We start from the raw sequence: 57,671 nt of genomic DNA, 5'->3' as shown, positions 1-57,671 counted from the left end.
CCACCAATAATACGGTAGGCTCTACGACCAGTGCGCGAGCAATCGCAACTCTCTGCTGCTGTCCACCCGATAGTTGATTGGGCTTATGTGCGGTTCTGTGAGACATCTCGACTTTGTCGAGTGCGTTCATTACCCGCGTTTTAATATCCTGTTCGGTAAGCGGTTCATTGCGATACCTCAGCGGTAATGCAACATTGTCGAAAACGCTGAGTTCGTCGATGAGGTTAAAGGCTTGGAATATAAACCCAATGTGTTGATTGCGAATATCAGCACGTTGGTCAGCGTCAAGTTGGCTAACATCTTGTCCCGCAATGAAGTATGTGCCTCTACTTGGTGAGTCTAGAAGTCCCAAAATTGTCAGAAGTGTCGATTTTCCGCATCCAGAGGGCCCTGATATTGAAACATAGTCGCCTTCAAATATATCCAGATTGATATCTCTAAGAGCGTGAGTCTCAATATCCTCGGTCGTGTACACTTTGGTTATGTTCTTCATTTGAATATTGGCTTGTGCGGTCATAAAACGTCTCCTGTCTAAATGAGTATAATGGATTCAAATTGTTGCCAGTGAGATGTATCTGACAGAATAAAGCGGTCTCCATGCGAGGCACCGCTAATCACTTGAATGTACTTCCCAGCCTCAGCCCCAAAAGTGATGGGTGTGGCGTGGGCTTTATCTTGATTTTGATTGAGTCGATAGAGGGTGCCAGTGGAGCCCGGTTGAATATTCACAGGCCGCTCAATGTAAACTACATTAGTGAGCTCTCCAGCCTGAATTGTTGCATCCACACTTAGTTCCGGCCTCGCATTGTTTGGTAGATCGCCAGTGAGCTCTACCTCGACTAGAACAGTACCTCCTGTTACAACGGGATCAATCCGTACGACAAGCCCATGCGTATTGTCTTGGCGTGTATTGATCAGAACGTCTTGGCCAATTTGGATCTGCTCTACTTGGTTCTGCGGCACATTGATTTCTGCAATCAACTGCTTGGTTCCACCGACAAAGGCAAGAATTTCACCCTCGGAAACACTTTGTCCTAGCTCTATTGGTAATTTTTGCAATACGCCGTCAATACTGGCTTTGACTACCAACAGAGATTGCTTGACTTCAATGGCAGCTAGCTTGCCTTGTTGTTGCTCTATTTTCTCTAACTGTATTTTGATGGACTCTTCGTGTACGGCTTTTAATTGGGTTAGTCGTTGATTTTCGATCGTAAGTTGCTTTTTCAGCTGCTGAGATTCCAACTGAGCTCTTTTGTGATCAAGTTGTGAAATGATGCCTTTCTCTGCAAGCGTGGTAGTCGCTTCTAGGTTATAGCTTGCTACACCAGATTTCGCTTCAAGTTCAGCGAGACGCGCTTGTTGGGCTAACAGTTCTCGCTGATTATTGACTTTTGTTTGGCGAAGGTTGGCTTTTTCAGTGTTCAGCAATAAACGCTCGTTTACGACTTGTTGGTCTAAATCAGGGTTGTGCAGCCGCAATATCACATCATCTTGAGTTACCACAGCGCCGGGTTTCAAGACTATTTCCTCGACTATGCCGCCGGTTGGAGCGGTTAAAAGCCTTTGATACTTGGATTTGAGCTTTCCGAACCCTTGAACTTCTAGCTTTAAATCGCCAGATTGTGCTGTGCCAAACCACATGTCCTTTTTCGTAACATGCTGCCCATCTTCTGATAAAGAGAATTTCCACAGAAGCACAATCGCGACCAACGTAACCCCGCATAAGGACAATACCTTGTTGCGCTGCCACACAGATCGCGTTTTTTGTCTTTTAATATCCATCGTTTACTCCTGAACAAAGTGATGTAACGAACAACGCAACCTCTATGCCAATACATAGGGCATTGATTTTATTGAGATTAATTTTTCAAATGGCTGAGAGGATTGTTGTTTTCGTAAAATTTCTGCGAAAACGAAGTAGAATAAAATGAATGGGCGTGTTTGTAGTTTGTTGAATTACCCACCCTTATCGATTTGACGTGCATATTGTTGCGAGGGTAAATAGGAAGCTAAGAGAATCTCTTATGTACGGCAACTTAAAACAATAGGTTTTCACATCCAAATACCCAACAATTCTTCAATCTAAATATTCGTAAAATGTTACTGTTGTAGAACAGTTATAGTAGTACTGTCGGGGTTAAGTCGTACCCGACAGTGAGCTATTTGATGGATTATGGCCTCACAGAGTGTTGAGGAACTATTATGATTATAAAAAAGCTAAGAGCTAAAAACGAATGGTCTCAGGAGCAACTTGCTGAGCATTCGGGTTTAAATGTGCGCACAATCCAACGAGTGGAAAGTGGTCAAAAAGCTAGCATTGAAACATTAAAATGCCTTGCCTCTGTATTTGAAGTAGATATTTCAAAATTAACAGAGGAGATTACTGTGATAGATAAAGAAACTGAACAGTGGAAAAAGCAGCCTTGGTGGTTCAAAGCCAATATGTTGGGAATTAATTCAAGACGTCATGTGCAATTTATAGAGTTTACATTGTTAATACTGGCATTTACCTCTTGGTTATTGAAACCTGACATTATAGCAACGCCAACTTGCTTCTTAGCCGCATATCTGACGGGCTGGATTATTAGATTTGGCGATAAAAATGAAGCTTGGTAAAGCGGCGTAACACTTCAAGTGCGGTTCGTATGAACCGTACTTTAGACTTCTTAAAGCGCTAACTACTTTCCTTCACGATCATTCAAAATAACCGGTCCCGGCCCCTTAACCGCAAGCTCATCATTCGGGTTATATAGCGGGCAACTGTTGAGTGACAAACAACCACACCCTATGCAGCTCGATAACGAGTCTCGAAGGCTTTCGAGTGCTTTTATTCGTTGATTTAGCATGACATGCCATGTGGCTGAAATATCAGCCCAGTCTTGTTTAGATGGCGTTCTTTCATTGGGTAATGCTGCAAACACTTGTTTAATTTCTTGCAACGTAATGCCCAGCGTTTGAGCCGCTTTAATCACGGATACGCGCCGTAAAACATCAGGCTTATAACGACGCTGATTGCCGGTATTGCGTTGACTGCTGATCAGTCCCTTTTGCTCATAGAAGTGTAATGTCGATACCGCTACACCGCATCGCTTAGCTACAGCTCCGACGCTCAATGCTTGTCCGGCCATTGGATTACTCCGAATTTAAAAAAATTTAAAATAACACTTTACCTCAAGTTAGCTTGAGGTTTTAGGGTTGTGTTTCACTAATCAAAGAGGAAACGCAATGAATCACTCAATATCTGCAATTATTTTGACCGAAGAAGACGTTATGAGCGTTGTAGAAAGCAAGCCTGAAAACAAGCCCAATTTTATCAGGCAATGGATTGTGGCGTATGTAGGGTTGGTAAATGGCGCTATGAAATTCAAATAGCGCCATTATGTTTTGTGCTATGCAAAAGGCGGGTTTACAACGTTGTAATGCCCATGTTGAACAGTGTGAATCCATAGATGTCAGCATATTGCTCTATGGTTTTGCTAACTGGTGTACCTGCCCCGTGACCTGCATCGGTTTCGATTCTGATCAAGGTTGGGTTTTTACCACTTTGATGAGCCTGCAACGTTGCTGCGAATTTAAATGAATGTGCAGGTACTACGCGGTCATCATGATCAGCGGTTGTAACTAAGGTCGCAGGGTATTCAACACCGTCTTTCACGTTGTGAACGGGAGAATAGCCAAGTAAATACTTGAACATTTCTTCACTTTGCTCGGATGTACCGTAGTCATACGCCCAACCAGCGCCCGCTGTAAATGTGTGATAGCGAAGCATATCGAGTACCCCAACTGCAGGCAATGCAACTTGGGCTAGATCTGGACGCTGCGTCATGACTGCGCCGACCAATAAGCCGCCGTTTGAGCCGCCGCGTAAAGCCAAATATTGGCTGCTGGTATAGTTATTCTCGATAAGATATTCGCCGGCTGCAATAAAGTCATCAAACACATTTTGCTTTTGGGTTTGTGTCCCTGCATTATGCCATGCTTTACCGTATTCACCGCCACCACGGATATTCGGTACGGCGTAAACACCGCCTAATTCTAACCAAGCTGCCGTAGTTGAACTGTAACGAGGGGTTAGGCTTACGTTAAAGCCACCATAGCCATATAGCATGGTTGGGTTTTTACCATTTAGCACCGTGTCTTTATGATGGGTGATAATCATCGGTACTTTGGTGCCATCTTTTGAGGTGTAAAACACCTGCTTAGATACGTATTCTTCACCGTTAAAGGCTGTTTCCGGTTTGTTGTATAAGCTGGTTTCACCGCTTTCGATTGCGAAGCTATATACCGTTGTGGGCGTGCTGTAGTTTTCAAACGTATAGTAAGCTGTTGTGTCTTTACGCTTACCTGAGAAAGAGCCCACAGAGCCTACGCCTGGCAGTTCTACAGTTCGAACCAGCTTCCCGGTTAAGTCATACTGCTGAACTTGCGAAATAGCATCCACCATGTATTCAGCAAAGATGTAACCTCCAGCCGTGCTAGGCTGCAAAACATTCTCGGTTTCGGGGATCAGATCCTGCCAATTTTCGACGCTTGGATTACTCGCGTCTGCGACAACAACCTTTTGATTCGGCGCATCATGGTTGGTAACAATGATCAGCTTATCGCCGTCTGTCGTAATTGGGAAAGCGTCAGAGCTGATGTCATCTTTAACCACTACCCATTCAGCTTCAGGTTTGTCGAGATCTTTCATCAAAAGACGGTTGCCTGACGTGGCATTTGCCGCGCCAATAAACAGGAAGCGATTATCTTCACTTACACCCGCCCATAAGTAGCGATATTTTTCTGCGTCAACATGGCCATAAATATGCTGATCATTGGCTTGTTCAGTGCCAATCGCGTGGTAATACACTTTATGTGGTCGGTTTTTTCGCTTAGCTCTGAACCTTCAGGTTTGTCATAGCTTGAGTAGTAAAAACCTTCGTTTTTGTACCACGATAAGCCGCTGAATTTGACGTTGACGAGTTTGTCTGCCAATAGTTCTTTTGTGGCAGTGTCCATAACGTACACTTCACGCCAGTCGCTACCGCCTGTAGAGGTTTGATAGGCTGCTAGTGAGCCATCTTCTGAGAACGTAAGTGCCGCAAGTGATACGGTACCATCTTCACTGAATTGGTTTGGATCGATAAAGACTTCAGGTTCGCCACCGTCTTTTTGGCGATACACAACGCTTTGGTTTTGTAGCCCATCATTTTTGTAGAAGTAGGTGTAATCACCTTCTTTGAAGGGTGAGGAAACACGTTCATAGTTGATTAGGTTTTTAACCACTTCACCAATTTTATCGCGGTAAGGAATTTGTGCCAGATAACCTTGAGTAACGGTATTTTGTGATATAACCCAAGCTTCTGTTTCTGCACTGCGATCATCTTCTAGCCAACGATAAGGGTCAGCTACAGTTGTACCAAAATAGGTATCAACGACATCACCTTTTGCGGTGACAGGATATTCTATACTCACGTCGCTTACTTCTTCACTGACTGTAGGTTGGGTTTGAGTTTCTTGTACTTGAGGTTGGCATGCTGTGATGACGCCTGTCATCAACAACGATACCAATACAGGTAACTTGTGTTTATTCATGAATGAAAACCTTGTTTTTATAGTTTTAGATAAGGGATTAATTAATCGACAGCTAGTCTATACGAAAGTAATGCTAAATGCGTTTAATCCCGTTACTTTTTGTTCGCTTCACGCTAATGATGTCAGTGAAACTGCCGAGCTTTAACGTCTAGTTCGTCTAGCAAGTGTGAGAGATCGGTTAAGCGGCCGGCAATAATGTGAATAACATCGCCATCACCGCGTTCTAGAATGCCGTTTACTTGTAGTAGGGTGGACTTCAAATAGGCCTTCTTTTGGGCCCGTGCCGATGCTTGCCAGACGATAACATTAATGTTCCCTGTGGGATCTTCTAAGGTAATGAATGTAACACCTGAAGCGGTTCCTGGTGCTTGTCGACCGGTGACGCAGCCTACCACCGTGACCACCGATTTATGTGGCTTATGCATAAGTTCTTGAGCCAAGGTAAAACGCGGTAGTAAGTCGGCTTGCTTCAATAACGTGACGGGGTGGCTGTTTAGTGACAGGCCGGTGGCTTGATAATCCTCTACCAGATTATCAACATCACTGGGCATAAGGCTGAGTTGATGTGGATCCTGTTGCTGCTGCATGAGTGGCAATTGTGAAACGCTTTCCATGATTTGCCAGCGAGCTTGGTAGCGGTTACCGGCAATGCTAGCAAACGCATCTGCACTGGCTAGTGCTTGAAGCTCTAGTTGATTGACATTGAGACGGCGAACATCAGCCACGCAAGCAAACCCAGTATTTGGACGCAATGATAGTATGTGTTCAGCCGTTGCTTGAGATAGTCCTTTGACTAAACGAAGACCCAAACGAATAGCAAAACCACCGCGATGAGGTTGTAAGTAATGTTCATAGCGCGACTGATTGATGCATATTGGCCTGACCTCGATCCCATGACGTTTTGCATCTTGTACCAGTTGAGAAGGTGAATAAAACCCCATAGGTAAGCTGTTGAGTAAGCTGGTATAGAAGGCTTCGGGATAGTAATGCTTTAGCCATGACGATACGTAAGCGAGTACTGCGAAAGATGCTGAGTGTGACTCAGGGAAGCCATATTCACCAAAGCCACAGATTTGCTCAAACAGGCGTTCAGCAAAGTCCTCTTCATAACCTTTTTGCCGCATGCCGTTGATAAGTTTTTGCCGAAACTGCATGAGCTTGCCATTTTTCTTCCAGCTGGCCATGGCGCGTCGTAGTTGGTCAGCTTCCCCGCCACTAAATCCTGCGGCAACCATAGCCAATTGAATGACCTGCTCCTGAAATATGGGGACTCCCATGGTGCGCCTGAGTACGGCTTCGACTGCTTTTGATGGGTATTCGATGGCTTCTTTACCATCCCTACGGCGTAAGTAAGGATGCACCATGTCACCTTGTATTGGGCCAGGGCGAACGATGGCAATCTGTACCACAAGATCATAATAACAAGCGGGTTTGAGGCGCGGTAGCATCGACATTTGAGCGCGTGATTCAATCTGGAATACGCCTACGGTGTCGGCTTGCTGGATCATGTTATAGACCTGTGGGTCATCACCCCAGCGTGTAATATCGGCGATGCAGGTGGCATGTTGATAATGATGCGATAACAGTTCAAAACACTTGCGTATGGCGGTTAGCATGCCCAGTGCCAGCACATCGACTTTTAGTAAGCCTAAGCTTTCTAAATCATCTTTATCCCACTGAATAACAGTACGCTCTGGCATACTTGCATTTTCGACGGGTACTAACTCGTAAAGTGGCCCAGAGGAAATCACAAAGCCGCCTACATGCTGTGATAGATGACGCGGAAAGCCGATCAGTTCGTTGACCAACGATACCAACTGCTGGCCAACCTGACTGTCTGGATCTAAGCCCAATTCACCCAGTTGGGACTGCCAACTCACGTTGCGGTCGCGGCGGTTGACGTTGGCGATAAAAAAGTCGAGTTGTGAACGATTAATGCCGAGAGCTTTACCCACTTCACGCAATGCACTTTTAAAGCGATAACACACGACGGTAGCCGCAAGTGCCGTGCGTTCCCGACCATATTTGCGGTAGATATATTGAATGATTTCCTCGCGCCTTTCGTGCTCAAAATCAACATCAATATCCGGCGGCTCATTACGTTCTTTAGAGATAAAGCGCTCGAATAAAACATTAATCTGGCGCGGATCAACGGCGGTGATTTCCAGACAGTAACAAACCACTGAATTGGCAGCAGACCCCCTGCCTTGGTACAGAATGCCTTGTTGTTTAGCAAAACAAACAATATCGAATATGGTTAAGAAAAAGTATTCGTAGTGTTGCTCGCTAATGAGTTTCAGCTCTTTTTCGATAATGCTGCGAATGTCATCACTTAAGCCTTGTGGGAAACGCTTTTTTATTCCGCGCTCAACGCAGAGGCGCAGGTAACTTTTGGCATCGAAACCCTGTGGGATCAATTCTGCAGGATACTGATAACGTAACGAGGACAAACAGAAGTGACAGCGTTCTGCGATATGCTTTGTTTCAGTTAACCATTCGCTAGGGTAAAGCTTGCGTAGTTTTTCTAGATTACGTAAACAGCGTTCGGCATTACTAAGCCCTTCCTTGCCCAGTGCTTGCACCGAGGTACCTGTGCGGGTGGCATGTAACACCTGTTGTAATGGCAATCGTTCTGGTTCGTGCATTAAAACACCGGTACAAGCGCAAATAGGCAACTGAAAAGTGGCCGAAAGTGCTTCAATACGACGTAAGTGCTCTTCTTCATTGGCTAGAAGCAAACGCTGGGCCCCTATCCAGGTTCGCGTTGGGTGATGCTTTAGAAGCCAAGTGGCCCATGTTTGTTGATCGTCAGTGGATGAATTAGGCAGCCATATGACTAGGCAGTGGCGCACACTTTTTAAATCCCACTCGTCGAGTTGGTAAGTGCCTTTTTCGGCGCGCCGACGCGCATTTGTGATGATCCTGCACAGCTCGCTGTAGGCTTTTGGGTTAGGGCATAACAACACACATTTAAAATGGTCGTTGAGAACAAAATAGCTACCCACGATGAGCTTGATAGCTAACTCTTTTTGCTGTTTTTCGGTATAGGCTCTGACAACTCCCGCAATCGAACATTCATCGGTGATGGCCAACGCAGAGTAACCAAGAAAGTCAGCTCGTGCGATAAGCTCTTCTGGGTGTGAAGCGCCATGTAGAAAAGAAAAGTTGGATTGGCAAAATAATTCGGCGTACATCAGACAAAATACCCATGCACAAACCAATGGTTTTGTTGATCGCGAAATACCCACAAATATTGCCCCTGTGGATTTTGTGCAATGAAATAATCACGTTCACAGGTAGCGTTGCTCCACCAGCCAGAGATTATTCGCTCTGGTGGCGACAAGATTGTACTTTTTTCTGATAAGGGCTGAGGTGTCGTCAGTAACAGCGATGGTCGATCGAGCAATGGCGTACACAGGTCAGGCGTTATGGTTTTACCTGATGCGCAAGGGTATACGCGCTGACTGGCATACTCAGGACGATGATCACTGCGTAGCGCTAACTGATATACGCTACGCTCGCCTAAACGGGCTTGTAAACGCGTTAATAACTGTAACGGTGTTAATGCTGATGGTTGATGGATAAAAAAGTCATCATTGGCTGCAACAGCGGAAGTGAGCTGGGTGGCAGATAGTGTTAGTCCTTGCACAGGCGCTTCTAGCGTGAGTTTTTCAATCGCTACGGTGGCGATCGATAGCCATGCTGAACACCGGTTTTCGCCCTGTGCGCTGTGCAGCTGCCAATGTTGTGTTTGTTTATCACGTAGCTGTAATGCAACGGTTATATCAAAGGTAACCAATGCGCGCTGGAACAAGTAACGCTCCATTTGTTTGAGTAGATAACCAAGTGGCTTGAGTAACCGTTCGCTGAGTGTGATTTCATATAGAAGCTCAGAGTGGGCATGAAATTCGCGTTTAGGTCTAAACAGCGGTAAGCGTTCGAATCGCTCCCCTTTTAACTCGCTTAAGTAGCGCAACATCGGGCCATCAAAGCGTGCAGCCAGTGCGCTGACCGGTTGGGCAAATAAGTCATCAAATGAACGGATGCCAACACGTTTTAATGCATGTATTTGCTTATCGGTTAATCCACTGTGTTCAAGCTTGCACTGGCGTAATGCCTTTTGCCATTGATGCTTGTCTGCGTTAACGCAGTTGTATTGTGATTGAGCCAATACTTTCGCGGCGCTCATGGAATAAGCACTGGCATAATCGTAGTGATAATGACTTAGCAGAGAACGGATGGTTTGCCAGTAGGTTGCTAGATCAGCATAGAGCTTTAGCATGTTGTCGGCGCGTAAATATAAACCGTTGGGTTTATCCAGAGCAATATCGGCTGTCACGCCATACAGCTGTTGTGCGATGTCATTAAGGCGTTGTGCCTCATGCTTAGGATCATATTCAATGATGTGTAATTCTGCGCATAATGCACTGGCTGAGGCTAACCCTTGGCCTTGTTTGAGGCCATAATCAGAAGCGCATTGATTGAGCTGACAAAGTTGATTATTTAGAGCGTCGTAGATAGCAATGGGTTGTTTGGCATCACTGGCGCGTATGCCTTCTTTGCTAATGATGCTGCCTAATTGTAACGCGTTGAAGCGTACGTAAATCCACAAGCCATGCATAGCGTTTATTGTTGGGCATGTAAGTGAACAACATTATTCATCCCTGTTGTACGCTCATGAAGATAACGCTGTTTTATACCATTTAGCGTATGTGCTATTTGCAGTCCTGAAACGGGCCACCCGCCACGCTGTTTATCAATATCGATGTGAAGCAGTTGCTGTGAACGTGTAATACGCATCGACAAACTAATTGGAAGGGGTTGTACCTGCGCCGTATATTGAAACACAATCAGTAGGCTGTGACTTTGTTCTGCGGCGACTTGTAAGCGTTTGGCTTGGCTTAACGATAGGGTGTTACACCACAATATTGCAGTATGGCAAACCCCACTTTTCAAACATTGTTCACATGCCCATAGGGTATCGCTGGTTTCGTTTGGCGCAATGAAAAAGGCACTATCTAAATTAATGTCGTATTCAGCTAGCATTTCCGCATTCACCTCAGCCGGAGGTGATAGGAAGAACAATTGGCGTAAATCTGCTTGCCTCGCTTGAATAACAGGCATGCATAAACGCAATTCGCCCACACTCATCACGCTATTGATACGCACTACACCATGATCGGGAAAGCCGCCATTGAGAGCTTCATCAAGCGATGCTATTCCAGTAGACAGTTTAGATACATTCGACTGACTGTTTTGCGATGCTTGCCATAGCAATTGTTTATTTTTTAGATGAGTAATTAACGCTGACATAAACATAAAATTGATACTGTATGTTTGTACAGTATAGTGAGTTAATGTTTTTGCGCAAGTAAATATTGTGACAATGCTTCAGCACCAGCAGTTATCGTCAGCAGGTCAGGCAGATAGCAAAATGATTTAAAAATAAGGTGTGGTGATTATGTCGACGTGTAATGCGTGTCACCGTACATTCAGAATAGAGTGACACGCAGGTTTAGCTAGCCAGTTAGAAGGGGTAAATAAACGCGAGCCCTGCTACAACCGCGGTTTCGCTGTCGATACGGTCAAAGCTTAAAGTAGGCGCAATTTCAAAGTCACTGACTTGAAAGTCGTAGGCAAAGGTAAGGCGATATAGCGTTTCATCATGTGGATGAGCGCCGCCTATTTTTTCTTCGCCGACACCGGCTCCGATGCGAAAGTAGTCAAACGGGTGATACATGATTTGTGCAACCAATATTGTGGTGCCGTCACCGTGATGGGCATCATTGATGCGCTCATAGACAAATTCGACACCCCACTTAGGATCGAAACGGTACTCATACTCCAACCCTAGCGTGAAATCGTTTTCGCCGTCGAAGTTGGTATTGCCAACAAAGATCCCTGGAAAGTGGGTTTTACCGGCAGCGGCAAAGGCTGTCGGCGACAGTGTTAGCGCAATAAGTGATAGTGCTATTAGAGTTTTCATTATCAATCCCCGTGGGTTTTATACATTTAAAATAGCACATTTATGACCTTCGCCAAGGCGCTGTTGCAAAAACAGCAATTTGAATAATTAGAATAACTTAGCTTGCGGCAGCGGCTTCTTCGCTGTCTGCAGCTTGAGTTTTAAGCGCACCACTACTGAAGCCTCGGCAAGCAGCGATAAATCCATCCACCGTGTTTTGGCACCAAGCTACACGAATTTCGCTGGGTTGCTTTTTAATGAATTCGTTAATTTTCTCCAGCGAAATAGGCTGGTTTTCGGTTGACCTTGTCACCGCTTCTTCCACTGTATTGCCGTGTTCAGTGCAGTTCATTACCACATATTCAAAGCGATTGAGGATAAAAAAAGCGATTTGATAATCATCTTGCGAAAGTAATGCGCGTTTATTTAATGCTTCTAAACGCGACAGAAAAATTTGTTGCAGTTCATGCGCCATGAACGCAATTTGCTTTTGCCCAATTTTGAGTGCTCGCGACTTTGCTTTAGCCCCGTGCTGGGCCAGTTTTAGCTCACGCTGAAGGCCTTGCCCACGTACTACAAAGTACACAAGAATAATTGACATGATGGCAATAATGCCGGCAGAAATCATGGTATCGATAAACCTCTGTTATTGGACCTTGTGTTGGTCAATAAATGTTTCGATTTGTTGTTCTAGCACGAAGAGCGGAACAGAGCCTTTGGCTAAAACAGCATCGTGAAAGCTACGTAAATCAAACTGTTCACCCAGCGATTCTTCTGCTTTTTGGCGCAGTGCCTTAATTTTTATCTCTCCAATTTTATAAGATAGTGCTTGCGCAGGCCATGAAATATAGCGATCAATTTCAGTTTTAACGTTATGTTCTGATAACGCAGTGTTTTCCAGCATATACGCAAGGGCTTTGTCACGTGACCACCCCATCATGTGCATACCTGTATCAACCACGAGGCGACACGCACGCCACATCTCATAACTAAGACGACCAAAATCGTCGTACGGATCAGTATAAATACCCACTTCTTTACCTAAATACTCAGAATAAAGGCCCCAACCTTCGCCAAACGCTGAGATATAGGTTTGTCTTCTTACCGTCGGCAGACCTTCCATTTCATTTGCCAAAGAAATCTGTAGGTGATGGCCAGGCACTGCCTCGTGCAAGGTTAATGCTGGAATAGCATACAGCGGGCGTTTATCTAGTGCGTAGGTATTCACCCAATAATAACCGGGCAGATCATCACGCGAAGGAGACACGTACCGGCCCGTAGTGTATTTGGGCGCTATTGCGTCAGGTACGGGCGCTACACCATAAGGCGTGCGCGGTAGTTTTTTAAACAGCTGCGGTAGCTTGGCGTCCATCTGCTTGGCAATGTAAGAGGCATAAATTAATAGCTCTTCTGCACTTTTTGCGTAGAACTGGGGATCCGTTCTAAGAAAGTGAATGAAGGCGTTAATATCACCGTCGAACTTGAGTTTATCAACAATGTCCTGCATCTCGGCACGAATACGAGCAACTTCATTAAGACCTATTTGGTGGATCTCTTCCGCCGTCATGTCTGTTGTTGTGTAATAGCGAATACGATTTTGATAGTACTCCGCACCGTCTGGCCAAGACTTCGCTGCAATATCATCGCGCGCGTTGGGCTTATACGACTGTGTGAAGAAATCATAAAAACGCTGATAAGCAGGCTGAATTTGCTCATTTATGATCTGTTTTGCTTGATCTTGCCACTGCCCTATTTGCGCTTGCGTAAAGCGCTTTTCATCTAACGTTGAAAGTGGCTTAAAGAACACGCTCTGACTTGCATCATCAGTAATGATTGAGCTTATGCTTTCTTCATAACCCACTAAAACCGCTTTCGGCTGAGTTTTGCCGACCGCTAAGCCTTTTTTCATCCAATCAATATTGGTGTCAATGAGACCCGCAATTAGATGTAAACGTTTAAGGTAATCGTTTACAGCTTTCTCATCCACCAAGCGCACTTGGTTGGGCAGTTGAGCGAGGCTGCTGTGAAAGCCATACTCCGATGTAATGGGAACATAGTGTTCATTGTAGTGATATTCATCGACGTAATTTTGGATACGGTATTGCTGCATCAATAAGGTAATGCGAGTGTCTTCAGATAGTTTACTGGCGTCGATCTCAGCTAATGCCTCAAGGAACTGTTGAAACTGCTGGTGGCGCGCTGCAAGGGCTTCTGGTGTATTTGACGTCAAGCGGTCTTCATAGTCTCGTATACCTTGACGACTCGCGAGCAACGGAAAGCTTTGCATTTCATACTGCCAAATATCACTGACCAATTTTTCCAGTATTTGCGCATCAGATGAAGTCTCGGCATAACTGCTAGAAGCAAATAAAATCGATGTCACTAGGGTTGCAACAGCCCGCTTAAATTTCAATACCATGGAGGTAACTCCTCTGCTTTAACTAGGGTTAAAGCGATTTACTTTTTGGGTGTATAAATCGGTGCAGGAAACGCAGTTACTTTATCCGATAGCGCGGTAATTTTAGCGCTGCCTTGTTTCTTCACTTCATCAATGCGTAACACATTATGCATAGGAATGTAGGTATGCGTTACATCTGCAAATTCATCTTTCAGCTTTTCGTGACTGGGATCAAGCACTAAATGGGTGTGTGTATCCCAAACAAAATCACCAATTTCAACAAAGCCAAACAATCCACCTTGGCTAACTTCTCGCACATATAACTCGTAGTGCTCACCATTGCTGACAAATTGAATTCGAAATAAGGATTTAGGTTGGTTCATGGTGCATCCTGAAAAGCAGTTGGCGGGATTTTAACTATTTCAGGGCGGTTTATCCATCGCAAGATCATCACGATTGATGCATCCATAGATGAAACTATGAGTTGCTGCGTTGAGTAGCCCAATAGAGTGAGCCGGCTCAACTTCAGCAACTAGGCGTTAGCGAATAAAAAGCTAGCGTTGTACGCTGCCGAGCAACATCTGTGTTGCCAATTTTAACTCTTGGTTGTCTTGAACCAAAATGGCATTAACGGCAAAGCCTTGAACGTAGCTGGTGAGTTGTAACGCCACAGCTTCGATTGGTGTATCTCGCGATATTTCATGACTGTTCATGGCGCGCTCTAGACATGCGATAAAATCTATTTGTAGTCTATCCAAATAATGACGACCAAAGTCTTTAATCGTTTGATCATCATGGCCCAACTCAGTAATACAATTGACCAATAGACAACCACGCCCGCTGACTAACGTTAAATAACGGTCGAAAAAGTCATTGATCGCGTGGATACCTTGAGGTTGCTCTAATGCGACTAAAACCTCTTGAAGTTGTGTATCCAAATAAAATTCAATGACGCGATATAAAAACTGCTGTTTACTGCCAAATTCGCGGTAGAACCCTCGACGATTAAAGTCTGTGCGAGCGATGATTTCATCCATCACAGCGCCGTGAAAGCCATGCTCAAGAAATACATCTATAGCTTGTTCCATGACTTCTTCTAGATCATAAAGTGGTGCGCGAGGCATAAGAAATTCCTTTCGAGAATCTTTGTTCTCTAGCCTAGTGTGAATTACTCAGTAGTCAAGTGCTTTGTGCGGGAGTGGTAGACCGATACAACGGGAGTAAAAACCTGTGAAAGCCTCGATTAATCGACGTTTCTGTGAGTTCGATAACCATTCTCTAACTGTTTATGCTCCGCGGTGTAAGTTAAACTAGTACTTTGCAGTAGAAACAAAAGAAAACCTACCATGATCCGTACCGATAAAATGCCAATGCAACTTGGCAAAATTCTAATCGCTAGTATTGCTTTGTTCGTCACCAGCATGAATGCCTCTGCAAATAATTTAGAGCCTGATGAAGAGCGAATTAAAGCGCATATGCAATTTTTAGCCGATGATTTATTAGAAGGCCGGGAAACCGGTAGTCGTGGGCATGAAATTGCGTCTTTGTATATTGCTACTGAATTCGCGAAGTATGGTCTAACACCGGCAGGAACCGATCCACAATCTCCCTATCTTCAGCGCGTAAATTTCCGATATGCAACATTGGATCAAGAATCGCCAGCGTTTAGCTTGACGGGAGCGGACGGCAGCACGCAAACGTTCAGCTACCCCAAAGAATTCATTATGGGCGCGGATACTGTTCGGAAGGCATCAGACGTATCTGCGGGGCTAGTGTTCGTCGGTTATGGTATTACAGCGCCGTTGCTGAATCATGATGACTATGCTGGCTTGGATGTAGAAGGCAAAATTGTCGTCGTGCTATTGGGCAAGCCGAATGACTTCCCGAGTGAAGAAGGTGCTCACTTTGGGTCGACTACACAAAAAAGAGCCTATGCTGCTAAGAATGGCGCTATTGGTATGATCACAATTCCTACACCGCAGTGGGAAAAATCCAGACCCTATCAACGCTCTTTGAATTACTTGCACGTGCCGTCTATGCGTTGGCTGAATAGCGAAGGAGAGCCTGAAAATGTACAACCTTCTCTTCTCGGCGCCGCGCAATTGCCCATGGAAACGGCTAAAAAACTATTTGTTGGTGCAGACAAGTCATTAGAAGCGGTCTACGAAGAAGTAGAAAATGATCGAGTGCCAGCCGGTTTTGCACTACCGGGTAATGTGTCTATGAGTCGCAAGAGCGAGCATAAGACTATCACGAGCCCGAATGTCGTTGGCATTATTGAAGGCTCAGATCCTGAATTGAAAAATGAATACGTGGTGTATTCAGCGCATAGTGATCACCTTGGATTTTCTAAAACCGTTAAGAAAGACAATATCAACAATGGCGCAATGGATAACGCTTCGGGTACCGCTGTCATGCTGGAAACTGCGCGTTTGTTTAGTCTTTTAGAGACAAAACCTAAGCGTTCTTTGCTGTTCGTGGCTGTTACGGGTGAAGAAAAAGGTCTATTGGGCGCTGACTATTTTGCTCGCAACCCAACGGTGCCGCTAAGCAGTATGGTGGCAAATGTTAATTTGGATATGCCAATTTTGACCTATGATTTTGCTGACGTCATCGCGTTTGGTGCAAGTCACAGTGACATGAAAGCCTCAGTAGAAGATGCAGCGGCAAATGTAGGGATCACGTTGAGTGACGATCCATGGCCTCAGCAAGCATTATTCACTCGCTCTGATCACTATGCTTTCGTAAAACAAGGTGTACCAGCCGTATTCCTAGTACCTGGGGTCAAAGCGGTGGACCCTAATGTTGATGGCGCAAAAGTGCTAAGTACTTTTTTGAGTACGCACTATCACAAACCATCCGATGATATGAAGCAAGATTTCAATTGGGACGCTGCGATTAAGTTTACTACGGTCAATGCCCAAATTGGCTCGACTTTAGCGAATCAGCAAAAACGTCCCGCATGGAATGCCGGTGACTTTTTCGGTGATACTTTTAGCCGGCGCGATTAAGTTAACGTCGCACTCTGACAACAATGATCAAAAAAGCCCGTGGTTATGACGGGCTTTTTTATGCTTGCTGGGCGTGCTTCGACCAGTGAATAGTTATATTTGTTTAGCCGTTTTTAAAAGAAGTGATTCTTGATAAACGCCCACTGAGCCGCAAAGTCTTCTGTCGGTTTACGCGTGAACTCACTGCGAATAAACAAATTGATACGGCCATCAGCGTAACACACGAGCATATTCGCAATGATGCCTTCATCCGCAGGCAACTCTTTACCCTCGCGTAGTTTTCGTTCTCTTAAAACCTGCTTTAGCTGAGTTTCTAACCGCTCATACAGTTTAGCGATGCGGGTGCGCAAACGTTCCTGCTCACCTAGTAAGGCATCGCCATTCAGAATACGGGTAATGCCAGGGTTTTTTTCAGCAAATCCAAGCAGTAGGTGCAATATCATCTGACATCTTACCGTGGCATCTTTTTCATCATTTACAATTTTATTAATGCGTGAAAATAATGCTTCTTCGATAAACTCGATCAATCCCTCAAACATGCGCGCTTTGCTTGGAAAGTGGCGATATAAAGCGGCTTCAGATACGCCTACTTTCTCAGCTAATTTTGCCGTTGTAATGCGTTGTCCAGGATTGGTTTCGAGCATGCCTGCTAAACATTGCAGAATTTGTGCTCGACGATTGGGTTTTTTAGTCGCTGGCATTAATCCGTTCCGTTTCTTTTTTGTTTTAGTGTGAACTGTTCAGCTAAAAGCGCTATCAACTGCTCGGCTAGAACAGATTTAGGCGCTTTGTTCAGTATATGATTACCGTTATTCCAAAACACATGCAACGAATTTTGGTCGCTATTAAACCCTATATCGGCATTTGACACGTCATTTGCAGCAATCATGTCGAGCTTTTTCTTTTTCAGCTTACTCATTGCATATTCAGCAACATCGTGAGTTTCAGCCGCAAACCCCAGCGTAAAGGGTGCAGGTGAAGAAGATGCAACATCGCTAAGAATATCAGGGTTTTTAATTAAAGTAAGTGTTAACTCATCAGAGTTCTTTTTGATTTTTTGCTCAGCCACAGATGCACAGCGATAATCTGCTACAGCGGCTGTTGCTATGAATATGTCGCAACTCTGTAACTTCTGCATAACCGCTTTGTGCATTTGCTCTGCACTTTCAACCGAGACAAGTTCCAGTCCATCGGGTTTGGGTATCGCGGTAGGGCCACTGATCAGCGTGACATGAGCCCCAGCTTTAACGGCAGCTGTTGCAATGGCATAACCCATTTTTCCGCTACTGTGATTAGTCAAGTAACGCACAGGGTCAAGTGCTTCCCTCGTTGGGCCTGCGGTAATGACTAAACGCTTACCAGAAAGTGCGGGAATGTAGTGAGTTGCCTGTGAGGCAATAAGCTCAGCGACAATATCTAAAGGTTCGGTCATGCGACCCGCGCCGATATCGCCACAGGCCTGTTCACCACTATCGGGACCGATAAACTTAAGTCCACGCTGCTTAAGAATCGTAACATTGTGTTGGGTTGCATCAGCAGCCCACATTTGCTGATTCATAGCGGGCGCGACCATAACATCTGCAGTTGTTGCAAGATATAAGGTGGATAACAAGTCATCAGCAATGCCATGTGCCAATTTGGCCAAGCAGTTTGCGGTTGCGGGTGCTATCAGTAAGGTATCGGCCCATTTGGCCAACTCTATGTGGCCCATGCCTGCTTCAGCTTCTGGGTCGAGCAAATGTTGATGAACGGGGTGACCAGACACAGCCTGCAACGCCAATGGACTGACAAATTCTGCTGCTGAATCCGTAATGACGACCCTGACTATTGCACCCTCTGCTGTCAGTTTACGCACCAGATCAGGTGCTTTGTAGGCAGCTATCCCCCCGGTAATACCTAGAAGAATATTTTTATCTTTCAGTAGCATAGGTGAATGACTGACCTTGTGTACGGCGACTTTGTGCACGTAATACGCTTAATTACTAACGTTGATAGTAACAAGGGATTGTACAGATGAGAATAACTGATTGGACTGTGAATGAGCGGCCTCGTGAAAAACTACTTCGTCGCGGCGCTGAGTTTTTATCTGATATTGAACTACTTGCTATCTTTATTCATTCAGGCGTGGCGGGTAATAATGCATTGGTGTTAGCGCAACGTTTACTCGACCAGTTTGGTAGCGTCTATGGGGTGCTGTCTGCCAGTGAATCAGAGCTACGAGCTCAGTTGGGTATTGGCAAGGCGAAATACGCATTATTCAAAGCGGCAGTGGAGTTATCTACAAGGAGTTTACACACCCAACTGTGCGCAAATAATGTGTTTAGTGATGTTGATGCGGTAAAGCATTACTTGCAGCTCAACATGTCTGGTCTACAACAAGAAGTTTTTGCACTGATGTTGTTGAACAGTCAGCATCATTTGATCAGTTTCTGCAAAATGTTCTATGGCACAATTAACAGCGCCGCAGTATATCCAAGAGAGTTAGTCAAGAAGGCTATTTTAGAGAATGCCGCGGCCGTTATTCTGGTTCATAATCATCCTTCAGGTATTGCTGAGCCAAGCCAAGCTGATATTGATATTACACACAGAATTACATCGGCAATGGCATTAGTGGATATTTCAGTGTTGGATCATTTTGTGGTTGGTCATACAAATACGGTATCATTCGCGCAACGAGGACTGATTTAGATTCGCGCAGCCACACTATTGGATACTACAACTCTCCCAGACACTTCATATCGTATTGCGCTATTGATTGATTCTCTCGCGGGTGGCGGCGCTGAAAAAGTGGTTATCGCGCTGGCTCATGCATTTGCCTTGTTAGGCCATCAACCGGTATTAATTTGTTTACAACGTCGCCAAGAATACGATATGCCCGAATCAATACCGGTGCACTTTTTATATGAACAAAAACGGGCAAAATTGGCCCGTACCAGCAAAAGACAAGCCCATGCGCAAAACTTGTCGGCGTTAGTGAGTCAGATAGAACAACAACATGGTCGGTTTGATTTGTTTTTATCTAATCTGGATGAGACCCACTACATCGTTTCTGCGTGTCAGTTCTCACCGTGTTTTTATGTTGTACATAATGCCATTCAACCGACTTTGAATCGGGCACTTAAAATGGGCCCATTTAAGTATTTACGCCAGCGACGCTTATTTAAGGCATTGCAAGGTAAAGCACTTGTTGCCGTTTCGGACGCACTGGTAGCAGAAATACAATCGCAAAACTTGTTCAAACCAGCTTCTGTGCAGCGTATATTTAACCCGTTTGATTTTGATGCGATCCTCAGTCAACGTGATGAATGTGAGGATGATATTCCCACGCAACCCTATATCATTCACATTGGTCGTTTCGCCAAACAAAAACGCCATGATGTGCTATTCAAAGCGTTACGCTTAATGCAAAACAAAAGCGTTAATTTAGTATGTTTGGCGGGTAATAGTGAACGTATACGTCAGCTCGCAATAAAATGTGGTGTAGGTGATAATGTTATGGCTCTGGGGTTTAAACAAAACCCTTATGTATGGATAAAGCACGCCCAATGTTTGGTGTTAAGCTCAGATTTTGAAGGCTTTGGTAACGTTATCGTTGAAGCATTGGCGTGCAACACGCCGGTTGTATCGACGAACTGTCCCTACGGTCCCAATGAAATAATGATTGATGAACACAAGGAATTTTTAGTGCCAGTGGATGACCCCAAAGCATTAGCTGAGGCAATTGATAAGCGGTTGGATACACCTATGTCAGACGTTGGCGACGGTTTGCGCGCTCGTTTTGACCATTTACAGATTGCGCATCAGTATTTGGCTTTAGTGAGTGATGAACAAATGTCGGCTGTAAAATCACGATGACTCAACGTCCCCCCTGTTTCGTCATTAATCTTGCACGTTCGACAGAACGACTAGACGTGATCCAGCAACAATTTTCGGCACTAAATCTCTCTTTTGAACGGGTAAATGCGGTAGATGGTAAAGATTTAACCTCGCAACAATTAAATGCCGTTTATGCGCCACAACACCCGGATGCCTATTATAAAACCTTAAATATGGGCGAAATTGCCTGTTATTTGAGTCATAGAGCCATTTGGCAACGCATCGTTGATGAGCACATTCCGTTTGCCATTATTCTTGAAGATGATGTTCATTTACATTCTTCGTTACCCCAGAGCATCTCGGCTATTGAACAGATGCCGGAAGATTGGGATTACATCAAGTTAGCGCAACACGTGCGTAAACGTCCGACCGTGCATCAACACCGGTTTGGTGATTACACTCGAGTGACTTATGCAAAAGTACCCGCGCGCACCTGCGCACAAGCAGTAAGCTATGCGGGAGCAAAAAAGCTCCTCGAACATAGTCTGCCGATTATTCGTCCGATCGATATTGATTTGCAATATTGGTGGGAAAAAGACCTCCGCATATTTGGTTTAATGCCCTATCCGGCAGAACCTAATGTGCAGCAAAGCAGTGATATAGAAGTGATTGCACAGCGTAAGAAAGCGGTTAAAAGCCTGACACGAAAATTATCCAACATGTGGCAGTTTTACTGGCTCAACCGTTTACATACAAAACGCAGATTAGCATCACTAAACCAAGATATTCAGGGGTAACACTATGCAGATGTCCGTTATTTTTTCGACATACAATTCACCAGAATGGATGCTAAAAACACTTTGGAGCCTGCATTACCAAACATTTCAAGACTTTGAAATAATCATTGCGGATGACGGATCTGATCAGGCAACAGCTGACGCCATTGATACTTTTAAACAGGCGTCTGGGCGCGACATAAAACATGTGTGGCAACCCGATGATGGCTTTCAGAAGACGCGTATTTTAAACAAAGCTCTTATCGCCAGTGAAGGTGAGTACATATTGTTTACCGACGGTGATTGCGTATTACGTAACGACTTTCTAGCAGTGCATATGTCGCGTCGTGAACCGGGTTATTTTCTGTCTGGCGGGTATTTTAAATTGCCTATGGAAACCAGTAAGGCGATTACACGAGATGATATCGCGTCAGGAGACGCGTTTAACTTAGACTGGTTGCTCGCGCATGGTTTAAAGAAAACACACAAAACTATGAAACTGACCGCAACGGGTTTGAAAGAAAAACTGTTGAATTCGCTGACTCCAACCAAAGCTACATGGAATGGTCATAATGTTTCTGGCTGGCGGAAGGATATTTTCGCGGCCAATGGCTTTGATGAACGTATGCAGTACGGCGGTGAAGACAGAGAGCTTGGCGAAAGGTTATTCAATGCGGGTATTAAATCTAAACAAATTCGATATTCAGCGATTTGTTTGCACCTTGATCATGCGCGTGGTTATGTGACGCAAGAGATGCGAGATAAGAATGCCGCCATTCGCGCAACGACCAAGCGCAACAAGATCACGCAAACAGACTATGGAATAAAACAAGCGATCGCGCGATCAAAAGAAGATCTTAGCTAATTTAAGTTGATCATTGCTTGTATTTACTGTATAACATGCGCCCTCTTAATTGTAGGTTGGATGCCCGCGTAGCTTCCCGACTATTGATTAGTCAGTAAGGGTCGCTGCCACTAGTGGCAACACCATTGTAAACGTTGTTCTGGAGACAAAAATGTCTAGAGTATGTCAAGTGACAGGAAAGCGCCCTGCGGTTGGTAATAACCGTTCGCACGCGCGCAACGCGACTCGTCGTCGCTTTTTACCAAATTTGCAAACCCACCGTTTCTGGGTTGAAAGCGAAAACCGCTTTGTAAAATTACGCCTTACTCCAAAGGGTATGCGTATCATCGATAAAAAGGGTATTGATACGGTTCTAGCCGATATCCGTGCTCGTGGTGAGAAAGTTTAAGGAGCCTAGACCATGCGTGATAAAATCAAATTAGTATCAACTGCAGGTACGGGTTACTACTACACGACTGATAAAAACAAGCGTAATATGCCTGGCAAAATGGAGATCAAAAAATACGATCCTAAAATTCGCCAGCACGTTATGTTCAAGGAAGCTAAGATTAAGTAATACTTAACTTTTGTCTCCTTTTAAAAGCCCGGCATTGACCGGGTTTTTTGCGTTTTAATCAGGCCCTTGAATAGGGTAAGCTAGCGCCAGCATTGATTACACAATGGGAATGAAGGTGAAACTGTCGGCTCGCGCGTTCAACAATGTGATTATCTTCTCCATGTTGCTGATGATTGCATTGTTCAATCTAGACCAGTGGTTGCCAAAACCTGCTCCGAGTGCTCAGCTGCGTCTGATATCAGATAACGACTTGGTGTTACGCATCGATATAGGTGATGCTCGTATGGAGCGAGTGGGTACGCAGTGGCGAATCGTTGAAGATGGTGGAAAACTACACCGTTCGGGCGATGAGGTGATTAATTACTGGTTGGCAGCAACGTTGACACAAGTGTCGCAATCACCCGCTGCAGAACGTCGAGTTGATGCCAGTATATGGCTTGCCCGTCAAAACGCGCCCGCGACAGTGACATTAATTAACACTCCACAAGGCGATTATGTTGATATTGGAGAGTTCGCCTATAAATTGGACGGCGTCACTTTTGAACAACTGGTGTTTAATTAAACCCAACTGCTAGGATGTTACTGTGCCAGAATTACCTGAAGTTGAAGTCAGCCGCATGGGGATCGAGCCACATTTGGTCGATCAAACCATAACAGCCATAAAGGTACACAACAGGTCACTTCGCTGGCCTGTACCGAATGAAGTACAGCATGCGGTAGGCCAGGTTATACAGTCGGTTTCTCGCCGTGCTAAGTACCTGTTTATTAACACTTCTGTAGGCAGTGTGGTACTGCATCTAGGTATGTCGGGCCGATTACGCGTCGTTGATCGACAATTACCCTTAGTTAAACACGATCACATTGAAATTATGCTCAGCAGCGGGCAGGTTTTACGCTTAAATGATCCTCGACGCTTTGGTGCTTGCCTTTGGCAGCCAAACGATGATGAGCCTATGGCAATCCTTGCCAACCTGGGCCCAGAGCCGTTAACCGATGACTTTGATTGGCAGCATCTATATGCGCTATCTCGCAATAAAAGTACGCCAGTAAAGACATTTATTATGACCAATCAGGTCGTGGTGGGTGTCGGTAATATCTATGCTAACGAGGCGCTATTTTTAAGCGGCATTGATCCAAGACGAGCCGCTGGAAAAATTTCAAAAGAGCGCTATCAGCGTTTAACCGACAATATCAAGAAAGTCCTTGCTGCGGCCATTGAGCAAGGTGGTACAACGTTAAAAGATTTCACTCAGGCTGATGGTAATCCTGGCTATTTTAGTCAGCATTTACGGGTTTATGGCCGCTCAGGAAAGCCTTGTGAAGTATGCCAGCAGCCGATTAAAAGTGTGGTGATAGGGCAACGCAATACCTTTTATTGCCCACAATGTCAGCGTTAGCTTTGATTGTTATTGTGTAAGCGTTTCTTCAGAGCCGCTTGCACAACCGGATGACAAAATTGACTGACGTCACCGCGGTGTAACGCGACTTCTTTGACCAAGGTTGAAGAAATAAACGAATTTTCTTCTGCGGGTGTTAGAAACACGCTTTCTAGTTTGGGATTTAGACGACGGTTCATATTAGCCAACTGGAACTCGTACTCAAAGTCTGACACGGCGCGCAAGCCGCGGATCAATACCGTGGCATTTTGTGCGTCGGCAAAATCTGCCAACAACCCTGTAAAGCCTATAACCTCGACATTATCCAGATGCGCGGTGATTTGCTGGATCATCTCTACGCGTTCTTCGAGTGTAAACAGTGGCTTTTTACTGGGATTGGCAGCGATGCCGACTAGAACACTGGAAAACATTTGCGCCGCCCGCTCAATGAGATCGGCATGACCGTTAGTAATGGGATCAAAAGTACCTGGATAAATAGCGCGCGTATGCATAGCTGCGTATACCTCAATTTAAATCAGGCGAAACACTACATGGAATCTAATTTTGATGCAATTTATTCGCTGAATTGCCTATATATTCTGGGACTTATCGGCTAGGATCGAAGCACTTTTAGCCCTGAGACTATGACCCTTGCGCCTCGTTGTTTTCGCCATTATAGGCACTTTATTCAGTTTTAAATCTGTTGCTTCACCCTGGGTGGGAACACTCGACCCTCATCTTCATCACGATTTGGTGACAGTGTCAGAATATGGTCTTATCGATTCGGTGGTGAATACCTATCCGGTGCCATGGAAAGGTATAAGTTCACAGCTTAACCGCATCGACACTGAATCATTACCGAGCCATGTGGCATTGGCTGTAGTGCGCCTGCGCCATTATCTCGTGGCGCAGCAGCGAAGCGCTTGGGACAGCTACAGTGAACTATATGCCGCGAGTGACAAGGCAAGATTTACCGGATTTGACGCCGAGCAGCGACCCTCTGCACGCTTTACTCAGACCGTTGAATATACTCAGGGGCGTTGGTCTGCACAGGTGAGCATGAATGCTGAACCCGGTGGAGAATATAATTTAGATCAAAGCTATTTGGCGGTTCAACTGGCGGATTGGACATTTGCGGTCAGTGCGTTAGATCAGTGGTGGGGACCAGGCCAAGCGGCGAGCTTAATATTGACCGACAACGCACGTCCCGTGCCTGTTTTGTCGCTTTCCCGCGGCACTACACAGCAGTCGGAGTCAGTTTGGCTCCGTTGGTTAGGGCCTTGGTACTTCACAGCCCAATTAGGGGAATTGCAGGATGAAAGGCAAGTCGATGGGGTAAAATTATGGCGCACTCGTTTTACCTTTAAACCGCTTAATGGTTTGGAGCTAGGAGCATCCTGGGCGGCCATGTGGGGCGGCGAGGGACAAACGAATGGCCTGTCGGGCTTCTTGGATGTGATTACGTTCCAAAAGGAGTGTGCAAACGGCGCGGCTAGTTGCGATCCCGAGCTCAATACTACAGTGGGCAATCATATCGCCGGCTTTGACGCGAAATATACTTTTCGGGTGTTAGACACACCCGTATCCGTATATGCGCAGCGCGTCGGCGAAGACGCCGTTGACGGTTACAAGGTGACAGATAATGCGAACTTGTTCGGCATCTCAACGTACTTGGGTAGTACATACGTATATGCAGAGACCAGCGACACCAATATCGCGTGTGCTGGCGATGGCAGCACGGTAACCAATTGCTACTATGAAAGTGGGTTATATCCAGGCGGCTATCGTCATCATCAGCGTGCGATTGGCAGTACATTTGATAGTGATGCAAAGTACACAACCATAGGCGCACGTTTTAGCGTGAGAAAGCTCGACAATGTGCAGGTATCGCTTAGTCGTATAGAGTTAAACCCAGATGGGCAGCGTCCGTCACCTGTGCTTGGTGACAGCATCCAAGAAGATCTCTGGTATTTCTCTGGCGCTTATCAAACTGCGTTCTCCGACTGGCAGGTGAAAGTGGGGCTGAATATCGCGTATCGAGAGTTTGAGTTACAGGCGCGAGATAACGAAACGGATGTGAACGGGTATTTACATATTCGATACGCGTTTCCAGATTAAACGTCGAGGGTTGTATGCAAGAACATAGCGAAAAGTTGGCGGTAAGCGTATTCATTGTCGCACAAGATGAAGCACACAATATGCCGCGTTTAATGCAAAGCTTGTCGACATTTGCCGAAGTCATAGTGGTGGATTCTGGCAGTCAGGATAAGACTATAGACATCGCCCGTGAATTCGGTGCCACAGTCTATGAACAACCTTGGTTAGGGTATGCTGGTCAAAAGCAATTTGCTCTGGATAAATGCACTCAGCCTTGGGTGTTGAATCTAGATGCTGATGAAGTTGTCACTGACGAAATGCTTGAAGCCATTATTAAGTTTGTCGAGCGGGATGACATTGATGCTGTGCGATTTGATCGCAACGATTTATTTATCGGTAAAATGCCGCCGCCAAGTATCAGTAAACCGAATAATGTGCGCTTATATCGCCGCAAAAATGCTCAGTTTGATACGTCACAGCAGGTCCATGAAACCGCAAAAATTGAAGGTCAAATCACCACGACTAACGCCAGTTTTGATCACTATGGTTATGATGATATCCAGACTTTAGTTGCTAAAACAAACCAATATTCAACGCTCAAAGCGACGGAAAAATTTAACCGGGGAAAACGAGGCTCTCTGCTCAAGTTAATGTTGATCTTGCCGTTAGAATTTTTGCGTCAGTACTTGTTAAAGCGGATGTTCACATTTGGCGTGCGAGGTGTGATCTTAGCGGCAATAAATGCGCAATATGCATTTTTAAAAGAAGCCAAATTGATTGAACAAGGGTTACGCGAAAAGCAATGATTTAACGCCTAAGCAAGGGTGGATTAATGAAGCGAGTGATAACGTTCGGTACGTTCGATGTATTTCATATAGGGCACGTACGTATATTAAAAAGTGCCAAAGCATTAGGCGATTATCTGATTGTAGGTGTTTCTTCAGATGAACTAAACGCTGACAAAAAGGGGCGCCTACCCATCTATAAGCTAGAAAACAGAATGGAAATCATTCGCTCCTTATCGTTTGTTGATGAGGTTTTTGTTGAGGAATCACTGGAGAAGAAACGAGAGTATATTCAGCTGTTTAACGCCGATATCTTAGTCATGGGGGATGACTGGGCGGGTAAATTTGATTTTCTAAATGATGACTGTGAAGTGTGCTATTTGCCGCGCACACCATCGATATCAACGACTGAAATTATCGAGATCATTAAAGACTCGAATGATTAGCATAACCGTGCATCAACGCTTGCCAACAGGTTGCATCATAGTGATAGGTTTGGTTGCGGCGTTGCTCTTTTAGCAATGAGCGCTGTAGTCTCGCTAAATTAGCTGACTTCCATCCTTCTCCTCTACGAATACCGCATTTATCAAAATCAATCAGCCAGGCCTGTCCATCCGTATCTAACATAATGTTGTGAATATTGAGATCATGATGGTAGACCTGAAGTTTATGGAAACTCGCTATGGTAGCGCCAATGTGCCGCCATTCGCGCTCTCCCAGAGTGCCTTCGCGTAAAAACGTATGCGCATCTTTTGCATTGGCAATGCGTGTTGTTAATAGATCGCCGCGCCATACTAAGCCATCGCGCTCGACAGAGCCGGCAATCGGGGTTGGACAGGGTAAGCCCCAACTACGCATGCGAATAAGTAAATCGAGCTCTCTAACGGGGCGCGTCGCAGCCTGCCCCAAATACAAAAACTGGTCGTCTAGGTAACGTCCAACAAGACCTCCGCGCTTATAGTGACGCAGCACCAGGTCAGTGCCATGGTAGGTAAGAAACTGTGTTGTCCCTCGCCCTTGCGCATAGCCAGTAACCTTGAGGTCTGAAACGTCTTCGGGCGCGTTAAACCATTTAGCGGTTAAGGTTGGTAATCCTGCTGACTGGAAGTTATTGGGTACCCAGTAGAGGGTGATCTGTTCTAGTTTTTGATGGGCTAACAACGGGTTCAAGTTAGAAATCCATGATAACACTTGAGAATTACAGTTAATTGTAATCAAATTAGCGGCAGTCTTCCGCAACTATTCCAATTTCTTTGATTTTCTTACGTAAAAAAGCACAGCCCATAGAACTGCCGTCAAATGCTAATGTCTGCCTGATGCGCTTATCTGCTATCGGAGATGTTTGCCATGCGGTCGCAATGGTACAGGCGATCCAACAGCAACGCCCTGACATAAATATAACTTGGGTGATTGGCAAAATAGAACATGCCTTGCTAGATGGTTTACCCGGTGTTGAATTTATCGTATTTGACAAAAAACAGGGGAAACAAGCGGTACACGCACTCAAGCAACAAATGCAAGGAAGACATTTTGATGTATTACTAATGATGCAAGTGGCGTTGCGCGCCAACTGGGTGTCTAGGGTTATACCCGCTAAGATTCGAATAGGTTTTGACCCCGCTCGTAGCAAAGAGCTACACAGTTGCTTTACCAATCACACAGTCGCACCTCAACAGCATGCTCACGTATTAGATGGATTTATGGGGTTTGCTGCGGCTATCGGTATTTCGCCGCCTCAAACGCCTCACTGGAATATGCCTATTTCTGCTGAAGAGCAGATGTTTGCAGGCGACCTAGCACATATCTGGGGCGAGTATGTAGTGATATGCCCTGCGGCTTCCAAGGCTGAACGTTGCTGGTTACCTGAGCGCTATGCTGCCGTAGCTGATGCAATAGCGGAGTCCGACAAAACCGTTATTTTGTGTGGTTCGCCTGCTGCACTGGATACCACTTTAGGCAACCAGATCCAGCAATTGGCGCAACAGCAGTTGGTCAATATGATCGGCAAGACGTCGTTAAAACAGCTTCTTGCAATATTGGCAACAGCCGAATTAGTAATAGCGCCAGACACGGGCCCAGCGCACATGGCCACAACTGTTTCAACACCCGTGGTAGGTTTGTATGCGCACAGCAACCCTAGACGCACAGGACCATACTTAGACATTGACCACGCAGTATCTGTTTATGATGACGTAATAGAGGAACAAACAGGCAAAACATGGCAGCGGTTAAATTGGGGCAAGCGAGCGAAAGGCGCTGATCTTATGTCGCGCATCAGTGTTGAAGACGTGTTGGCAAAGGTTAAGGAAATACTGACGCTTTAGTGTTCGTTTAGTAAGTTACCGATCAGTTGCAAATTAGTCTGCAACGCCCCGCGATTGTCAGCAATGACGCTAAACCCTTGCTTACCGGCGTGTTGTCGAGCGGCAGGATCCGTTAGCCAGAGGTCCAGTTGTTTAATAAAGTCTTGCTCATTTAAGACGGTTTTAAGGGCCCCTGAGGCGCTTAAAGCACCGGTTATCTGAGGGTTGTTATATTGACTGGGCCCCATCACAATTGGTACAGAGTAGAGCGCCGGTTCAAGTGCATTGTGCCCACCTCGTTCAGCAAAACTCCCCCCCACAAATGCAATGTCAGCAATGGCATACATATCATGCATAACACCCATGGCATCTATCAGAACGAATTCAGCGTCTTCAGCAATGATGCCGTCAGAATAGCAACAGTATGTGCGGCCGGATGCGATAAGGAGCTGCTTAACGTCGTCGAAGCGTTGCGGGTGGCGAGGCACAATACAGGTTATCAAGTTGGTGTGTTTTTGCTTTAACGCGCAGTGTGCGTCTATCGCTAATTGCTCTTCTGGCGCATGAGTACTACCGGCAATGATAATTGTTGCCTTATGCGCTCGGCGATACGTATCTAATTGCGCAACAAAACCGTCTGCAACCAAGTGCTCAGCAATTTCAAATTTGATATTACCAGTATTGTGAACCTTTGATGAGTCAGCCCCCAAATCCACATAGCGAGCCGCATCCTCTTTGCTTTGAGCGCTTATGTAACTGAACTGTTGTAAGGTCAAGGTCAAAAAACGCCCTAGCTTGGCGTAACGTTTGGCGGAGCGCTCCGTCATTCTGGCATTGATCAGCATCGATGGAATTTGAGCTTTAGTGCATGCACTGAGTAAGTTAGGCCAAAGCTCCACCTCAGTGATCAGCAGAATTTTGGGGTTAACGATGTTGACTAATCGACGCATAAACCAAGCATGATCGTAAGGCAGATAACAATGTTGAACCTTATCCGTTAATAGCCTTGCCACTTGTTGGGCACCCGTTGGCGTTGTCGTGGTAACGGTGATGGAAATGTTGGGGTAAATAGTGAGCAATTCTTTGGCCAAGGGAGCAATCGCTGTCACTTCTCCAACGGATACACAGTGCCACAGGACGTCAGTACGTCTTATGTTCGCTGGGAAAATGGCAAAGCGAGATAAACGTGCCACCGTATAGCCGGGTCGAGCCAACAACCATTTGATACAGAACCTGATAAATAGAACCGGAATTAAAAGTGTCCAGAGTGCACCATACAAAAAGAGTTGGAATTTATAACGCGAATTAGCGTTGGTAGATGGTTTATTGGGTTGTGATTGACTCAAAGCCTTACCGACATAGATAAAAGTAACGTTTCACCAGCGATATTAGCGCATATTCATAACGATATCGCAAAACTTAAAAGATGCACTACACTGAAAGTGGGCAGTTAGATTCTTAGGCCACCATTTATGAGGTGAAATTGAGACGATTATCACTGCTTGCCCTGATTTTGTTGATATTTCCGGGTGAGCTAGTTGCTGAAAATGGAGATTCAGTCGTGATTGCGCATCCGCAAGTGGCGCAAAGCTCAGTTAATCACCAGCAACTCCGACGCATATTCTTACTCAAGCAGCGAACATGGGATGATGGTTCGCCCATTTCGTTGATCGTGTTTGCCAGCGATAACAACACTCACAGTGAATTTTTACGGCAACGATTAAAAATGTTCCCCTATCAGTTAGAGCGAGAATGGAACAAGTTGATCTACTCTGGGCAATCTGCCCCACCAGTGGTTGCGACCAACACAGAAGACATGTTGAATATTGTCGCGAGCACTCCTGGTGCCATAGGCTATTTAGTGACTCAGCAACCTGCAATGGCAAGACATGGGCGGGTTAAAATCATTGAGGTAACCAACGAATGAGAAAAAGGATTTATCACTTTGGTTTGAAGGCGAGCATATGGGCTATCTGTATGCTCCCATTGTCCGGTTTTGCTTCAGACGCGCTTACCGTAAACGGTTTCGTCGCACAAGGCATTCAACGAGCGACGCAAACCAATTTCGTTAATGATGATGGTGATACCACGTTGGAGATGACTGAACTTGGGATCAATGCGCGTTATCAACTCAGTGAGCAACTCAGTGTGAATGGACAATTAGTCTATTTAAACGCTGGGCAACGATACCCTGAAGGCATAAGAATCGATTACATGTTTATTGATTGGCATGCTATTGCGACAGCGAAATGGAATTTAAACGTCCATTTAGGCCGCTATAAAAATTACCACTGGTTGTATTCGGCAACGCGTGATGTGCCGCACACCCGGCCGGGGAATGTGCTGCCACAGTCCATCTATTTTGATAGTTTCCGAGATGTTGCACTGGGCAGTGATGGTATCGCATTGCGGGCGAACACTGCGAACCAGTGGGGTGACTGGGAAATTAATTGGAGCTATGGTCGTTCGCCAATTGGCAAAGATTCCACCCATCAATTGTTTGGCGATTTAGCCACAGGAGATATTGATCAAGAATATGCCCATCAAGCGAGTATCTATTGGCGATCATTCAATTCCAATTGGTTGTTGGGTGGCAATTTATTGGATTCAGATTTCACTTATCACTCTGGCCCGAATGACTTTTATGGCAATGGTGTGGCCAATGTGCAGCGCGTGTCACTGGTGGCTCAATGGCAGAGTCAATATTGGGAGTTAACCTCTGAGATAATGCGAGAGAGCTCACAATACAAAGATGTGGTATTCCCAGGCTTTTTCAGCGACAGCATAGCGGAAGGAGGCTATTTGCAACTCACCGTTATGCCGAAAGAACGCATAATGGGTCTTGTTCGGGTTGACCTATATGATCTGAATCGAGAAGACCGTAATGGCAACGTACTGACTGCGCAGTCCAACGGTGTGCTACCGAATTACTTTGCTTATGCCGACTCAGCCACGATTGGGTTGCGTTATGACATTATGGAAAATTTGGCGGTGAATGCGGAGTACAGCCGAGCCCGTGGCGCTGGGCGGTTAACGCCATTGCTAGCGAAAAACTCATCTGCAGCAAAAGCGGAATATTGGGATTTTTGGTCAGTTCAATTGATGTACTGGTTTTAATATGATTAAACGCCTCAGCATTGCACAAAAGTTCACACTGGTATTGGTGTTTTTACTGGTGGTTTTTAGTGTGTTGTTGGCCGGCCTATTGATCAATCAAGCAAAGCAGGATTTGGCGTTTCAACAGAGTCAAATCCAAATGCAGTACTACAAGCAGGTTGAGCTATTAAAAGTCTTTGTGTCTGACCGAGTGACCAGTTTTATTGAAAGTTTTGCTAACGACTTAGATGCCACTGAGTTTGATGAAACTGAACAGGTTTTGAGTTTACTAAGCCAGCAATATGAACCCTTATTGTTGCGTTGGCAGGTTGATGAGATTTGGTTGTTTTTTGATACTCGAGAGGTTGCGTTAACGTCGCTGCAATCGCCAGTCGACGAAAATGTAACCTTGGTTATGCAGAATGTTCTGCAGGCACAAAGGCCAGAAACGCTGTTGTCGTGCGCATCATCCTGCGCCGTAACCCTTGGGGTTCCGATTATTGTTGGGCAGGAACTCGCGATTGTCTCAGTTCGGTATTCGTTGGCGGAGGTACTTGCTTCACTGGCTAAATCGTCATCTGCAGATGTAGCGGTGGTTGAGGTAGATAAAGCGAATAATGCTATTACGCTAGCAGGCGATTTAACCGAGGTTAATAAGCAACGATTTCAACAACTGATCGGTGCATTGCCGTCTGAGATAAACTTTTCGCGCTTTTATCAGTTCGGCGCCCTCGTCGACGCGTTTGATAGTACGTTATTGTTAAATATTGTGCCGCTAGACGGCGGTGTACAAGACCACTATGTTCTAGCCGTGACGGATATAACAGAGCGCTATTCTGCGCTACGCAATCAACAAGTGTTGATTGTGTCAGTAGCAATTATATTGAGCTTGGTCTTTATCGGTTTAGTGGCTTTCTTATTGCGCCAATACCGACAAAAGCTCACAAATTTATCGCTTCGACTGCCTTTATTGGCGGAGAATCGCTTTGATGAATTTAAAGAGCTGCGCTTGCATCGTCGCAGTTGGTTCAAAGATGAACTTGATCAATTGGAAGATTCAGCCACAACACTCGCACACAATCTCGAACAACTAAATCAACAGGCGATCGCTGACCAAATACAACTCGAAAAAATGGCAATGTTTGACACCTTGACCGGGTTACCCAATCGCAGCATGTTGATGTATCAAATAGAAAAACATATCGGCGCACTGAAGCGCTCGAATAAGAGTGTTGCTTTGATGTTTTTGGATTTGGATGACTTTAAGCGGATCAATGATTCATATGGTCATGGTTTGGGCGATGCGTTGCTTGGCAAGCTTGCTAAACGTGTGAGTAAACAATTGCGCATTGCTGATATCGCCGCACGCTTTGGCGGCGATGAGTTTGCAGTACTGTTGACTGATGTCAACACGCAACAAGATGCTGAAATAGTGGCCGAGAAGCTGCTGCAAAGCTTTAAAGCTCCGGTTGAACTTAAAGAACATCGCTTTTTTGTGTCGGTTAGTATTGGTATCGCGATCACGCAAGAAGATGATGTGACTTCTACAGAGTTGTTGCGTCACGCTGATATTGCGATGTACGAGGCCAAAGCGGTGTCGGGTTCAGCGTATCGTTGTTATGACGCCGCAATGAACCGTAAGTTGATGCGGCGGGTCGAGCTGGAAAATGAAGCCAGGCTGGCTATCCAACATGATCAGTTCTATCTCGCGCTCCAACCCAAAGTGTCACTGAAAGATGGTCGCCTACTGGGTTTTGAGTCGTTAATACGCTGGAACCATCCTGAAAAAGGTGAGATTTCACCGGCTGAGTTTATTCCCATTTTGGAAAAGACATCCTTGATGGGTAGCTTAGACTATTGGGTGATTGCTCACTCTATGCAGTTATTGTCACAACTGTCATTCAATGGCTATCACGGCCTATCCATCGCGATCAATGTATCCGCAGGGCAGTTCCTAGACAGCGATTTAGTGGACTATTTGCGTCAGCAATTGCGCCATCATGATATTCCCGCTTCGCGAGTCGAACTTGAATTAACAGAAACAGCGCTAGTTGATGATCTAACACGCGCATGTGAAGTGATGAGCTTGGTCAGGGAACTTGGCTGTAAAATTGCGATTGATGATTTTGGTACAGGGTACTCATCGCTCAGTTATTTGAAGGCTCTGCCTGTTGATGTTGTAAAGATAGACCGTTCCTTCGTCAGTGGTATGCTGGATGATCCGGGTGATCGCAATATTGTGTATTCATCTATCGCAATGGTGAGAGGATTAGATATTGAAGTGGTCGCTGAAGGCATAGAATCGGCGGAACAGTATGCGTTACTGTGCGAATTTGATTGTAATGTTGGTCAGGGTTTTTATATCTCCAGACCTATTCATGAAAGTCAACTTTGGGACGTGCTCTTCGAGCAATGTCGAGAAGGTCTCTGGCAACTCCCCTTGCCGCAACAAACCACAGAATAATCCGGTTTTTCTGTACCCCTGTTGCGAGGTTTATTAAGATAGCGCGTCATTTTTCGGAGGGTGTCATGTCTGAAGCATTTTTGGCGCATTTAAATGCGCAAATTGAAGCAGTTAAAAACGAAGGTTTGTATAAAAAAGAGCGAGTGATTGAATCACAACAGCAAGCCGATATTAGTGTTGCTGGTGGTGAGCATGTAATCAATTTTTGTGCGAATAACTATCTTGGTTTAGCTAACCATCCCGATTTGATTGCGGCCGCAAAAGACGGCTTGGACACTCATGGCTTTGGTGTTGCTTCAGTGCGATTCATTTGCGGCACGCAGGACATTCATAAGCAGTTAGAAGAGAAAATCAGCCGCTTTTTAGGCACTGAAGATACTATTTTGTATCCTTCCTGCTTCGATGCGAATGGTGGTTTGTTTGAAACCATCTTGGAGCCAGAAGACGCGATAATCTCCGATTCACTGAATCACGCCAGCATCATTGACGGTGTGCGTTTGAGCAAAGCTAAACGCTACCGTTACGCGAATAACGATATGCAAGCACTCGAAGAACAGCTTAAGCAAGCCGATGCGGATGGCGCGCGTTACAAATTAATCGCCACTGATGGCGTGTTCTCAATGGATGGCATCATTGCGAACCTTAAAGGTATTTGTGATCTGGCTGAAAAGTACAACGCGATGGTTATGGTTGATGATTGTCATGCAACCGGTTTTGTCGGTGAAAATGGCCGTGGTAGCCATGAATATTGCGACGTCATGGGGCGTGTCGATATTATCACCGGCACTCTCGGTAAGGCGTTAGGTGGTGCTTCTGGCGGTTACACGTCAGGTAAAAAGCCTGTAATTGAATGGCTACGCCAGCGTTCACGTCCTTATTTGTTCTCTAACTCGGTAGCGCCACCGATTGTTTCAGCGTCGATTAAAGTATTTGAGATGATGGAAAATGGCAGTGAATTGCGCCAAGCGGTAAAACGTAACGCAGAGCATTTCCGTCGTCGTATGTCTGAAGCCGGGTTTACCCTAGAAGGCAAAGACCACGCAATTGTTCCGGTGATGCTAGGCGATGCCAAACTTGCCAGTGAAATGGCAGATAGACTGCTTGAGAAAGGGATTTACGTCATTGGCTTCTCTTACCCTGTTGTGCCAAAAGGGCAAGCTCGTATTCGTACCCAGATGTCAGCCGGACACTCGCTTGAGCATGTAGACAAAGCGGTTGATGCATTTATTGAAGTGGGCCGTTCTTTGGGAGTGATCCAATGAAATCATTAGCGAAATTACAGCGTGAACCTGGCATTTGGATGCATGAAGCGCCAATGCCTGAAATGGGTCACAATGATCTGTTAATTAAAATTCGTAAAACCGCTATTTGTGGCACGGATATGCATATCTTTCATTGGGATGAATGGTCACAAAAAACGATCCCGGTGCCAATGATTGTTGGCCATGAGTATGTTGGCGAAGTGGTTGATATGGGCAGTGAAGTACAAGGCTTCAAAAAGGGCGATAGAGTCTCCGGTGAAGGCCATATTACCTGTGGACATTGTCGCAACTGTCGTGCTGGCCGTCGTCACCTTTGCCGGAATACCGAGGGTGTGGGTGTAAACCGTCAGGGGGCATTTGCAGAATACCTCGTCATACCGGCATTCAATGCGTTTAAGATCCCAGACAACATCAGCGACGATTTAGCATCGATTTTTGACCCATTCGGCAATGCGGTGCACACGGCATTGGCTTTTGATTTGGTTGGTGAAGATGTATTGATCACAGGCGCAGGTCCGATTGGTATTATGGCTGCAGCGGTAGCGAAGCATGTAGGTGCGCGTCATGTGGTGATCACGGATGTGAACCCATATCGATTGGCACTTGCCGAAAAGATGGGCGCTACTCGCGCCGTCAATGTAGCCGATGAGAACCTAAAGGATGTCATGAATGCGTTAGGTATGACAGAAGGCTTTGATGTTGGTCTGGAAATGTCTGGCGTACCCAGTGCCTTCAATAGCATGCTTGAGAATATGAATAATGGTGGCAAAATCGCGATGTTAGGCATCCCACCCAACGCCGTCGCTATTGATTGGAACCATGTTATTTTCAAAGGGCTAACCATCAAAGGCATCTATGGCCGTGAGATGTTTGAAACCTGGTACAAAATGGCGAGTCTGTTGCAAAGCGGCTTAAATCTCGAACCTATTATTACCCATCAGTTTCCGATTGATGCGTTTCAACAAGGTTTCGAAACCATGGGCTCAGGCCAGTCAGGTAAAGTCATTCTCAATTGGGAGTAATTAGCAATATGTCGGGTTTTCAACATATCAGCCCTGCGCAGACGCACGAGAAAATGAATGCTGAGAGCCCGCTTGCGGTTGTCGATATCCGGGATTATCAGTCTTATATTAATGGGCACATGCCGGATGCTGCTCACCTTACCAACGACAATCTGTCTTCATTTATCAGTCAGACAGAAAAAACCACACCTGTGATCGTTGTGTGTTACCACGGCAACAGTAGTCAGCAAGCTGCGTCTTATTTAGCGCAGCAAGGGTTTGCCGAGGTTTACAGCATGGATTTGGGCTTTGAAGGGTGGCGACATAATTTCCCTGTTGTGACCGGTGAATAATGATGCAGCCACTCATTGCATTTGAGTATGAGCAGGCCGCACGATTACTCGTTGCGCATTTGAATGCCCAGGGAGTTAAAGCAACTTATCAATATACGAATGCGGCGCACAACGTTTTCCTGCTTCATAGTGAAGACCAAACGCGAGCCGTTGAGCTAACGCGCCTTTTTTTACAAAACCCTCACGCCAAAGAATACCAATCCAGTGCTTGGGAGCTGGGTGAGCAAGCCAGCCAAAACGGCACTGCTTCGCTGTCTTTTCCCGTGCTCAAAACATGGTTGGCAGCCCCTTTTACCACAATAGTCAGCATCTTATGCATTGCTGTGTTTATATTAAGTTCATTTGGCGGGTTTGCCTGGGTTCAACAATGGTTATTTATTTTGCCGTTACCGACACTGGTCGAAACGGGTCAGTATTGGCGGTTGCTAACCCCTGATTTCATTCATTTTTCGGCGATGCACATTATTTTCAATGTGCTGTGGTGGCAGATGCTAGGCAGTAAAATTGAGCAGAAGTTGGGGCTGTCTTCGTTACTGATTGTATTTGTACTTGCGTCTCTGGCTGCCAATATTGGCCAGTTATTGATGTCAGGCCCCAGCTTTGGTGGTCTGTCAGGTGTTGTCTATGCGGTACTTGGCTTTGTTTGGTGGATTGGGTGGTTAAAACCTCAGTGGGGAATGCAGTTACCCAAATCTATTATCGGCTTTATGCTTGTTTGGTTATTGATCGGTTACGCAGATGTGCTTTGGGTATCCATAGCTAACACGGCGCATACATTGGGGCTTGTTAGTGGATGTTTATTAGCATGGATTTGGGCCAGCATGTCGCCCAAACCTCGCTAACCTTGGTACAGATACTTAGTGAAAATAACGTCGCTAACGACTGGTTTACCCGCTTCTTTTTCCATGCGTTGTTGCAGTAGTTGAAGAATAGTTCGGCGTATATCTTCGCGGCCGGTTAATGATTTAACTTTATCTTCAGGTTGGCGACCAAAGACTTCAATTACGATGGCACGTAATAATGGCATGTGATGCTCAACGATTTCGAGGTTGTCGGCATCATCAAGCATGAGTTCAACGGTTACGCGAACAAAGCCTAAGGTACGGGCGTTGCCACTTAAGTAATTTGTGACAATATCAGGCTCCAACGCCATGTAAGCATATTGCTTTTGCGCGAAGGCATTGCAACTCGTAACTAACATCACAGTTAGCGCGGCAAATTTAATTAAATTCTTACACACATTCAGGATCATATGTGCACAGCCCTCGTTGGTGGAATAACCCGCTCGTTGATATAAAGTTTATCAAAAGCCTGAAAAAAAGTACGCCGAAAAACGATATATTAGATATTCTATTTCTGCGAATGTTATTATTATCGGCCATGAGTCGAAGAACTATTAAGTATTTTATATAGGCCCACCGCTTTGTCATTGTCAGCCCCGCTCGATATTCAATTCGACTGGTATCCCCATCGTAGTGTTCCTGTTTCAGATCCGTATTTGGCCAACTGGTTATTGGATACAGGTTCCTTGACTGAACGATTGCAAAGTATGTGTCGTCAGTTTCAGGTACAAGTTTTATGTCATCAGCAACAGCCGCAACAGACTGCAGGTGCGGGAAATCCATTTATTCGCGACGTACTCTTGCTGGGAGATGGCCAGCCTTGGGTGTTCGCGCGCTCAGTGATCCCTGAAGCAATCAATAACGGCGAGCTTTTGGATTTGGGAAGCCAACCTCTCGGCCAACGTATCTTTAATGACCCTCGTTTTGTGCGTGGAGAATTTGAATTATGCAGCTTGAGCTATGAACGGTTGCTAGCAGCAATGCCGCAGCCTTATGCAGCGCAACTAGTGCCTCTGCACGAAACGTCTATTCACAAACTGTTTGGTCGTCGTTCAAGCTTTACATTTTTACATTACAGTATGAGTGTGGCTGAAATCTTTTTACCCCAATCACCTGCGTATTTGAGGGAATAATGCATGCTAAATAGGCAACAGCTACATGCATATTGGCAATTGATGCGCGCTGACAAGCCCATCGGTATTTATTTGCTCTTATGGCCAACGTTTTGGTCTGTGCTGATTGCAGCTGAAGGATTTCCGTCTTGGCAAATTGTGACTATCTTTACCTTAGGCGTAATCTTAATGCGCTCAGCGGGTTGTGTTATTAACGATATCGCGGATCGTAAAGTCGACGGGAGTGTTAAGCGAACCGCACAAAGGCCGCTAGCGAGTGGCCGAGTCACTTTACGTGAAGCGCAAATACTGTTTTTGCTGCTGATTGTCTTGTCTTTTGTATTGGTGTTATTCCTCAACACCTCGACCATTTTATTGTCATTTATTGGTTTGTTATTGGCGTCGGCTTACCCCTTTATGAAACGTTACACGCACCTGCCTCAAGTTGTGCTGGGGGCTGCGTTTAGCTGGTCAATCCCGATGGCTGCGATGGCTATTTTAGAGCACTTGCCGCTGTGGGTGTGGGGCTTGTATCTAGCCAACCTATTATGGACCGTGGCCTATGATACTGAGTATGCAATGGTAGACCGCGATGATGATATTTTAATCGGTGTGAAATCAACGGCTATTTTGTTCGGTCTGTATGACCGAGCGATCATCGCCATGTTGCAGGTGCTCACTTTAGCCATCTTATGTTGGGTGGGTATTAGTTTATCTATGACATGGCCCTTTTATCTGTCATTAGTATTGGCTGCCGGGCTTTTTGTTCATCAACAGGTGATGATAAGGCATCGGCAGCGAGATCCTTGCTTCCACGCGTTTTTACAAAACCACTGGGTCGGCATGGTTATTGGATTGGGGGTCGCTTTGCATTATTGGACCTAACCGACATTAACTGGGAAACCACATGACTGGATTTATCTATCAAATAAGTAAACCCGCACAATACCTAATGTCCAGTCTCAAGTTCCCCAGTAAATTTGCGCTGGTGAGTCTGATTTTTTTATTACCATTACTGTTAAGCTTAGTGCTGTTGCAAACAGAGTATTCTCAGGATATCGCTTTTAGTCGGGCTGAAAAGCAAGGCGTAACCTTGCTTTCAACTATCCAAAAAGAGCAACAACGCCTAGCGGCAAGTTTAATTGCACAGCAACCCTACTCTTCTTCTTTCTCTTTGGCACTTGCCGATATTGAACAGGCTTCAGCAAAACAAATTGCCTCTGCGTTATCGCAATACAATAAATCTGTTCAAATTGGCGATGACAATGTGATGGTAATGATGAACCAGTTGACTCAAACCGTTGCAGATCGAACTCATTTAGAGCTAGATCCGTCATTGGATAGCCGATATTTGATAACCGCCTTGGTGGATAATGTCCCCACGTTACAGGCACAAATCGTATCTGTGGCAAGCGTAGCGAGCATAGTACTTGATGCGGGTAGTTTTACGCCTGATTCATATATCGCGTTGTCTAACGCGAACCAAAAATTGCCTTTGCTGATTGAGCATTTGGACCGTTCAATTTCGGTATCTTTGGATGAAAATGAAGCTATCAATGCCTTTTTAAAACAGCCATGGCAATCATTGAAAGACAAATTGAATCATTATCACCATCAAATCAAACAACAAATTCTAGATCCGGATAACCTCCAAATTACAGCCACACAATTTACTCGACTAACGATGCAAACCAATGACGCGGTAGCGTCTTTTGTCGGAGATACGCTACCGGTGTTACAGCAATTGATTGAACAACGCATAGCGGATAAATCATTTAAAAATATCTTGGTCATTCTGGTCGCCTGTATTGCTGTGCTGATCGCTTTTTATCTTTTTATTGGTATGTATGTTTCAGTGACCGATACGGTTAATCGGGTTGTTCGTGCAGTGCATGCAATTGCCCGAGGCGATTTATCTGCACGTGTAAAAGTGTGTACGAAAGATGAAATGCGCGCGATAGCAGAAGATTTAAACACAATGACGGCGGGGTTAGAACAATTGGTACGTCGTTTAATTGAAGCGACGGGAACACTGAGTCAGTCCGCAGAAAGCTTGAAAACGGTCACCTCCCATACTATATCAGGAGTGCATCAACAGCAGGCTGGAACAGATAGAATTGCTGATTCTATGACGGAGTTAACGGATGTCGCGACACATGTTGATCAGAACTCTGAAAAAGCCTCAATATCAACGGTTGCGGCAAAGGAACATGTCAGTGACAGTGTTCAGTTATTAAGTCGTTTACAAGACGTTATGCTGCAAATGCAGGCTGAATCAGAGCGCTCCCAAACGGCATTGAACCGATTGGTAGAGGACAGCAAAGATATTGGGCAAGTGTCCAGTGCCATAAACGAAATTGCCGAACAAACTAATTTATTAGCGCTTAACGCTGCAATTGAGGCCGCGAGAGCCGGTGAACAAGGGCGCGGATTTGCAGTTGTAGCTGATGAAGTGCGAACGCTGGCACAGCGAACCCAAGCTCAAACCAGCCAGATCCATGACATCATCACTCGTTTGCAACAAGCAACTAGGGAGACGCATCACAGCATGGAACAAAGTCGTGAACAAATGAACTTGAGTGTAAACGAGGCTACTGTCGTAGGAGAGGCTTTAGCACGGATCAGTGAGGTAATAGACTCAATTAATCATATGAACACTGAAATCTCCGCATCTGCAAGCCGTCAACGAGCGGTAACTCAATCGGTTGCTGATCAAGTAAAAGCCATTGCATCGATTAGTCATAAAGCTAAACAAGGTGCCGAAAGTACTGAGCAATCGGCTAAACAATTGCTCAGTGTGGTAGCTACGTTAGAACATGAATTGGCAAGTCTGCAACAGGACCATCGCCATTGATCAATGATCATCTAACGACATGTTTGAACCTTCCAATGGGCCTCTGTAGCGGGTGTCAAAAGAGGTGTTATAAAATGTCCACTTACCGTTGTGCTTTTTCATTAGGCTGGCAAATTGGCCGATAAACTGAGTTGGAGGAGTGTCTGGGTGATGAAAACGCTCCTCTTTTATCAGTCTTACGTAGGCAATATCACCAAATACATCTACAGATATCGGTACGACCTTACTGTAGGTTGCATAGTTTCCCTGCTCCAACCAATTCTTTACTAGTGAGAGATATTGTTCGCGCGTTCTCAACGATTCTTTGTCACCGGCCATATACCAGTTGGTAAAATCAGGGTGGAACAACGCGGCATATTCGTTATACCCAGCCTCACGTGGAGCAAGCGCAACCCATCTACTCAATTCAAGTATGTCCAGTTGTTCTTTATTCCAGTCTTGTGCATTTACGGAAACGGTTTCCAGTGACAAGAGTATAAAGAGACTTGCGCAGAACAACTTTTTCATTTTATTTCCTCTCATGATTTGCAGAAAAGTGAAGGCTTATAACAGCCAGATAAACACTAAAACAAAGCAAGAAAGGAAGTGTTAAGTTAGCTTGAGTTTTACAAATAGCATTTACGCTTTTTTGCTGTCAGCTTCCAATGCAGATACGCGAGCCTCTAACGCTTCTAACTTTTCCCGTGTGCGGATCAACACTTGGGTTTGCACATCAAACTCTTCACGTGTCACTAAGTCGAGCTTTGATAGTTGGCTCTGAAGAATTTGTTTTACACGCATTTCAGCCTCTTCAGCCATGCTTTTCACGCCGGGAGGTACGGCGTCAGAGATTTGTTTTGCGATTTCTTCAAGCTTTTTAGGATCAAGCATGACATTGCCTTATTTGTCATTCATAGAGTAGCCGTAGTGTAAGTCAGACAAAAATGGATGCAATAATAGATATCAACGATGAGAAAAAAATTGTGTAAAATACTCGCCCTTTCATCCAACGACGAATTTCTCTGGTTATGCAATTAAATCCCGCTCAACAGTCAGCGGTTACTTATATCTCCGGTCCATGTCTGGTGCTTGCGGGTGCGGGCAGCGGAAAAACACGGGTGATTACCAATAAGATTGCACATTTGGTCAGAGAGTGTGAAATGCCAGCCCGACACATAGCTGCCGTGACATTCACTAACAAGGCGGCACGCGAAATGCGGGAGCGGGTGGCGCAAACCTTAGGTAAAAAGGAAGCGCGTGGACTCATGGTATCTACGTTTCACACCTTGGGTTTAAACATAATTAAAAAGCATGTTTCGCAATTAGGTTTGAAGGCTGGCTTTTCTCTATTTGATGATAAAGACAGCATTGCGTTGCTCAAAGATTTAACCGATGAAGTGTTTGACGGTGACAAAGACCAATTGAAGTTATTGCAAACCTGCATCAGTAATTGGAAGAATGATCTGTTACTACCCGAGGCATTAGTTGCGCGCGCGTCATCGCCGGCGGAAAAGCAGTTTGCTGCTTACTATCAGCAGTATCAGAATCATTTAAGAGCCTATAATGCACTCGATTTTGACGATTTGATCCTGATGCCGACGTTGCTGCTGCGCACCAATGACGAGGTGCGTCAAAAATGGCAAATTAAGATCCGATATTTACTCGTCGATGAATATCAGGATACCAACACCAGCCAGTATGAATTAGTCCGCTTGCTCGTTGGAGACAGGGCTCGCTTTACTGTGGTTGGAGATGACGACCAGTCTATTTATTCATGGCGCGGTGCCCGTCCGCAAAATTTAGTTTTACTGCAAGAGCACTTTCCAACACTAAAAGTGATCAAGCTAGAACAAAACTATCGCTCGTCAGGGCGAATTCTGCACAGCGCGAACATTTTAATCCAAAATAACCCTCACGTTTTCGAGAAAAAGCTCTTTTCTGAATTAGGTTATGGCGAATCACTGCGTGTGATCATTGCTAAAAATGAAGAACATGAAGCTGAACGGGTAGTCGCGGAGTTGATGGCGCATAAATTTATGCAGGCAACGGAGTACAAGGACTACGCTATTTTATACCGCGGAAATCATCAATCGCGCGTATTCGAAAAGCTCCTTATGAGTAACCGTATCCCTTATAAGATCAGTGGTGGAATGTCATTCTTTGGGCGTGCCGAAATCAAAGATATGATGGCGTACTTGCGATTATTGGTAAACGTTGATGACGACAATGCATTTCTTCGTATCGTCAACTTGCCAAATCGCGGCATCGGCAGAGCGACCCTAGAAAAAATCGGTAACTTTGCTAACCAACAGCATATTTCGCTATTTGCGGCTTGTTGCCACCCTGATATCGCGCAGCATATCTCGGGCGCTAGCTTGACAGCTGTGCAGCGCTTTGCCCGTTGGCTGGTGGAGTTGGCTGACAATGCCATGCGTGGTGATGCTGTGGCTGTTATCGGCGAGATGATTAAGTCGATGGGTTATGAAGAATGGTTATACGAGCACAGCGTTAGCCCTAAAGCCGCTGAAATGGCAATGGCCAACATCAGTACGTTATATAAGTGGCTTAAAGATATGCTCAATGGCAGTGAGTTAGAGCCCCCAATGACGTTACAAGAAGCGGTAAATCGCTTTATTCTGCGCGACATGATGGAGCGTGGCGAGGAAGAGGGTGAGACTGATCAAGTACAGCTGATGACGTTGCATGCATCGAAAGGGTTAGAGTTTCCCCATGTATTCATGGTCGGCATGGAAGAAGGTTTATTGCCACACCAAAGCAGTATTGATGAGGATAATATTGAAGAAGAGCGTCGTTTAGCTTACGTGGGCATCACCCGGGCTCAGCAAACACTGGTATTCAGTATTTCACGTGAGCGCCGTCAGTTTGGCGAAGTGATCACGCCGGAACCGAGCCGATTTTTATATGAACTGCCACAAGATGATCTAGAGTGGGAGTTTAAGAAAAAACAAAAAACTGCAGAAGAGCGTCAAAAACAAGGGGAAGCCAGTATCGCAAATTTACGCTCGATGTTGGGTGGAAAGTAAGTACTGACTACGCTTCTTCGAGTAGCTGGGTAGGTGCAAGCAATTTGCCTTGCCCATACATACAGCCAAGTTCTTTTAATGATTGCAATTGACCTTGGCTGTCAATGCCATCTGCAATCACGTAGAAGCGCAAATGTTCACTGATCAACATAATCGACTGGATAAGTTTCTGGTTACGTTGAGAGCGCGGTAGCGAACGCACGAAACGATGATCAACCTTGATAAAGTCAAATGGGTAAGAAAACAAATAGCTCAAAGACGCAAGGCCACTGCCGAAGTTGTCTAACACCAGTGAAATGCCGGCGCGACGCAGCTTCTTAATGGCTGGCAAAATAAATTGTGAGCGACGGTTCAGATCGTTTTCATCGAACTCGAATACCAGTCTCTTAGGAGAAATGCCGGCTTCTTTAATTTGATCCAATATGCGATTAACCAAATTGCCCTGGATAACATGGTTGATAGACATGTTTACTGCAATACGAGAGTCTTTGTGTTCGTCGTCTTCATCTTGCCACTGCTTAATTTTCTGGCAAGCGTACTTAAGCATGTAGTTATCCAGCTCAAGAGTGAGTCCTGCTTGTTCTGCAATTTGCCAGAACTGTTCACGCTTAACTTTTCCTAGTGTTGGGTGCTCCCATCGCACGTAGCACTCGTAATATACGACTTCATTCGTATCGAGCTTCATGGCGGGTTGGATATAACACTGGAATTCCGCATCACGTAAAGCACGACGGAACTCATTCTCAAGCTCCAACTCTTCGAGTAAACGCTCGCGCATACTCTTATCAAAAGTGATGAAGCGACCACGACCTTGTTGTTTCGCCTGATACATTGCAGCGTCGGCGTCACGCAGTACTTCATCCGCTTTTAGGTAGGTAACATCCAAATGGGCAATACCAATACTCGCACCTGAATACATTTCTTTACCGTCTAATATAAACGGTTCGGCGATGGAATCGATGACTCGGCTTGCCACTTCTTCTACATCGTGGATATCGTCAAAATTATCTAGCAAGATAACAAACTCATCTCCGCCCAAGCGTGCCAATAAGTCATGCCCGCGAATACAGGTTGTGATCCGACGCGATACTTCAATTAAGAATTGGTCGCCGGCATGATGGCCGAGCGTATCGTTGATCACTTTGAATCGGTCCAAATCGACAAACAATACTGCGAAATTATTCTCTGGATGACGTTTTTTATTCGCAACGGCCAATTCTAAACGGCTATTGAACATGGTGCGGTTAGGGAGATCCGTTAGCCCGTCGTGGTGAGCGTCATGGATAAGGCGTAATTCTATTTCTTTCCGTTGTTCGATCTGGCTTTTGAGAATTTCATTTGCTCGGTTCAATTCTTCCGTGCGAGCTGCGACACGCTCACTAAGCTTTTGCGTGTATTGCTGAATGGCTTCAGATTGTTTCTTACGTTCCATTGCAACAGCAATGTGATGCGACACATACCGCAACAGTTCAAGATCTTTACTGGTGTATTTATTTTGCTTGCCGTAGGTTTGCACTGCGATAACACCGGAAATTTCACCATCGACGACCAACGGCGATCCTAACCAAGAGTTCGAGCTGCTTAACATGTTTTGTGCAACGGTAACGTCGAGCTCACCACTTTCTACCAGTTGCACAACTCTGGATGTGTTGATCATTTCAGCTTGACCGCTACGCAATACAAACTCGGTTAAGCCATAACCTAATGCCCGCTGTGACGGTGCTTTATCTTTTTCATCGCTGAAGTAAGGGAAGTTTAAGTGTTCTTTGGATTCATCCAAGATCGCCACATAGCAGTTAGGCGCACTGATAAGACGTGAGATAATGCTGTGCAATTGCGAGTAAAACGATTGCATGTCGTCGTCTAAGTTCGCTGCAACCTCGGAGATCTCAAATAGTGCCTGCTGTAATGATTCGACCTTTTGGCGTTCGAGAATTTCTTCCTGCAAATCGTCATTGATTTGTCGTAGTTGTTTCGTTCTTTCACGGATCGTGCGCTCTGTCATTTCCCGACTTTTAACGCGGTCTACTGTGGTTACAATGTGCTGAGAAACGAACAACAGTACTTCTAAATCGTCTGCTGAGTAACGCAAGCTATCGTCATAGGTTTGTACAACCATTGCACCGATAACTTGAGAGCCGCGCTTTAAAGGTACGCCAATGAAGTCTGACGGAATCGACCCCATCAATTGGATCCCTTTTACGCTAAGCACTTCTTCGGCATTTTCTTTGCCGAATACGACATGTTCACCGCTTCGCAAAATGTGGCCAGTGACGCCGTCCATCAGCTTTTCGGCAGGGACTTGTTTAACGGCCTGTTCGTCAAACTCGTCAACAAAATAGACAAAATCGATGATCTTTTCCTCGCGCTCATAGAAGGCAACGAAGAAATTATCGGCATTCATAAAATCACCCACTATGTCGTGGATGGAACGGTAAAGATTTTGCAGGTCGCTGACAGAACTGGACAGTTCAGAAATATCAAAAAGCGCCTTCTGAACACGTTCAGCGCGCTTGTATTGATCAGTAAGCTGTTGCAGCTGAGGAATAAGCTCTCTTAGCTCTTCTTCTGACAGATCACTTTTTGAGATATCTGCTGTCATTCGACCTCGCGTGCAACTGTAAATAGAGATGGCGTTGAGCCGCTACATCAATAACGGCTCAGACAGGGCTTAGATGCCTTCGATCATATATTCGATAGCAGCTTTGATATCGTCGTTTGAACAGTTGCCACAAGTACCCATTGGCGGCATAGCATTGATACCGTTGACGGCGTTATCCCAAATAGTATCAAACCCTTTTTCATCTAAACGAGGCTTCCAATCCGCCGCATCATGTAGCTTGGGAGCCCCAAGCACGCCAGCGCCGTGACATGCGATACAAGACTGGTTGTAAATATCTGCCCCAGAACGCGGCCCTGCAGCAGCTGCACCCGCGGCTTCTGCGCCAGCAACATGCACCGCACCGTAAGGTTTGATACGTTCTGCAATTTCTTCGTCTTTCATTTCCTGAGCATTGAGTGTTAGCGCACTACAGAACAATGCCAATAAACCAACTAATACTTTTATTTTCACAACAGACTCCAGCCGATCGTTTGAATATGCTTAAAACCGTGGGATTACAGTGTCTTCTTATTTTTCCCACAATTATGCAGACTCTCGATTATAGCGGTAATTTCAATCTGAACAACCGTAAACATCGATGATATTCGGATAGTTTTATTATTTGGGATTTTATCCGTCCGATAAGCTCACAAAGCAGTTGAAGCGATAACGCTAGACACGTATTATTGGCGCCTCTTCGCGGCCGGCCAGACTAAAAAATTGAATGAGCTACAAGGCTTTTTAATTTAGTCAGTAAGCGACAACGAAGTGTATACATTTTTTCAAAACATCCGCCCGTAGCTCAGCTGGATAGAGCGCAGCCCTCCGGAGGTAACGGACATCTTGAGAATGAAAAAGGTGGGCAACGGACATAGTGCGAAAAATACGACGCAACGTCGTGTACCATAAAAATTGAAGTGAAAAAGTTAAACCACCCGTAGCTCAGCTGGATAGAGCGCGCCCCTCCGGAGGGCGAGGTCAGAGGTTCGAATCCTCTCGGGTGGGCCATCTCTCCAAATTTGTCTTTCGCTTTTTTCAGTCACAAACAAGCAAAAAGTTGTCTGTGACCAGATTGTGACCGAAAAATAACTCAACGCTTTTGTAATAATGGACCTGCTATAAAGTGATCAACACCTGAATTATTTATTTCACTATAAAACTTGATCAAAGCTGTTTGTTGAGAGAGCAAATTAAAATAGCGTTTTTTGAGTTGATATATGGTGTTCTTTAGTCAACTCATCATTAACGAATAGCTGGTTACTGGTTCAATTACCGAACATGAAAAACTGTCTTTAACAATATTGGGGTGGCCATAATATCAGGAATTCTTTTGGCAATTTCATTTGGAAGCCAATTCTTCCCCCTCAAAGCGAATTCCTAATAGTTAATCACACGCCAACCATTTTCTGCTATTAGGCGAATATTATTGCGGTTCCTATCTCTTTTGCTTCTTAATTTTTCTATCCAGAACTGACAGTTAGATTTGGCAGACGAAACAAGTCACACCTTTCATGTTAATGTCAGAAACATACATTGACAAATATACAGGTTTTGTTTTTCTTGGGCAGTGTGTAAGGAGAGCTTGTAAACTTTTTTATGCTCTTTCTGAATCGATATACTTTCTTGTGTAACAAGCTTCTAACGCTTCGTGCTGGAAGCTCGAATCGCAGATACTTAGTTACTTTTGATTTCACTTGAGTGATCATCAGTCATGGGGCTAAGAATTGAGTATTTTACTAAGTTCTTTGAGTTTTACACCCTTTGAGTAAGCTTGAGTAACATCTGTAGGATTTACATAGATGCATTCTATCTCCACATAGTCAGAGATAGGACTATAGTCTTTTCGGTTCGCCATGAAAGCTTTTGCGAATACTTGTTTCTCGCCTGGGAAGATAAAATAATTTTTCACTGTACTTTCTGGGTATACGGTGGAAATTGCCTTTTCATAGAAGAATTGCTTTACAAGATCGTGCCACCGTGGAGAGGATGAAGTGCTAGTTGCATCATAATATTTAGCATCGACTATGGCATAAAGGTTTTTATTACTGTTTTCTATTACAATATCTGTCTTTTGACTGTTTCGTTTGGCTGGATAAAGTTTGCCGCTTGAGTCCTCATATATTGGAAATGGTAACCTGTCATTTAACTCTATCGTACCCTCAACGACCTTTTTTAACATATGCTCCCAAACTGTATGAAAGCTTCGTGTTCCAATTACAAATTCTACAGATTCATTCAGTACACCGACTTCCAGAACCTTAAGGAGTCGCTTCATCAAACGTACATCCCTATCTGAATATACGTTTCTTAATTCTTTATTTATAATGGCCCGAAAAAACTCTTGGGAGATAAAACTGGGCTGTAAAAGCCAGTCTTCTTTATACGACTTCTCGCCAAAAAAAACTGAACCGAACTTCGTGTCTATCAGGCTAACTAAAAACGCATGAATCTTTGAGATCTCAGAATCAACACTTACTCTCTTTTTGACACCTACATAATCACAATAGAGGGGGCTTCCATCAGAAATAAAGGGCTGAAATTTTGAAATCGTCCTCGGCCAGTCAGGTTTTCCCGAATTAATCCTTTTGTGGAGATTTCTCTGACTATAAATTCCATAATTTCTGTAGTCTTCCAAAAGACTATAGAGCAAGGCTATCTTCTTGCTTCCGAATAATTCCGCGATTTGTTCATTATTCCTGATCAAAGGTGAAAGCTCTTTATCGTATTTACGAAAGGCTTTAAACATAGAAGAAGTAGCTTGGATGATACCACCGGAGAGCTGAGTACTCCTTGGCAGAAAAACTGCCTGTACACTTTCCGTCAAAATCAGGCCGCAAAAACTGGCCTTTTCACCTGATTTAGTAACAAAGTTTTTATTTCGCAAAACCTGTGATAACGAATCGGGCAGATTAGACAGATTAGTCCGATCCAGATAGTAATTTATGTCCCAGTGCATCAGATGTCCTCTGGTTCAATCTGACCCTGTTCATTTTCAACGTCGTCTTGATGTTGGGTATCAGCCTGTTTAGCTTTTAGAGATTCCTCTAACGATCTGCTAAAAATTTTACCTCCGGATTTCAGATTCCTTATCAGATTCCCATAGCTCATGATATTGTCTGCAAAAATCAAACTCTTATCACCATGCCGCAGGACATCATCCCATAGATAAAGTAATAGTTTGCCTTTCAGCGCATTCGCACTAGCTTCAAGGCTATCCAACTCACTTTCTTTCATGAACCAAGGCCCCAACAAGCGATCTTCTGGGATCTCCTCAGCCTCGAGAACTTCATTTATAGATTCGGCCAGATTCTTCCAAGTGGTTACTATGGGTGCTGCAGCGTCCATAGGAATCTCTATGTCCCCATGAGGACATTCGCTGAAATCAATAGGAACATACTCAAATTTCCAGCGTCTTTTAAATGCCGTATCCATCGGCATGACAGCTTGATCACTGCTATTCATAGTGGCGTATAAAGATAAGTTCGAAGGGATTTTTATATTATTGCCATTTAGTGCGCTTGGGGCCTTTTCATTTATAAATGCAACCATGTCAGGATCTGCAAGAGTTATTTCATAGCAACTCTCACCACTGGCCGATCTATCTAAAAGTTGAAACAACTCTCCGAAAACAGCGGCAGAAGAGGCTCTGTTTATTTCTTCTATCACCAAATAAAACATTTTTTCCGGAGCTAGTGACGCCTTTATAAACGCAAGAGTAAAAGGCCCAGGTCTGAACTCATAGACTACATTTTCTCCTAACATTGTAGGCTTTAGGCATCCGGTAAAATCGCTATATTGTGAATCTGGGTGAAATACTGTTCTTATGGAGTTATCTAAATTGCATCGTTGATCGATTTGATAGCTTTTCCCAACGCCGGGAGCACCGTAATAAATAATGTTTTCGCCACCGGAGTTACTTGTTGTATGAACTTTAGAAATGCTTTCCAAATATGCATCATTGTCAGGAATCTGCGATTCAATATATAAGATCGCATTTTCGATTAAATCGGCATTTAAGTTTAATCGCTTTTCGTTGAATGCTGAATCCAAACCATTGGCAACGTATATAACTTTATTCAGCAAACTAAAGAGTGGGAGAGTCTGAACTGTTGATAAAGCATTGATAGTTTTGCTCGTAATAGTTTGAGAAAACAAGTCCCGCATTCTGCCTTCGACATAGTCTTTTGCAGCTTCATATTGGCTCAGATTTGTTCTTATATCTTTTAGTGTTGTTAATAGCTCAACTAAAGTTATTGTAAAATACTTAGTTCCTCGACGACCGGTATTAGAAAACTCAAATGATGGGCTTACATTTCTGTAATTAAGACTCATTTCACTCCTAAGCCCTTTGCATTCTTCCGTAAACTGGTCTATCCGTGTTTTTTTCAACATTTTGCTACTTTCCTATTGCCTGATCATTCATACAGTGATAACTTGGCCGGGTTTAAAACCGGATAAGTTGAGCGTGGATATGAAACATAAAAATCCGTCCAATGATAATCATAACCAAATCAAATGTATACGTGAGAAGCTTGGCCTCGGTAGAACCGAATTTGCGAATCTATTGGGACTCGGAACACAAGGTGAAAGAACCATCAGGGGGTGGGAGACCGGTGAACACAAACCATCCGCAAAGAAAGTTGCTCAAATACTAGCTCTGGAAGATGAGTTGCATAGAGCTAAAAGAAGTGCCCCTTTCTATTCTGAACAATTAGATCCTGCTTTTCGTTTCATAGATTTGTTTGCTGGCATCGGGGGCATTCGTTTACCGTTCCAGAATCTTGGAGGAAAATGCGTATTTACATCAGAGTGGGATAAATTTGCCCAAAAGACTTATCTTGCAAATTTTGGAGAGATGCCGAACGGTGATATCACTATGATCAGAGCAACCGATATACCTGATCATGATGTTTTACTTGGCGGCTTCCCATGTCAGGCATTTAGTCAGGCTGGTTTAAAGAAAGGCTTTAATGATACTCGGGGAACAATGTTCTTTGAAATTCAAAGGATATTAGTTGAAAAACGCCCAAAAGCGTTTTTACTAGAAAATGTTAAGCAACTTAAAGGGCATGATAAAGGCCGTACATTAAAGACCATAATGGCAATTTTGAGAGGGGAAAATGAAACAGAAATGCCGCAGGATATCCCTCTGAGTGATGAAGCCAGACATGCGTTATCAGAAAAGCTGAATTATTGGGTAGATTTTAAAGTGCTTAGAGCGGCTGATTTTGGTGTTCCACAGAATAGAGAGCGTGTTTTTTTAATAGGTTTTGACAAAGACTTTTATTCGGAAAGTGATATCAAATCTATGTTTAGGTGGCCTGTTCCGCCAAAAACTAAAACAAGGGTCGGGACTATATTAGAAGATCTAAAAGAAATTAGTGCGGCAGATGACAAGTTTACCATTTCCGATAAGTTGTGGGAGGGGCATCAAAAGAGGAAGGCTGAGCATTTGGAGAAAGGTAATGGTTTTGGTTATTCTTTGTTTAACGCTGATAGTGAATATACAAGTACGATCAGTGCAAGATATTACAAAGACGGTTCTGAAATCCTGATTGATCAGTCAGAACTTGGCAAAAACCCCCGAAAGCTGACCCCCAGAGAATGTGCCAGACTACAGGGATTTCCTGAAAATTATATCGTAGATGCCGTGTCAAAAGGACAGATATACAAGCAGTTTGGTAATTCAGTATGTATTAATGTGATATCAGCAGTGGCAGATAGCATGGTCAGCTTTATGAAGCTTGTTGAAGAGAAGCGCTATGTTGCTTAACTGACAGAAATAAGCCTCAGAGTTGAAAATAACTTCATTATTTATCAAGTTTTCTGGTATCACTGCATTAATCGCTGAGGTTGGTCATATTTCTATGTCATCGGGCGAATGGTACTAATAGTAGGAGCCGGTCAAAAATTAACGTTCGTCTTGGTGGACAATTAATGACTCTTATACTAAGTTTTAAAGATCCACTTATCAGTCTGTTTTTTATAGGGAAAGTAGCTAAGAGGGAGCACTGCTTAAGTCATCGCAAAGTGCTTTCTTGAAACTACTTAAATACAAGAAAAGGATATCAATGAGAATCAGTAATCCGCCAGACTCAAGTGCACTGATGGCGACAGCAAGAAGCTTCGGAAACTATAACCTCTCAGCCGCTCTTGCTGATTTGATCGACAACTCTATAAAGGCCAAAGCATCCGAGGTTGATATCAATTTTTTACCTGTCGATGGCGATGTCATTGTTACTATAAGAGACGACGGGTGCGGAATGACTGGCGACGAGCTTAAAAAAGCAATGAAGCCAGCTAGCAGTCATCCAGAAGAAGAGCGAAGTCAGGATGATTTAGGTCGATTTGGATGGGGCATGAAATCAGCATCATTGTCACAATCAAGAGTAATGAAAGTAGTGTCTTGGACGAGAGAAGGAATTGTTGCTGCTGGCTGGGATATAGATGATATAACCGATTGGGGAATGGATTATTACGAAAATGATGAAGCCCTCGACATCTTAGATATATCACCTACGACCGATTCGGGAACGGAAGTACGTTGGGAAAGAACGGATCGCTTGCTCCAAAATTCTGGTCATGAGCCATTTGAGAATGCTCTCACCCACTTAATTTCAACATCTATAGAAAGCTTAGCTCTGGTTTTTCACAGGTATTTGCTGGGTGATTCGTCGAAAAAATTGACAATTAAGATAAATGGTACTGCTCTTCCCACAATTGATCCTTTCTTGAAAACCCATCCAGCAACACAATGCATGGATAAAGAATCAATCGTGATGGCTAATTCTGAGAAAATCTCGCTTCAACCATTCGTCTTACCTCATTTTTCAAAGTTAACCCAGCAAGAACAAAGACTCTTGGGCGGTGCTGAAGGAATGATAAAGAACCAAGGATTTTACGTTTATAGAAATAAACGTCTCATTATACATGGTACGTGGTTTAAGTTAATTCCACACCGGGATATATCACAATTAACTCGAATCCAAGTTGACTTACCTAATAGTGTTGATCATGACTGGCGAATCACATTGGACAAGTCTGGAGCACAATTACCAAATGAACTAAAAACGCACTTGCGCCACATCGTGAAGAAGTTCAATAGGCGTTCACATTCAGTTCACCGAAAAAAGGGGGTAGTTGTTCGCACTCTAGATAGGAGTCCGGTATGGAATCGCATTGTCAGAAATGGTCAAATTAAATATACGATTAACAGAGAACACCCTTTGTTGGTCAGTTTGATCAATCATACAAGAGATGAAGCAGAAGAGTTTGACATAGAAAGCGTGTTGACTTTGCTAGAGTCTTATTTTCCTACAGATACGTTTATTAGTGATGCTTCGAAAGGTGAACTAAACCAAACAATCACTAATGAAGAAGATTTTGAAAGCCTGGTAATGCATGCATTAGTCAGTTATGTACAGTCGCATTCAGCCCCTCATAAATTGAAGAATTTTCTCGAGTATCTAAGGCCAGTTGAACCATTTGCAAGTCACTGGATATTTGTTGAAGAGTATGTTCGAAATAACGCAACCAACATTTTGGAATGAACCATGGATTTTGAAGCTTCTCTAAATTTTATAAGAACTGAAATTGAAAATGTCATCCAAGGTCGCCCTACAGTGCCTGAAGGGTTTGTTGAAAATTTTGTTGAAAATGAATCAGGTATTTCCACTTTGCTCAACGGTCAAGCTAAGGAGCGGCTTGTAAAGCATTTGGAAGAGTATTTTTGGGCGAAAGGTTCCAATGGGCATTCACTAGTTGTTGACTATAAGTCTTGGTACCCACAAAGAAAGGTAGATAGTGAGTTCACAAGTTATTATTGGCGTAGATTGCACAAATACTGGATCGACTACACGACTCTTCCCAAAGACGCAATTCGTGCAACAGATGAAGTAACAGATGAAGTAATGGATTATCTCGGTGATCCCAATGAGGATGGTGATTGGGATCGACGCGGTCTAGTCATGGGCCATGTTCAGTCAGGGAAAACAACAAATTATTCTGCGTTGATCACTAAAGCTGCGGATGCAGGATATAGGATAATAATTGTATTAGCAGGACTTACCAACTCCTTAAGGAAACAGACTCAGGAGAGGTTAGACATGACATTTGCTGGTAAGTCTTCTCTGGGGGATGAGGTTAATAATGAATATTATCCAGTAGCAAGAGTATTGAGCGGAGAGGAAGGATATAGATTTCGGTCTCCTTTCCAGGGTACTACTCAGCTTAGAGATGTCAACATAAATGCCTTGAGAAGTTATGGTGCGCAAGAAGGTAACTTTGCCGACCCAGTTTTGTTCGTTACAAAAAAACACGTTGGGGTCTTAGAGAGGTTGATAGAGTGGTTGTCTAGCTTGATTGAAGGCAAGAAGTTAGACGGGCCAATGCTGATAATAGACGACGAAGCTGATAACGCTACAGTCAATACTACAGATAGTGAAACAAGCGTTACGCGGACAAATGAACGAATTCGGCAATTACTTCAATGTGCTAGAAGAACTTCGTATATAGGGTATACAGCAACACCCTTCGCCAATATTTTTATTCATCCTGAATCAAATAATGAAATGTTGGGGGATAATCTCTTCCCAAAACACTTTATTAAATCCCTTGAACCGCCTACCAATTATATTGGTGCCAGAGAGCTGTTTTCAGAAGATGGTAGATATCGAGAGGACTGCATTAGAGTTATACCTAATGACTACCAAGATCTTCTTCCAGTATCCCATAGATCAACTCACTCCGTTTCTGAGCTACCAGAAAGCTTAATTAAATCAGTCTTTGAATTCTTGATTTTTAGAGCGATAAGGATCCTTGATGGTGAATCTGACAGACATAGCTCAATGATGATTAATGTCAGTAGGTTTAATGCAGTTCAGAAGCAAATTTATGACCTTGTTGAAGATTTGGTGGATACAGCGGGAGAGCATGCCAAGAGTTGGGCAAATAGCCCCAGATGGGAGGTTTCAGAGGTTTTAAAAGGCATCCATGAAGTTTGGTCTGCTGAATACAAGACTTTTACAGGATATTCGTGGGAGAAAATTAGGCAAAATCTTGTGCCAGCAATTATCCCCATCGAGGTCTCCTTGGTAAATATGCGTGGAAAAACGTTAGATTATTCGTCCAGAAAAGAGCCTCTGCACGTCATCGCTGTAGGTGGCCTTGCATTGGCCAGAGGGTTAACTCTAGAGGGCTTGGCGGTATCCTATGTACTCAGAAATGTAGGAGCCGGCGACACACTTCTTCAGCTAGGTAGGTGGTTTGGATATCGTTTGGGCCATGAGAGTTTATGTAGAATTCATCTGACTGAAGAAATGATTAGTCATTTTGAAGAGGTTAGTGAGTCTGTGGAGGAACTCAGAGAAGACTTGATTAGAATGGAAAAGCTCAAGAAAGCTCCAATAGAGTTCGGCTTGAAGGTGCGTGAAAGCCCAACTGGTATAGCGATAACTGCCGCGAACAAAATGAGAACGGCTGAGCCGATCAGGCTGGCTGCCGACTATCAAGAAAAACACGTTCAAGCATACGAGTTTTATG

General features: G+C 44.5%; 52 protein-coding genes, 1 tRNA gene and 1 pseudogene (2 of these 54 cut by a window edge). 30 read left to right on the top strand and 24 right to left on the bottom strand.

Going from position 1 to position 57,671, the window contains the following annotated elements; all coding sequences use genetic code 11:
* On the bottom strand, positions 1-517 hold the 5' portion of the coding sequence (locus tag CSH93_RS15080) for an ABC transporter ATP-binding protein (protein ID WP_100644119.1). It extends 191 nt beyond the left edge of the window; 517 of the gene's 708 nt are visible here — the first part of the coding sequence; the start codon lies at positions 515-517; its stop codon lies beyond the left edge, outside the window.
* 14 nt (positions 518-531) lie between these two features.
* Entirely contained in the window at positions 532-1,782 is a 1,251-nt protein-coding gene (locus CSH93_RS15075; protein ID WP_100644118.1) for an HlyD family secretion protein, read from the bottom strand.
* 420 nt (positions 1,783-2,202) lie between these two features.
* Here CSH93_RS15075 and CSH93_RS15070 point away from each other — a divergent pair, with 420 nt between their 5' ends.
* On the top strand, positions 2,203-2,616 hold the full coding sequence (locus CSH93_RS15070; protein ID WP_100644117.1) for a helix-turn-helix domain-containing protein: 414 nt from the start codon (positions 2,203-2,205) through the stop codon (positions 2,614-2,616).
* Positions 2,617-2,678: 62 nt separating this feature from the next.
* Here CSH93_RS15070 and soxR read toward each other — a convergent pair whose 3' ends face one another.
* The gene (gene soxR / locus CSH93_RS15065) at positions 2,679-3,128 is read right to left on the bottom strand and encodes a redox-sensitive transcriptional activator SoxR (RefSeq protein ID WP_100644116.1); all 450 of its coding nucleotides are present in this window, start codon (positions 3,126-3,128) and stop codon (positions 2,679-2,681) included.
* Positions 3,129-3,225: 97 nt separating this feature from the next.
* Between soxR and CSH93_RS17955 the strand changes: the two genes are divergently transcribed.
* Entirely contained in the window at positions 3,226-3,372 is a 147-nt protein-coding gene (locus CSH93_RS17955; RefSeq protein ID WP_164078391.1) for a hypothetical protein, read from the top strand.
* A 34-nt stretch (positions 3,373-3,406) separates the two neighbouring features.
* On the opposite strand, the pseudogene CSH93_RS15060 reads toward CSH93_RS17955, so the two are convergent.
* The 9 genes and pseudogenes from CSH93_RS15060 to CSH93_RS15020 all read right to left on the bottom strand — a co-directional run bounded on the left by CSH93_RS15060 (position 3,407) and on the right by CSH93_RS15020 (position 15,061).
* Positions 3,407-5,574, bottom strand: a pseudogene (locus tag CSH93_RS15060) (prolyl oligopeptidase family serine peptidase).
* 122 nt (positions 5,575-5,696) lie between these two features.
* On the bottom strand, positions 5,697-8,768 hold the full coding sequence (locus CSH93_RS15055; protein ID WP_205663365.1) for an error-prone DNA polymerase: 3,072 nt from the start codon (positions 8,766-8,768) through the stop codon (positions 5,697-5,699).
* Positions 8,768-10,195, bottom strand: a complete 1,428-nt coding sequence (locus tag CSH93_RS15050) for a Y-family DNA polymerase (protein WP_100644115.1) — start codon at positions 10,193-10,195, stop codon at positions 8,768-8,770. Before CSH93_RS15050 ends, CSH93_RS15055 begins: the two co-directional genes overlap by 1 nt.
* 5 nt (positions 10,196-10,200) lie before the next feature.
* Positions 10,201-10,887: a translesion DNA synthesis-associated protein ImuA gene (gene imuA / locus CSH93_RS15045; RefSeq protein WP_164078390.1), complete on the bottom strand. Its 687-nt coding sequence runs from the start codon at positions 10,885-10,887 to the stop codon at positions 10,201-10,203.
* Between the two features lie 214 nt (positions 10,888-11,101).
* Positions 11,102-11,560, bottom strand: a complete 459-nt coding sequence (locus CSH93_RS15040; RefSeq protein ID WP_100644113.1) for a hypothetical protein — start codon at positions 11,558-11,560, stop codon at positions 11,102-11,104.
* Between the two features lie 97 nt (positions 11,561-11,657).
* A complete protein-coding gene (locus tag CSH93_RS15035; protein WP_100644112.1) occupies positions 11,658-12,167 on the bottom strand; it encodes a hypothetical protein in 510 nt (169 codons plus the stop codon).
* An 18-nt stretch (positions 12,168-12,185) separates the two neighbouring features.
* Positions 12,186-13,958 (bottom strand): DUF885 domain-containing protein, encoded by a 1,773-nt coding sequence (locus tag CSH93_RS15030; RefSeq protein ID WP_100644111.1) that lies wholly within the window; start codon positions 13,956-13,958, stop codon positions 12,186-12,188.
* Positions 13,959-13,996: 38 nt separating this feature from the next.
* Positions 13,997-14,320 (bottom strand): DUF1820 family protein, encoded by a 324-nt coding sequence (locus tag CSH93_RS15025; RefSeq protein ID WP_100644110.1) that lies wholly within the window; start codon positions 14,318-14,320, stop codon positions 13,997-13,999.
* A gap of 171 nt (positions 14,321-14,491) precedes the next feature.
* Positions 14,492-15,061: a TetR/AcrR family transcriptional regulator gene (locus CSH93_RS15020; RefSeq protein ID WP_100644109.1), complete on the bottom strand. Its 570-nt coding sequence runs from the start codon at positions 15,059-15,061 to the stop codon at positions 14,492-14,494.
* A gap of 297 nt (positions 15,062-15,358) precedes the next feature.
* Here CSH93_RS15020 and CSH93_RS15015 point away from each other — a divergent pair, with 297 nt between their 5' ends.
* Positions 15,359-16,948 carry a M28 family metallopeptidase gene (locus tag CSH93_RS15015; protein ID WP_240615628.1) on the top strand — a complete coding sequence of 530 codons (1,590 nt, stop codon included), beginning with the start codon at positions 15,359-15,361 and terminating at the stop codon, positions 16,946-16,948.
* Positions 16,949-17,061: 113 nt separating this feature from the next.
* Here CSH93_RS15015 and slmA read toward each other — a convergent pair whose 3' ends face one another.
* Both slmA and coaBC read right to left on the bottom strand, forming a co-directional pair.
* Entirely contained in the window at positions 17,062-17,649 is a 588-nt protein-coding gene (slmA, locus tag CSH93_RS15010) for a nucleoid occlusion factor SlmA (RefSeq protein WP_100644108.1), read from the bottom strand.
* A complete protein-coding gene (gene coaBC, locus CSH93_RS15005) occupies positions 17,649-18,875 on the bottom strand; it encodes a bifunctional phosphopantothenoylcysteine decarboxylase/phosphopantothenate--cysteine ligase CoaBC (protein ID WP_100644107.1) in 1,227 nt (408 codons plus the stop codon). The genes slmA and coaBC overlap by 1 nt, the downstream gene beginning before the upstream one ends.
* An 86-nt stretch (positions 18,876-18,961) precedes the next feature.
* Between coaBC and radC the strand changes: the two genes are divergently transcribed.
* From radC to mutM, 8 genes are all read left to right on the top strand, one after another.
* The gene (gene radC, locus CSH93_RS15000) at positions 18,962-19,636 is read left to right on the top strand and encodes a RadC family protein (protein ID WP_100644106.1); all 675 of its coding nucleotides are present in this window, start codon (positions 18,962-18,964) and stop codon (positions 19,634-19,636) included.
* Positions 19,637-19,654: 18 nt separating this feature from the next.
* Positions 19,655-20,803 carry a glycosyltransferase gene (locus CSH93_RS14995; protein WP_100644105.1) on the top strand — a complete coding sequence of 383 codons (1,149 nt, stop codon included), beginning with the start codon at positions 19,655-19,657 and terminating at the stop codon, positions 20,801-20,803.
* A complete protein-coding gene (locus tag CSH93_RS14990) occupies positions 20,800-21,561 on the top strand; it encodes a glycosyltransferase family 25 protein (protein ID WP_100644104.1) in 762 nt (253 codons plus the stop codon). The genes CSH93_RS14995 and CSH93_RS14990 overlap by 4 nt, the downstream gene beginning before the upstream one ends.
* 4 nt (positions 21,562-21,565) lie before the next feature.
* On the top strand, positions 21,566-22,405 hold the full coding sequence (locus CSH93_RS14985; protein WP_100644103.1) for a glycosyltransferase family 2 protein: 840 nt from the start codon (positions 21,566-21,568) through the stop codon (positions 22,403-22,405).
* Positions 22,406-22,556: 151 nt separating this feature from the next.
* The gene (gene rpmB, locus CSH93_RS14980) at positions 22,557-22,793 is read left to right on the top strand and encodes a 50S ribosomal protein L28 (protein WP_100644102.1); all 237 of its coding nucleotides are present in this window, start codon (positions 22,557-22,559) and stop codon (positions 22,791-22,793) included.
* Between the two features lie 12 nt (positions 22,794-22,805).
* A complete protein-coding gene (gene rpmG, locus CSH93_RS14975) occupies positions 22,806-22,961 on the top strand; it encodes a 50S ribosomal protein L33 (protein ID WP_100644101.1) in 156 nt (51 codons plus the stop codon).
* Positions 22,962-23,076: 115 nt separating this feature from the next.
* Positions 23,077-23,523 (top strand): hypothetical protein, encoded by a 447-nt coding sequence (locus CSH93_RS14970; RefSeq protein WP_124748989.1) that lies wholly within the window; start codon positions 23,077-23,079, stop codon positions 23,521-23,523.
* Between the two features lie 22 nt (positions 23,524-23,545).
* A complete protein-coding gene (mutM, locus tag CSH93_RS14965) occupies positions 23,546-24,358 on the top strand; it encodes a bifunctional DNA-formamidopyrimidine glycosylase/DNA-(apurinic or apyrimidinic site) lyase (RefSeq protein ID WP_100644099.1) in 813 nt (270 codons plus the stop codon).
* On the opposite strand, the gene coaD is transcribed toward mutM, so the two are convergent.
* Positions 24,355-24,849, bottom strand: a complete 495-nt coding sequence (coaD, locus tag CSH93_RS14960; RefSeq protein WP_100644098.1) for a pantetheine-phosphate adenylyltransferase — start codon at positions 24,847-24,849, stop codon at positions 24,355-24,357. The genes mutM and coaD overlap by 4 nt on opposite strands.
* A 139-nt stretch (positions 24,850-24,988) precedes the next feature.
* Between coaD and CSH93_RS14955 the strand changes: the two genes are divergently transcribed.
* From CSH93_RS14955 to CSH93_RS14945, 3 genes are read left to right on the top strand one after another with little or no spacing between them, the layout of a single operon-like run.
* Positions 24,989-26,455 carry a capsule assembly Wzi family protein gene (locus CSH93_RS14955; protein ID WP_100644097.1) on the top strand — a complete coding sequence of 489 codons (1,467 nt, stop codon included), beginning with the start codon at positions 24,989-24,991 and terminating at the stop codon, positions 26,453-26,455.
* Between the two features lie 14 nt (positions 26,456-26,469).
* A complete protein-coding gene (locus tag CSH93_RS14950; protein ID WP_100644096.1) occupies positions 26,470-27,240 on the top strand; it encodes a glycosyltransferase family 2 protein in 771 nt (256 codons plus the stop codon).
* A gap of 26 nt (positions 27,241-27,266) precedes the next feature.
* Complete coding sequence (locus CSH93_RS14945) at positions 27,267-27,665, top strand: FAD synthase family protein (RefSeq protein WP_100644095.1); 399 nt, start codon at positions 27,267-27,269, stop codon at positions 27,663-27,665.
* On the opposite strand, the gene CSH93_RS14940 is transcribed toward CSH93_RS14945, so the two are convergent.
* Positions 27,646-28,389 (bottom strand): 3-deoxy-D-manno-octulosonic acid kinase, encoded by a 744-nt coding sequence (locus tag CSH93_RS14940; RefSeq protein WP_164078389.1) that lies wholly within the window; start codon positions 28,387-28,389, stop codon positions 27,646-27,648. The genes CSH93_RS14945 and CSH93_RS14940 overlap by 20 nt on opposite strands.
* 146 nt (positions 28,390-28,535) lie before the next feature.
* On the opposite strand from CSH93_RS14940, the gene CSH93_RS14935 reads away from it, so the two are divergent.
* Positions 28,536-29,543 carry a glycosyltransferase family 9 protein gene (locus tag CSH93_RS14935; protein ID WP_100644093.1) on the top strand — a complete coding sequence of 336 codons (1,008 nt, stop codon included), beginning with the start codon at positions 28,536-28,538 and terminating at the stop codon, positions 29,541-29,543.
* Here CSH93_RS14935 and CSH93_RS14930 read toward each other — a convergent pair.
* Positions 29,540-30,868 (bottom strand): 3-deoxy-D-manno-octulosonic acid transferase, encoded by a 1,329-nt coding sequence (locus CSH93_RS14930; RefSeq protein WP_124748988.1) that lies wholly within the window; start codon positions 30,866-30,868, stop codon positions 29,540-29,542. The genes CSH93_RS14935 and CSH93_RS14930 overlap by 4 nt on opposite strands.
* 137 nt (positions 30,869-31,005) lie before the next feature.
* On the opposite strand from CSH93_RS14930, the gene CSH93_RS14925 reads away from it, so the two are divergent.
* The 7 genes from CSH93_RS14925 to glpG all read left to right on the top strand — a co-directional run bounded on the left by CSH93_RS14925 (position 31,006) and on the right by glpG (position 38,540).
* Positions 31,006-31,449, top strand: coding sequence for a hypothetical protein (locus CSH93_RS14925; protein ID WP_100644091.1), 444 nt, complete (start codon positions 31,006-31,008; stop codon positions 31,447-31,449).
* Positions 31,446-32,639 (top strand): TonB-dependent receptor, encoded by a 1,194-nt coding sequence (locus CSH93_RS14920; protein WP_124748987.1) that lies wholly within the window; start codon positions 31,446-31,448, stop codon positions 32,637-32,639. Before CSH93_RS14925 ends, CSH93_RS14920 begins: the two co-directional genes overlap by 4 nt.
* 1 nt (position 32,640) lies before the next feature.
* Positions 32,641-35,082: a putative bifunctional diguanylate cyclase/phosphodiesterase gene (locus CSH93_RS14915; RefSeq protein ID WP_100644089.1), complete on the top strand. Its 2,442-nt coding sequence runs from the start codon at positions 32,641-32,643 to the stop codon at positions 35,080-35,082.
* A gap of 65 nt (positions 35,083-35,147) precedes the next feature.
* Positions 35,148-36,344, top strand: a complete 1,197-nt coding sequence (gene kbl, locus CSH93_RS14910; protein ID WP_100644088.1) for a glycine C-acetyltransferase — start codon at positions 35,148-35,150, stop codon at positions 36,342-36,344.
* On the top strand, positions 36,341-37,366 hold the full coding sequence (tdh, locus tag CSH93_RS14905; RefSeq protein WP_100644087.1) for an L-threonine 3-dehydrogenase: 1,026 nt from the start codon (positions 36,341-36,343) through the stop codon (positions 37,364-37,366). The genes kbl and tdh overlap by 4 nt, the downstream gene beginning before the upstream one ends.
* A gap of 8 nt (positions 37,367-37,374) precedes the next feature.
* The gene (gene glpE, locus CSH93_RS14900; RefSeq protein ID WP_100644086.1) at positions 37,375-37,698 is read left to right on the top strand and encodes a thiosulfate sulfurtransferase GlpE; all 324 of its coding nucleotides are present in this window, start codon (positions 37,375-37,377) and stop codon (positions 37,696-37,698) included.
* Positions 37,698-38,540, top strand: coding sequence for a rhomboid family intramembrane serine protease GlpG (glpG, locus tag CSH93_RS14895; RefSeq protein WP_100644085.1), 843 nt, complete (start codon positions 37,698-37,700; stop codon positions 38,538-38,540). The genes glpE and glpG overlap by 1 nt, the downstream gene beginning before the upstream one ends.
* On the opposite strand, the gene CSH93_RS14890 is transcribed toward glpG, so the two are convergent.
* The gene (locus CSH93_RS14890; RefSeq protein ID WP_240615625.1) at positions 38,537-38,899 is read right to left on the bottom strand and encodes a flagellar basal body-associated protein FliL; all 363 of its coding nucleotides are present in this window, start codon (positions 38,897-38,899) and stop codon (positions 38,537-38,539) included. The two genes, glpG and CSH93_RS14890, sit on opposite strands and share 4 nt — an antisense overlap.
* A gap of 222 nt (positions 38,900-39,121) precedes the next feature.
* Between CSH93_RS14890 and CSH93_RS14885 the strand changes: the two genes are divergently transcribed.
* From CSH93_RS14885 to CSH93_RS14875, 3 genes are read left to right on the top strand one after another with little or no spacing between them, the layout of a single operon-like run.
* Positions 39,122-39,673 carry a chorismate--pyruvate lyase family protein gene (locus CSH93_RS14885; RefSeq protein WP_240615624.1) on the top strand — a complete coding sequence of 184 codons (552 nt, stop codon included), beginning with the start codon at positions 39,122-39,124 and terminating at the stop codon, positions 39,671-39,673.
* A gap of 3 nt (positions 39,674-39,676) precedes the next feature.
* On the top strand, positions 39,677-40,537 hold the full coding sequence (gene ubiA / locus CSH93_RS14880; protein ID WP_100644083.1) for a 4-hydroxybenzoate octaprenyltransferase: 861 nt from the start codon (positions 39,677-39,679) through the stop codon (positions 40,535-40,537).
* Positions 40,538-40,559: 22 nt separating this feature from the next.
* The gene (locus CSH93_RS14875; RefSeq protein ID WP_100644082.1) at positions 40,560-42,506 is read left to right on the top strand and encodes a methyl-accepting chemotaxis protein; all 1,947 of its coding nucleotides are present in this window, start codon (positions 40,560-40,562) and stop codon (positions 42,504-42,506) included.
* On the opposite strand, the gene CSH93_RS14870 is transcribed toward CSH93_RS14875, so the two are convergent.
* On the bottom strand, positions 42,507-43,013 hold the full coding sequence (locus CSH93_RS14870; protein ID WP_164078388.1) for a YybH family protein: 507 nt from the start codon (positions 43,011-43,013) through the stop codon (positions 42,507-42,509).
* Positions 43,014-43,124: 111 nt separating this feature from the next.
* The gene (gene ubiK / locus CSH93_RS14865) at positions 43,125-43,376 is read right to left on the bottom strand and encodes a ubiquinone biosynthesis accessory factor UbiK (protein ID WP_100644080.1); all 252 of its coding nucleotides are present in this window, start codon (positions 43,374-43,376) and stop codon (positions 43,125-43,127) included.
* A 137-nt stretch (positions 43,377-43,513) separates the two neighbouring features.
* On the opposite strand from ubiK, the gene rep reads away from it, so the two are divergent.
* Complete coding sequence (rep, locus tag CSH93_RS14860; protein WP_100644079.1) at positions 43,514-45,529, top strand: DNA helicase Rep; 2,016 nt, start codon at positions 43,514-43,516, stop codon at positions 45,527-45,529.
* A 7-nt stretch (positions 45,530-45,536) separates the two neighbouring features.
* Here rep and CSH93_RS14855 read toward each other — a convergent pair whose 3' ends face one another.
* Together CSH93_RS14855 and CSH93_RS14850 are read right to left on the bottom strand one after the other, a co-directional pair.
* Complete coding sequence (locus tag CSH93_RS14855; protein ID WP_100644078.1) at positions 45,537-48,131, bottom strand: sensor domain-containing diguanylate cyclase; 2,595 nt, start codon at positions 48,129-48,131, stop codon at positions 45,537-45,539.
* Between the two features lie 69 nt (positions 48,132-48,200).
* Complete coding sequence (locus CSH93_RS14850) at positions 48,201-48,602, bottom strand: c-type cytochrome (protein WP_420807264.1); 402 nt, start codon at positions 48,600-48,602, stop codon at positions 48,201-48,203.
* 460 nt (positions 48,603-49,062) lie between these two features.
* Here CSH93_RS14850 and CSH93_RS14845 point away from each other — a divergent pair.
* Positions 49,063-49,139 (top strand) — tRNA-Arg (locus CSH93_RS14845).
* Positions 49,140-49,848: 709 nt separating this feature from the next.
* On the opposite strand, the gene CSH93_RS14840 is transcribed toward CSH93_RS14845, so the two are convergent.
* Complete coding sequence (locus CSH93_RS14840) at positions 49,849-51,087, bottom strand: LlaJI family restriction endonuclease (RefSeq protein ID WP_100644077.1); 1,239 nt, start codon at positions 51,085-51,087, stop codon at positions 49,849-49,851.
* Positions 51,087-52,523 (bottom strand): AAA family ATPase, encoded by a 1,437-nt coding sequence (locus tag CSH93_RS14835; RefSeq protein WP_205663363.1) that lies wholly within the window; start codon positions 52,521-52,523, stop codon positions 51,087-51,089. The genes CSH93_RS14840 and CSH93_RS14835 overlap by 1 nt, the downstream gene beginning before the upstream one ends.
* A gap of 79 nt (positions 52,524-52,602) precedes the next feature.
* Here CSH93_RS14835 and dcm point away from each other — a divergent pair, with 79 nt between their 5' ends.
* From dcm to CSH93_RS14820, 3 genes are all read left to right on the top strand, one after another.
* A complete protein-coding gene (gene dcm, locus CSH93_RS14830) occupies positions 52,603-53,904 on the top strand; it encodes a DNA cytosine methyltransferase (protein ID WP_100644076.1) in 1,302 nt (433 codons plus the stop codon).
* Between the two features lie 298 nt (positions 53,905-54,202).
* Positions 54,203-55,681, top strand: a complete 1,479-nt coding sequence (locus CSH93_RS14825) for an ATP-binding protein (RefSeq protein WP_100644075.1) — start codon at positions 54,203-54,205, stop codon at positions 55,679-55,681.
* A gap of 3 nt (positions 55,682-55,684) precedes the next feature.
* Positions 55,685-57,671: the 5' portion of a Z1 domain-containing protein gene (locus CSH93_RS14820; protein ID WP_100644074.1), read on the top strand. Its footprint extends 773 nt past the window's final position; only the first 1,987 of its 2,760 coding nucleotides appear in the window; it begins with the start codon at positions 55,685-55,687; its stop codon lies beyond the right edge, outside the window.

Source organism: Neoalteromonas facilis (assembly GCF_002807665.1).
GTDB lineage: Bacteria > Pseudomonadota > Gammaproteobacteria > Enterobacterales > Alteromonadaceae > Alteromonas_E > Alteromonas_E facilis.
The sequence above is the reverse complement of the archived record's forward strand: the minus strand, read 5'-3'. Positions and strand labels throughout refer to the sequence as shown.

Coding starts and splice junctions, on each gene's coding strand:
- CSH93_RS15075 (WP_100644118.1), bottom strand. CDS start 1,782: ATGGATATTAAAAGACAAAAAACGCGATCTGTGTGGCAGCGCAACAAG.
- CSH93_RS15070 (WP_100644117.1), top strand. CDS start 2,203: ATGATTATAAAAAAGCTAAGAGCTAAAAACGAATGGTCTCAGGAGCAA.
- soxR (WP_100644116.1), bottom strand. CDS start 3,128: ATGGCCGGACAAGCATTGAGCGTCGGAGCTGTAGCTAAGCGATGCGGT.
- CSH93_RS17955 (WP_164078391.1), top strand. CDS start 3,226: ATGAATCACTCAATATCTGCAATTATTTTGACCGAAGAAGACGTTATG.
- CSH93_RS15055 (WP_205663365.1), bottom strand. CDS start 8,768: ATGTACGCCGAATTATTTTGCCAATCCAACTTTTCTTTTCTACATGGC.
- CSH93_RS15050 (WP_100644115.1), bottom strand. CDS start 10,195: ATGCATGGCTTGTGGATTTACGTACGCTTCAACGCGTTACAATTAGGC.
- imuA (WP_164078390.1), bottom strand. CDS start 10,887: ATGTCAGCGTTAATTACTCATCTAAAAAATAAACAATTGCTATGGCAA.
- CSH93_RS15040 (WP_100644113.1), bottom strand. CDS start 11,560: ATGAAAACTCTAATAGCACTATCACTTATTGCGCTAACACTGTCGCCG.
- CSH93_RS15035 (WP_100644112.1), bottom strand. CDS start 12,167: ATGATTTCTGCCGGCATTATTGCCATCATGTCAATTATTCTTGTGTAC.
- CSH93_RS15030 (WP_100644111.1), bottom strand. CDS start 13,958: ATGGTATTGAAATTTAAGCGGGCTGTTGCAACCCTAGTGACATCGATT.
- CSH93_RS15025 (WP_100644110.1), bottom strand. CDS start 14,320: ATGAACCAACCTAAATCCTTATTTCGAATTCAATTTGTCAGCAATGGT.
- CSH93_RS15020 (WP_100644109.1), bottom strand. CDS start 15,061: ATGCCTCGCGCACCACTTTATGATCTAGAAGAAGTCATGGAACAAGCT.
- CSH93_RS15015 (WP_240615628.1), top strand. CDS start 15,359: ATGAATGCCTCTGCAAATAATTTAGAGCCTGATGAAGAGCGAATTAAA.
- slmA (WP_100644108.1), bottom strand. CDS start 17,649: ATGCCAGCGACTAAAAAACCCAATCGTCGAGCACAAATTCTGCAATGT.
- coaBC (WP_100644107.1), bottom strand. CDS start 18,875: ATGCTACTGAAAGATAAAAATATTCTTCTAGGTATTACCGGGGGGATA.
- radC (WP_100644106.1), top strand. CDS start 18,962: ATGAGAATAACTGATTGGACTGTGAATGAGCGGCCTCGTGAAAAACTA.
- CSH93_RS14990 (WP_100644104.1), top strand. CDS start 20,800: ATGACTCAACGTCCCCCCTGTTTCGTCATTAATCTTGCACGTTCGACA.
- CSH93_RS14985 (WP_100644103.1), top strand. CDS start 21,566: ATGCAGATGTCCGTTATTTTTTCGACATACAATTCACCAGAATGGATG.
- rpmB (WP_100644102.1), top strand. CDS start 22,557: ATGTCTAGAGTATGTCAAGTGACAGGAAAGCGCCCTGCGGTTGGTAAT.
- rpmG (WP_100644101.1), top strand. CDS start 22,806: ATGCGTGATAAAATCAAATTAGTATCAACTGCAGGTACGGGTTACTAC.
- coaD (WP_100644098.1), bottom strand. CDS start 24,849: ATGCATACGCGCGCTATTTATCCAGGTACTTTTGATCCCATTACTAAC.
- CSH93_RS14950 (WP_100644096.1), top strand. CDS start 26,470: ATGCAAGAACATAGCGAAAAGTTGGCGGTAAGCGTATTCATTGTCGCA.
- CSH93_RS14945 (WP_100644095.1), top strand. CDS start 27,267: ATGAAGCGAGTGATAACGTTCGGTACGTTCGATGTATTTCATATAGGG.
- CSH93_RS14935 (WP_100644093.1), top strand. CDS start 28,536: ATGCGCTTATCTGCTATCGGAGATGTTTGCCATGCGGTCGCAATGGTA.
- CSH93_RS14920 (WP_124748987.1), top strand. CDS start 31,446: ATGAGAAAAAGGATTTATCACTTTGGTTTGAAGGCGAGCATATGGGCT.
- CSH93_RS14915 (WP_100644089.1), top strand. CDS start 32,641: ATGATTAAACGCCTCAGCATTGCACAAAAGTTCACACTGGTATTGGTG.
- kbl (WP_100644088.1), top strand. CDS start 35,148: ATGTCTGAAGCATTTTTGGCGCATTTAAATGCGCAAATTGAAGCAGTT.
- tdh (WP_100644087.1), top strand. CDS start 36,341: ATGAAATCATTAGCGAAATTACAGCGTGAACCTGGCATTTGGATGCAT.
- glpE (WP_100644086.1), top strand. CDS start 37,375: ATGTCGGGTTTTCAACATATCAGCCCTGCGCAGACGCACGAGAAAATG.
- glpG (WP_100644085.1), top strand. CDS start 37,698: ATGATGCAGCCACTCATTGCATTTGAGTATGAGCAGGCCGCACGATTA.
- CSH93_RS14890 (WP_240615625.1), bottom strand. CDS start 38,899: ATGTTAGTTACGAGTTGCAATGCCTTCGCGCAAAAGCAATATGCTTAC.
- ubiA (WP_100644083.1), top strand. CDS start 39,677: ATGCTAAATAGGCAACAGCTACATGCATATTGGCAATTGATGCGCGCT.
- CSH93_RS14875 (WP_100644082.1), top strand. CDS start 40,560: ATGACTGGATTTATCTATCAAATAAGTAAACCCGCACAATACCTAATG.
- CSH93_RS14870 (WP_164078388.1), bottom strand. CDS start 43,013: ATGAAAAAGTTGTTCTGCGCAAGTCTCTTTATACTCTTGTCACTGGAA.
- ubiK (WP_100644080.1), bottom strand. CDS start 43,376: ATGCTTGATCCTAAAAAGCTTGAAGAAATCGCAAAACAAATCTCTGAC.
- rep (WP_100644079.1), top strand. CDS start 43,514: ATGCAATTAAATCCCGCTCAACAGTCAGCGGTTACTTATATCTCCGGT.
- CSH93_RS14855 (WP_100644078.1), bottom strand. CDS start 48,131: ATGACAGCAGATATCTCAAAAAGTGATCTGTCAGAAGAAGAGCTAAGA.
- CSH93_RS14840 (WP_100644077.1), bottom strand. CDS start 51,087: ATGCACTGGGACATAAATTACTATCTGGATCGGACTAATCTGTCTAAT.
- CSH93_RS14835 (WP_205663363.1), bottom strand. CDS start 52,523: ATGTTGAAAAAAACACGGATAGACCAGTTTACGGAAGAATGCAAAGGG.
- dcm (WP_100644076.1), top strand. CDS start 52,603: ATGAAACATAAAAATCCGTCCAATGATAATCATAACCAAATCAAATGT.
- CSH93_RS14825 (WP_100644075.1), top strand. CDS start 54,203: ATGAGAATCAGTAATCCGCCAGACTCAAGTGCACTGATGGCGACAGCA.